Raw genomic sequence first — 57,671 nt, forward strand, 5'->3', positions numbered from 1 at the left:
ACGAACAGCAGCCCATTACCCCGATCCCCGTGTTATTAGGCGAGCGGACAAAATAACTTTTTCCGAATGTACACTCGGATGAGTCAGATTACGCTCCAAGGCCTCCACGGCTCTGGTGCCGAGCAATTCCTTGGCCAGCTCCACTGTAGTTAGTGGAGGTGTGGAGCTGGCACTGGCATCGATATTATCGATACCAATCACCTTGCATCTTGAAGGCACAGGTATCGATTGCTCCTGCAGCAGCTTCAACAGCTTGAGCGCAATTTCATCATTGGCGCAAACAAAGCCATCCGGCAGTTCTTCAGATGAAGATGCGCCCACACGTTTGGCCAACTGCTGCTCCCATATGGGCTGACCATAGGAGATGGTCCATTTTCTCAGTGAATAACCCTCTAATTGGCGTGAGTATTCATCCAAGGCTTGGCGGCAGCCCCACCATCTTTCCTGAAAGCTAACAGAGTAAAGATCCTTTCCCACAAATACAATTCGCTTACAACCCTGTGATATGATCCGGCGGCAAGCCAACCGGGCAGCCTCCAGATTGGCATTCAATATACAATCGGCACGAATGAGCGGCTCCTCATGATCAACAAGAATAATCGGGTCATTAGCTTGATGCAGCTGAGCGAGCTTATGGAGTGAGCGGATCGGAAGTGTACCCAGCACAACAGAGCCAAGGCAGGCTGGACTGGTTATGTCCGTGAGTGGAGAAGACATCGGATTGTCCATCAGCAGCTTGTCGGACGAAAGCACCTGCGTCTGCCACCCATTGTTGCTGCACCCAAGTATCACCCCGCCCAGTACGCGTGACCAGAAGCTGGGCTCTTTTCGTTGTGCATCATGGACCCAAATGGCTACATAAGCAGGAGCAGCTTCAGTGTGGGGCACATCCTTATCGCCGATTAGATCAGCAGCATAGGGCAAGTCCGAGGCAGCATCCGAGACTGTCTTGGGTGGTTTTGGATAGGCACTTCTTTTGTCCGATTTGATTCGATAGCCAAGCGCCCTTGCCATAGCTTCCACTTCAGCTCTTGTGGCTTCACTGACCCCGATCTTGCCTGATAATGCTTGTGACACCGTATATTTGGAAACACCCAATCGGTCAGCAATGAGCTGCATCGTTATTTTGGTATGCTGGCTGGATAAAGGAATCATCCCCTCGTACAAATTCAATTGACTAAACCTCATCATACCATTAAAGTGATTCACGGAAAACCGTCTGTGAACCTAACAAACCTAACAATAATGGAGGTTAATTGAATGAGTAAATCCGTTGTATTTTACGATCAAAGCTTTCCTTATGCAGGAGTGCGCCCTGATGCAGAGGCTTTGAAGCAGCTACGTGAGCATGCGATAATTGCCAATGCCCACGAGCTTGCAGAGCAGCTGCCGTATGCCGATACTTTGATTCATTTGCATGGACCCTATGTACCCAAGGCAGCATGGACGGCAATTATTGAGCATCTGCGTCAGGGAAAGGGTCTTGTGCATTTGGGGGGAGCCCCCTACAAGGTACCGGTATTCGATGACAGGGAAGTGGGCTTAGACACCTCATCCTGGATAGAAGAACCCGAACAAACCGGCTATCATCAGCAGTTGAACATCCATGAAGCGATTGCAATCGATCCTTCACCCATTGCCAGACTTACAGCGAACATGGATATTCCTTTATTCGAAGGCTCGATCGACTTGTTCACAATTGAACCTACATACGGCCTGGTGCTCCATGTGACCAAGGTGGATGATCAGCCTGGACAGCTCGGATCAAGCGGACCTATGGATGCGCATATTGTACCCTTGATGTTTGGTGTAACCGCAGGCAGGGTGAGTCAGGAAGCAGCAGCTCCTGCCGTCCTGATTGAAAATACGAAGGGCGCCTATGCCGGTGGACGCTGGATTATGATTAATCAGCAGTTGAGTACAGCGTTCTGGCATGAGGGCGCAGGGGTAAATGCGCTGCTGGCATGGAGTCGTTATACATCGCTTGGTGTTACCGAGCTGTGGCTGAAAACCAATTATGCCTCTTACGAGCAAGGCGATAAAGTAACGACCAGCTTACAGCTTCAACGACTTGGCAGTGGTAGCGGTACGGATGCAGAATGGACATTTACCTTAAAGCTGAAGAAGGCAAACGATAGTACGGCGATGATTGCGGACCCAAGCTTTTCTTACAAGGACGATCAGTTTACGACTCTATGGCAGGGCGAAACGAAGCAGCTGGCTTCACCTGAGCTTGGATTTGTCCGCAACAGCCTGCCAATCCCGGTGGAGGCCGGCTTTTATATTGTGGAATGTGAGGCGGTATCCACGGATGGAGAAACTCGCCGGCTGCGTCAAGGCTTCTGGGGCATGGATAGCCAGTGGCTGCAGCAGGGTGAAATGATTAGCGTCGACCGTGATTATTTTTGGAAAAATGGCCGTCCTCTGCCTGTGGTCGGTATGACCTATATGACCAGTGATGTGGCCAGAAAGTTCTTGTTTATGCCGAATGTGGCCGTATGGGATCGGGATATGGCACAGATGAAACGGGCTGGTATCAATATGCTGCGTACCGGTATTTGGACGGCCTGGCGCAGTGTGATGTTTGTCGATGGACATCCATATGAGGAAGTGCTGCGGGCTATTGATGCTTTTGTACTGACGGCCAAACGATACGAACTGGAGGTTACCTTCAACTTCTTCGCTTTTACACCGGAAGCATGGGATGGTGTGAACCCTTATCTGGACCCGCGAAGTGTGGAAGCACAGAAACGATTTATTGCAGCAATTGTATCGCGCCATAAGGAATCAACAAATGTACATTGGGACTTGATTAATGAGCCTACCATGTTCGATCCGCGCCGCTTGTTCTCTGGCCCACGTTCATGCCAGGATCCCTTCGAGCGTAAAGCTTTTACTCATTGGTTAAAAGAACGTCATGGCTCCGTCCGCTTACTGCAGGAACGTTGGAATATGACGCCCGATGAGCTGCCAACTTTTGAAGCGGCTCAGCTGCCTGAACCGAATGACATAAATTTTAGAACGACTGAAAATTTGGCAAAAAAAGGTGGACCTTGGCTCGATTACACCTTGTTTACGATGGAGATGCACAATCAATGGGCTGCCAAATTAATCCAGACGATCCGAGCTATTCAACCAAAGCAGCTGGTTACGGTTGGGCAGGATGAGGGTCTCGGAGCGCAGCGTCCATCTCCGTTTTTCTACGCAGAGGCGGTTGATTATACGACGGTTCATTCCTGGTGGAAAATGGATGACCTCGTATGGGATGGTGTCTTTACGAAGGCAGCTGACAAGCCGAACCTGATTCAGGAAACGGGTATTATGTACGTAGAAACGCCGGATGGTCGGGCTAAAAGGAATGAAGCAGAGCTGCGCAATATCCTGGAGCGTAAGTATGCTTATGCGTTCTCGACTGGCGGAGCGGGCGCAGTGCAGTGGATCTGGAATACGAACTTTTATATGAATAATATCAATGAATCGAATATTGGAGCGCTGCGGGCAGACGGAACAGAGAAGCCGGAAGCAGGCGTATCGTATGATTTTGGACAGTTTATGGAATCGATTCGTGACCTGTTTGTCGAGCGTCAGCTTGAGGAAACAGCTGTAGTATTTCCGTATTCGAACGATTTCTCGAATCGCAAGCTGGCTTATGAGGCCACAACGAAGCTGGTGCGTACGCTCTCCTACAGCATGAATGTGCATGCACGTGGTTTAAGCGAATATCATTTGGATTCTTTATCGGATTGGTCACCGAAGCTGATTATCGTACCAAGCGCGCACAACTTCAGTACGGAGGCGTTGGATAGGCTTGTTGCTCATATTAGTGAGCAAGGAGGCGTGCTGCTCATTACCGGTCCTGTAGGTCTGGATGAATATTGGCGTCCTCAATCGAGACTTACGGCCGAGGTCGGCCCGACAGTCGTGACCAACCTGCTGCGTGAAGAGCTGCTCGAAATCAGCGGACGGAAGCTGCCGGTTTCATTCGGCGGTGCGCGGATTGCCGATGCCAATAAGCAAAAGCCTGCACCGACGCAAGCAGGGTCTGCCAGCGAAGGCGCGGGCTCGATGGGATACACAGGCAACACTAAGCTAACAGATGTACAACTGGGGCAAGGTCGGTTAATCTGGTGCCCATTGCCGGTAGAGTTGAACGAACGAATCGAGCCATTAGAGGAGCTGTATAAGCTGGCGTTAGCGGCATCAGGGGTTTCAGAGGAGCTGGAATGGCAGCAGGGAGGCGATTGCCCGGGTTTGTATGGTCGCAAGCTAAGCTTTCGTGATGGTGCATTGTACATCTTTGTCTCGGAGTATGCGATCGATACGGATATCAGAATCAAGGATCCTGTTACCGGGGTAGGTTATGCTTTTGTCGTGGAAAGCGAACGGACGGTTATGTTTGCAGCTGATCTTCAAGGTGAAATCACGGCTGTATACAGGCCGGAAGAAGTTACGATTATGAGCTGGTAACAGCTATATTTGTCCATAAGCAGAGACCCATTCAACAGGAATTCCAGATCTTTTATACAACAAACGGGGCAGGGTTCTAATCCAGGACCTTGTCCCTATTTTTAAAAAAGAAAATGATGTTCGCAGCACTAAAAATCTGCTACAATCATCGTAGTAAACCCATCATCATAGAGAAACCTAATCAAAATGTAAGCGTTTTAATTATTTGGGTATAGCAGCTAGAGGGGAGCTTGAATTACAATGACCATGCTACTTAAATACAGATGGTTGAAATATACCTTATGTGCCGTTGTGATAAGTATGTTGTTCATGGCTTATGAAATTATTACGGTTGAAGGGGAAGCCAGCACCCCGCGTTTTGTGCTTATGAGGCTTGAAGATATTGGCCCAGGCGGACAGTATGAAACGATGGAACAGCTGGGTAAGCTTCGAACGGTGCTTGAATATTTACGTGATCAGCAGGTCGTGTACCATTTGGCCGTCATTCCACGGTGGATCAGCATGCCAGCGGATGGAAGCCCTTATGACGTTTCACTTGATCAAGCGGATAGTCCTTACATAGCGGCCTATCAGAAGGTATTGAAGGATGCGGTCGCCAATGGAGCAACACTGGGTATGCATGGATATACGCACCAGGTGGGCAGTGTTCGCCGTGATGACGGACATCAGGATTCAGGAATCGGGAATGAGTTCAATAATCCAGGCTCCGAGGAAACGATGTCTGCGGCTTTTGCGGAACCGAGACTGCAGGCCGGACTTAACATTTTTAAAAATGCGGGACTCAAGCCGCGTTTCTGGGAATCACCACATTATCGGTCAACGCCTGAGCAGGATAAAATGTTTCGTAATTATTTTGGCTTGAATTACCAGGCCGATGTGCAGACAAACCGGAATACGCCGGTTGCCCAATATGTGATAGAGCGTAACAGCGGGTACGGGCAATCCTCTCTGGGGGCTGCATATGTACCTACTCCGTTCGATTATATTCCTTCAAATAAGGATGAAAAGCTGATTTTGGATCGTGTGGGCAAATCGAATATTGTAGCCTCTTTCTTTTTTCATCCTTTTCTGGAATTCAAGTATCTGGCTCCGGTTGTGGACGAAACGGGAGAGACGATCATTCGTGATGGATTGCCCGAGTATCATTATTTAAGCCAGGACAAAAGCTTGCTTCAAAAACTTGTTCTTGGCTTGAAAGCGAAGCACTACTCGTTCTTTTCTATCCAGGACTACGTTCCGTTTACCCCTGCACATAGTGTGAAATTAAGCCCTTCCGCACAGCAGGATAAAGAAAAAATGATGCTTGGGGATGTAACCGGCAACGGTCAGGCGGATCTGATCCGATGGGATACAAATAACGGATCCATTTCTGTAACTCCAGGCTCCTTTGATGGCATGCGCAATGAACCTCAGGGAGCTTCCTCTCTTTGGGCCAATGTTGCTTATAAGGCTGGAGCCGCAGCGGCGCTTGGCAGAAGTACCAAAGATAAAATGAACAGTCTGTGGATCATGCAGCCAACGGGGACCCTTGAGCGATTTACTTCAGACGGACATCGTTTCTCGATGACTAACAGCTGGAAGACGGAACCTCGCAAGTGTGCAAATTTATTTGTTTTGCCTCAGGCTGATGGTGATGTAGTCGTAGCTGGCCTGACAACGGATCGTTTGCAGCTTTTTGGTTACGTAGTCAGTAAAGGTTTAGTCAAACCGATCAAATCGTATAAATTCAATAATGAGCTCACAGCCGAGCTGCAGCCTCGTAAGCTGGACACAGGCAGTTTTGCTCTATTCTCTTCAAGGCCGGGTGCCGCCAAAGGCGGTCAGTGGAATGCGGACCTCACTTCGATGGAATGGAAGCAATCCAAGCAAGAGCTGGGCATACCCAATGAGGATGGCATCCTGCGTTTTGGTGATTATAATGGGGATGGACGCGAGGATGTATTGCGCTGGAATGCGGAAGCCGGACGTTTTACCGTATATTTGAATAACAAGGAGGGCGGCTATTCGCTGCTGTCTACCTTTGGCCCATGGGGTAAGCCAGGTTCCAAGCTGGTTGTCCACGACCTGGATGGGAATGGTAAAAGTGACCTGGCCCTGTTCAATCGTGAGGAAGGTTATATGGATACAGCACTTTCCTTCGAGAGCAGAGATCTACAGATGCAGCATCCGTAAGTATTATCATAATATTGTGCACGACTTACGTACGGCTCTTGGATGTGATGCCAAGGGCTGTTTTCTTTTATTAATAAGTCTCTTGAATAGCAATCCGATATGGGGCACAATGAGGAGGGCCTGATTAACATAACTTTTTACCAAGGAGAACGGGAAATATGGGTTTTACACAAAACTGGAAAATGATTTTGACGCTTGCGCTTCCTTCCATTATTTCGTTTGCTTCAGGTACCGTCACGGGCACAATTAACCTGATTATGGTCGGTTCCATGGGGGCGCTCGTGATTGCTGCTGTAGGCGTATCGAATATTATTGCCTATAATGCCTGGGCGATTTGCTCCGGCTTTGGACATTCAGTGAATTATCTGGTTGCACAAAACTATGGGGCAGGTCAAATTCAGCAGGCCGTCGAGCGAACATATATTGCGCTTTATGTAGCGCTTCTGGCAGCCATCGGGATTGTAACATTGGGTATTGTCGCACCTCAGGCGATTCTACAGTTGATGGGCAGCTCTCAGGAGCTGGTGGATACGGGTTCAATTTATTTGCGCTACAGGTTATTTGCGGTAGCTTGTTTTATGATCAGTTTTGTCTTTCATGGTTTTTTTCGTGGTGTCGGGGATACGCGTACGCCTATGGTGATGACCATTCTATCCAATGTCACCATGATTTTTTTCACTTATACACTGACTTATGGCCAACTGGGGTTCCCCAAGCTGGGACTAGAAGGAGCGGGGATGGCTGTTTTTTTGGGTGAAGCCTTATGTCTGGCTGGCAGTATGTATGTCTATCTGATACGGATGCATGCGCGCTTCCATACACGCCGTCGCGTGAGGATGAGTGGTACGGAGGCCCGGCTTATTATAGGGGAGAGCGGTAAGCTGGGTACGCAGGAGCTGGCGATGAGTGCGGCGATGTTCGTATTTACAATGTACGTTACGAGACTCGGCACGGACGCGCTGGCAGCCAATGAGATTGCATTAAATGTAATGGGTCTTGGCTTTATGCCTGCTTTTGGCTTTGGAGCGACAGCGACCATATTGGTCGGTCAGGAAATCGGGCGCGGTGCCCCGTTTAAGGCAAGACGCATGGCGACAGATGTGGCTATATTGGGTAGTATTTTCCTGTTTGTGCTCGGTCTTGCCGAGTTTGTGTTTGCCGAACCGATAGCTCTGCTGTACACAGATGAGCTTAATGTCTATAAATTGGCTGCTCAATTGATCACGGTATCTGCTTTTTTACAGCTATTTGATGGTCTGCTCAATTATTATGCGGGAGGACTTCGGGGGATCGGGGATACGACGTTCCTGCTGCGGATATCGCTCATTCTGAATTGGGTGATTTTTATACCGGGCGCCTATGTATTGATTTTTGTACTGAATTGGGGAAGCATGGGGGCGTGGATTTCGCTTTATGTATTCCTGTTCCTGTTCGCGCTTGGTTGTATGCTTCGTTTCTATCGAACGGACTGGCACGGTGTAACCATGAAGCAAGCTGAAGCCGGGAAGACAACGCATTAAAATAAGGAAGTATGTTTGTATGAATTAGAGGGAGTTGAATGTCTATGAGTAAGCTTCAAACGAGTGTAATTGCCGCCTTATTGGCGTTTGGTGCTGTATCCCTGGTCATTGCTTATGCTCAGGTGCCAGAAGGTTCTTCAAGAGAATCGGCGCTTTTACCTGCTGCCCAGACAGAGACAGTGCCTTCGGTCGTACCCTCATCTACGGAGGCTAACCTGACACCCAGTGAATCAGCCATAGCTCCACAGTCGTCACAATCCCAGCCTGCTCAGGCAAATACGCCGGATGTAGCAGCAGCAGTGCCTGCTTCCGTTTCACGTGGGCTCATTTACCTCGATCCCGGCCACCAGCGTAAAGGAAATGCTCAGCAGGAGCCGGTGTCACCTGGTTCCAGGGAAACGAAAGCGAAGGTTACCGGAGGTACAAGAGGTGTAGCCACAGGAAAGCCAGAGTATGTGCTGAACCTGGAAGTCGCTGTGCTGTTAAAGGAGGCGCTGATTGCTCGTGGATTCGAGGTACAAATGACCCGTGAGGATCATGATGTAGATATTAGCAACGCCGAAAGAGCGGAGATGGCGAATGCAGCCGACGCACAACTGGCGGTCCGTATTCATGCCGATGGGAATGATTCGCCCAAAGCCAAAGGCTTTTCGGTCCTTTACCCTGATGCAGGAGTAAGATCTACACAGAGCATTCAGCCGGCAAGCCAAATGGCGGCGGCAGCGATTCTTGAAGCGCTGAAAGCAGGCACAGATGCTGCATCCAGAGGGATGGTGGCCCGCAGCGATTTATCCGGATTTAATTGGTCGAAGGTACCCGTAGTATTGATAGAACTGGGATTTATGACGAATCCGACAGAGGATAAGCAGCTGTCCGAACCTGAATATCAGCAGCAGCTGGCAGATGCAATAGCCGACGGAATTGATAGCTATATGAAGAACAAGGAAGATTAGGTGTTTGTCCAACAGATAGTTATGGTCAATATGCTATCATGCAGGTGTATGTGGGGGAGTAAGCAATTTTATATTTCCAATACATACTGCTTGACCTTGGAACGCCATTTGACTATCTTTGTATGAGAGAATGCCAAGTGTTGGGTATGATTTGTTGGATGGAGCGGTGAGTCGTGGCAGAGCAGACAATTTTGATTATTGAAGATGACCCGGAGATTCGCAATATTATTCAATTGTATTTACAAAAAAATCAATACGTGGTTGCATTGGCAGAGCATGGCGATGAAGGGATTGCCAAGATGCTGGCAGTTCAGCCAGACTTGATCATTTTGGATGTTCTCCTTCCAGGCATGAATGGGTTCGAGGTGTGTAAGGAGATTCGCAAGCTGTCTTCGGTGCCGATTCTTTTTGTGAGCTGCATGATGGAGGAGCATGACAAAATCGTCGGCCTTGGTGTTGGCGGTGATGACTATATTACGAAGCCGTTCAGCCCGAATGAGCTGGTTGCACGGGTAAAAGCGCATCTGCGTCGCCCGTATTTGTCAGGAAACGCCCCAAACCGATTGGAAAAAATTCAATATAAAGGCTTAATTATGGACGTACTGAACCGCCATGTATCTGTGGATGGAATTGCCGTGAATCTCGCCAAAAAAGAGTTCGAGCTGTTGAAGTATTTAGGCAGCCATCCCGGCAAAATATTCACTCATGAGGAGCTGTTCCGTGAAATATGGGGGCAGGAAAGCTACAATGATACCCGTACGATCATCGTGCATATCAGCAATCTCCGCAAAAAGATTGAGCCGGATCCTGCAAATCCGCAGTATATTATTAATGTCCACGGAGTGGGTTATAAATTTAATGCATCCTAAACAAAATCAGCTTGTGATGACATATTCACTTAACGGTTTCAGACTGAAGGTAACGAAATATCCTTGCATCTGAAAAGGAGGGAATCACCTTGAAATTCATACATACAGCGGATTGGCATCTCGGCAAGCTGGTCCAGGGCATTTACATGACCGATGATCAAAAATATGTGCTGCAGCAATTGCTGGATACGGTAGAGGCTGAGCGGCCGGATGCGGTCATTATCGCAGGGGACCTGTATGATCGTGCGGTTCCTCCTACGGAGGCAGTAGAGCTGCTGGATGAGCTGCTGGAACGTATCGTGATCGGATTGAACACGCCGGTTCTGGCAATTTCAGGAAATCACGACAGCCCGGATCGGCTTAATTTTGCAACGACGATGATGGAAGGGCAGGGCCTGCATCTGTCTGGCCAGCTCAAGGGAAAGCCGGCCATATTGTGTGATGAGCATGGAGAGGTACACTTCCATCTTGTTCCTTATGCAGATCCTGCACAGATTCGCTATCAGCTTGCCGATGAAACGATAAAATCGCATGATGACGCGGCAAAAGCGATCGTTGCCAAAATTACTGCCAAGATGGACCCTGCTGCCCGTCATGTGTTCGTAGGTCATGCCTTTGTTACCCCATATGGAGAAAAACAGGAAAATACGAGTGAGTCGGAAAGGCCTTTATCCATTGGGGGGGCTGAATATGTACATGCCGAATATTTTGCACCCTTTCATTACACAGCGCTCGGCCATCTTCATCAAGCTCATTATGTAGGGCACGAGAAGATTCGTTATGCGGGCTCTCCGCTGAAATATTCGATATCCGAGGAGCATCATCAGAAGGGTTATTATATGGTGGAGCTCGACGGACAGGGACAGGTAACCATAGACAAAAGAAGCTTTTTTCCCAAACGTGATCTGCGGCGGGTAGAAGCAAGCATAGAGGAAATCGAGCATCATCCAGTAAATGAGGATTATGTGTTCGTCACACTGTTGAATGAAAATCCGGTACTGTTTCCAATGGAAAAGGTACGTGCAGTCTACCCGAATGCTATGCATGTGGAGCGCAAATGGACTCGGGGGCCGCGTAACCATGAAGTCAACGAAGAGCAAGAGCAGCAAGAACGTAAACAGCGTGATCCAGCTGTCTTGTTCGCGGCTTTCTATGATCAGGTCAGGGGCAACTCACTTTCGGCTGAGAAGCGTCTGCTATTCGAGCGTGTATACGCGGACGTTGCTGCCGGGGAGGAGGAGTCGGAATGAGACCACTGCGATTAACGATGACGGCACTCGGGCCTTATAAAGAAAAAGAAACCATAGATTTCAGTCGGATGGAGCACCATCGCTTGTTTGTGATCTCGGGTAATACCGGAGCCGGGAAAACGACGATTTTCGATGCGATTTGTTATGCGCTGTATGATACGGCGAGCGGTGAGGACCGGTATGAAACCCGCATGCTGCGCAGCCATTTTGCCGACGATCAGACACCGACCACGGTGGAGTTTGACTTCGCCATCGGTTCACGCTCATATCGGGTTGTCCGCCAGCTCGCCTATCGCAAAGGCAGCAACAAGAATGAAACGCCTCCGACTGCAGAGTTGTATGAAATCGGGAGTGGACAAGCAGTTCCCTGTGTAGACCGATTTACCATAAAAGATATCAATACGAAGCTGCAGCAAATTATCGGACTGACCAAGGATCAATTCAGCCAGATTGTGATGCTTCCGCAGGGTGAATTTCGTAAGCTGCTAACCTCGGACACGGAAAATAAAGAGGAAATTCTGCGTCGTATCTTCCGCACGGAGCTGTACCAAAAGGTGGAGGACCGCTTCAGGCAGCTTGTACGGGAGAACAAGGAGGCTGCTGATCGACTGCGGGCCGAGCTGGAGTTCACGGTCCGCCAAATGTCCGTTTCACTGCCTGTTCGCGAGGAAAGCTTACTCTCGCTGACATTGCAGCAGGACAAGCATAATGTTGTGCAGCTGCTGCAGGGGCTGGATGCGGAAATCAGCCACTATACGTTAATTGTTGAACAGGCGGCAGCGAACAAAGCTGCACTCGAACAGCAGGTGCAGTTGGATACGGAAGCTTATCACAAGGCAGCTTCGTTGAATGATCGTTTCACAGAGCTTGCGAACAGGCACAAATCACGCGAGCAGCTGGAAGGACGTCTGTCCGATATTGAACGTGATCAGCAGCGACTCAGGATGGCCGAGAAGGCGGCTGCACTTGAGCCCTACGAGGAGCAGAGCCTGAGAGCCAGTGAGCAGCTGCTCATGCTGACAAGCAAGCTCAAGCACAAATCAGCCGACGTCGAGAGTGCCTCGCTCACCTTACGGGACTCGGAGCAGAAGCTTCATGCCGAGCAAGCACGTGACGGTGAACGTAAAGCTGCGGAGCAGGCGCTGCAGCGGCTCCAGGATATGGAGCCAGTTGTGAAATCGCTGCATGAACGGCAGGCGGCGATTGTCCAGCTGGAGGCTGAGGAGAAAGCTGCTGGGTCCAGGCAGGCAGCCATCGATACTGCTTGGGTTCAGGCCACCGCAGAGAAGCAGCAGCTCACCGGACAGATCAAGGAAATGGATCATGCAATCGATGCTCTTCCTATGAAGCTGACCCGCTTGAACGAGCTTCGCGATCATGCAGGCAAGATGAAAGAAATGCTTCGGCTGCGCATACAATTGGAGGAATGCTTCAAGCTGCAGCAGGAAGGTCAGGTGAAGCTGGCCAGCGAGCTGGCCCAGCATGACCGTCTGGAAGCGTTATGGATTGAAGGTCAGGCAGGGCTGCTGGCCGAGCACCTGCACGATGGTAAGCCGTGTCCGGTATGCGGGAGCACGGAGCACCCCGATAAAGCGCAGCCAGAGACTGCGATTCCTACCCGAGCCCAACTGGATGCGGCCAAAAAGCAGCTTCATGCAGCCAGAGAGGAATACAGCAAAGCAGAAGCTCAGGTCGCTGCCGCGAATGCAGGTCTTTCGGATAAGCAGGCAGATCTGACGCAAATGGGTGTTTATTTTGACAATATTAACGAAGCTTATCAGCAGCTTGTCGCTGAAGGAAAAAACCTGAAGGAAGAAACCGATCGCTTGGGAAAGCAGGCGGAGGAGCTCAAGCAGCTTAAAGCAGCCCTGGAGTCGATCGATACCCGACTGGATCAACTGAGTAAGGACAAGCATCTTATTAATGATCAGCTGAGCAAAATCACCTTGGACCGTTCCTTAAAGCAGGCAGTATTAGTCAGGGATCTGGACAATATTGAGCCTGACCTTCGTTCGTATCCAAGTCTGAGAGCGAAGCTGCAGGAGCAGTCCAGGCTGGTTGAAGCGATGACAGCAGCCTGGAAGCAGGTGCAGGAGCGCCACAGTCAGCTGCAAATGAAATGGGCGCAGGAACAGGCGACGCTCGCACAGATGGAGCTGCAATTGCAAGAGGCGGCTCAGCATAATGAGGCGATGACCAGCCGATTCAGGGAAGAGCTGGCGAAGAGCGGTTTTGAGGATGAGGCCGCCTACAAGTCTGCGAAGCTGTCAGAAAGCAGCCGTCTGCTGATCAAGGAGCAGCTTCAGCAGTTCCAAACCGCGATGTCTTCGCTGCAGCAGGCGATCTTTGATCTGGAGCGGGAGCTGAATGGTAAGGAACGTGCTGATCTGGAACTGTTATTTGAACGGTTGGCGGGGTTAAAGCAGCAGCTTGAGCAAGCAGCGGCACTTTATCAGGAGGCACGGGCCTGCTGGCAAGCTGCGAGTAATCTCAAGCTGACAATCGAGCAGACAAGCGGGAAGCTGATTGAGGCGGAGCGCAGCTATGGCGAGGTCGTCGATATTCATCAGGTATTAAAGGGCGATAATGCACTGCGCATGTCGTTTGAACGATACATACTGATCGAGTTTTTTGAGCAAATTCTTCATGCAGCCAACCAGCGATTGCACAGCTTGTCCAATGGACAATTCGAGCTGATGCGCAGCGAACGGGTGGAGAAACATAACAAAGCGAGCGGTCTGGGGCTGGATGTGTTCGACTCCTACACGGGGCAGAACCGTGATGTCAAGTCTTTATCCGGTGGCGAGAAGTTCAATGCTTCGCTCTGTCTGGCGCTTGGCATGACGGATGTGATTCAAGCGAACCAAGGCGGGATATCGATAGAAATGATGTTTATTGACGAAGGCTTTGGTACGCTGGACGAGGAATCACTGAATAAAGCTATTGAAACGCTTATTGATTTGCAGCGCATGGGGCGGATGATCGGTGTCATTTCCCACGTTGCCGAGATCAAGGCTTCGTTTCCTGCCATATTGGAGGTCACGAAGTCGCGAGAAGGTTACAGCCGCGTTGAGTTGGTTTTGAAATAATGCAGAACAAACATGTACACGATCCGCAATGAAAAATAACCTTCAGGTTTCACCTATGTACTGAGCTCAGAACGAAGTGCAGGTTGACCATAAGTCAGCTTCATTCTGTATACAGCTCCGATTGGTGAACACCTGGAGGTTTATTTTTTTTCGTAAGATTAAGATTACTACTGCTTGCTCACATGCTCGTTGCTGTAACCCGTACGGGTATTCACGACAAGTGTGAGCCGACGAGCGGCCTCATCCGTGACAAGCTCGGGGAGCACTGTATCATAGAGCCACCATTTACGAATGGAACGGCCCTGATCCTCCTCAGTTTCCTCGAAATAGAACAGATTCAGTTCGGCCAGCTCGGTTTGAATGGTCTGCATGAGATCGGCATTGACATCCTCAACGATAAGCTGCCAGCCCTTATCGCAGGCGCTCAGGTTAAACGCGTTGCCTCGCACTCTTGAATCCAACAGCATACGGCTGGTCACATGCTTGATCAACAGTGTTTTGTGTATCAATTCGGACATACTTCTATTCACTCCCTTCTATTTTAAAAGCACTTCTAAGGCAAATCGATTAGTAACAGTGTAGCACCGCTATTCGTGCGCAATGTTAGCTCAGGGGTTTGCTCAATACGGGCAGCGTCACGCTTGACAAGTGTGGCCTCATCATTCAGGCTCAGATCTCCCTCGATCACCATCACATAAATACGTCGGCCCGGCTGCTGCTTAAATTCAAGTGTGTGCCCCGGCTCCAATTCCGACATATACATGGTCAAATCCTGGTGTATATGGGCAATGCCTTCACCGGATTGATGGGAAACGATTGGCAGCAATTCATTGCGTAAGGCGTTAATATCATAACTGCTCGTTTCATAGGAAGGCTCCAGTCCGCTCACGTTAGGTGTGAACCAGATTTGTAAAATATGAACGTCCTCAACACCGGGATTTACCTCGGAATGAATAATACCAGTGCCCGCAGACATTCTCTGAACTTCTCCAAAGGTAGTCACAGCCGATTGTCCGGTACTGTCTTCATGCTTGAGCTGCCCCTTCAAAACGACAGAGACGATCTCCATTTCCCGATGAGGATGTGCTCCAAAGCCACGTCCACCCTGGACGATATCATCATTAAATACACGGAGTGGGCCGAACTGGGTATTAAGCGGGTCGTAGAAATCGCCAAAGGAAAAGCTGAAATTACTTTGCAGCCAACCATGATCGGCCGAATGACGAGAGGCGGCGGGGTATACTTTTATCATAACTATGGGCTCCTTTGAACTATCAAAGTGATGGTGCTTATTAACTATAATTAATATACCACATTACTTTTTACAAGTAAATGACGATGAACTTGAGCAAGCCTTACATTGGAAGGCTAACTTTCAGATAACCAAATCTGGTGTAAAGATCTATCTACGCTTGAGGACGAAATTGTTTGAAACTTGTATTCTCGCATATAGTCAAGACTATATAATTCAACTACCTATATGAATTCAAAAGCCCCCTAAAACCACGGCAATGTGGGATGGAGGCAGCTTTTTATATATGAAGAGTCTATAAAGTGCTTGTAAGCTAAAATAGTTAGAAGTGGACTTTTAAAAGAATAGATTGATATCCAGTACTTCTCTTAACATCCTACATATATTAAATTAAGAACTTATTTTCACGAGCACTAATTAGGAGGTTGTTAGCTTTCACCGGCAGGAACTATAACTCAGGAACACTAACCATTTTGATATGATGAATATTCCAGTATAGTTCTTTTTGATCTGCTGTGATAATTTCGGCCATATGGTTCTGTATCGTTTTCAACAAGCCTATTTTATCGGTACTAGCACCTCCATCCAATACAACCATTTTCCCTTCGAAGCTCCTAAGCTGCTCTTCGAAGGTTCCAGCTAAAGTGAATTGGGATGGAGCAATTGGTAAAGCTTCTTTGATTATAGTATAAGGTGCCTTGTTCTCTGGGTATGGAATCAGCCACTTTAGATGAAATATAGGGATAAACAGTGTTTTGTAAACGGAAGACTGAAAGACAACATAGTCTGTTAATACTTTTGTTATATACCCGTAAACGGATTGATTACTAGATAAATAAACTTGTATAAGCATCCCTATGGACTCATTTAATATTTTTCGGTAAGTTAGTTCATCTTCGGTTATTGTGTCTGCCGGTTCGTAAGTATATTCAGATGTTTGTGGTAATGGTTTTAAGGCAAGTCTAACATTCCGAATATGTCCGAAAGCAATATACAAGTAATTGGTTCCATCATATAGAACGATTATATCTGGACTATAATCTATTAGGATACCTAGACGATGAATCTGACCTGAAATTTCCAACTCAACGGTTTTACCAATTAGAGAGCTTAAATAGGCCATATTGATCATACCTCCCTCTTATTATAATCAAAATATAAAGTAAGTTGTCCAAACGTAAAGTCCAAATAAACTCAGGATTAAACTGGCTGGAACAACAAACAATGTGACTCTCAAGTACTTCCCCCAGTTCATTGAAATATTGTATTGTCTTAAGGTGTGGATCCAAAGGAGTGTAGCGAGAGTTCCCATAGGTAGTAACAAGGATCCAATATCGGAACCTATTACATTTCCTAAATAGGCCACTTGCATGGTCTGGAGATCCAGGCCCATCTCTTTAATGGCTAGTGTACCTATCATAATAGAGGGAAGATTATTGCATATGTTAGATAGGACAGTGAGCAATATTCCCATGATAAAAATGGCATAAAGTGGATCTTTTCCGACACTGTCTCCGAATAGATTTATAATCAGTGTTGTCATTCCAACGTTATGAAGACCATATATGATCACATACATGCTAAATGCGAATAATAATATGTGCCACGGGCTTTTCTTTAATACATCCATGACTCCCATCTTTCTCTTATACCATCGTATTATGATTAATAATATCGCACCGACAATGGCAGGCCATTCAGTCGGGATACCCCACGGGGCAAGCACGAAAAAGCTGATGCGAATGGCTATAACAATCCCAATACAGAGTCGGAACATCTTCCAATCGATAGGTTCTTCCTTATCCCGTTTGGGTAACAAAGGATGTGCTAGCTTGCCTGAAGTATATCCTGAAAATGCTGTCTCCCTGCCTCTAATCGTAGAAACTTTGATTGAAATGTCTCTTTTGAACAAGTAGAAGAGCGAAATTGTGATACACCCAACGCCTAACATAGAGGGAACAAACATCATAGCAGCATAGGAGTTTAAATCAAGACCTACAATCTTCAAAGCAATCAAATTGGCTAAATTACTGACTCCGATGGGAGCACTAGCTGCTGTTGCTACTAAAGCACCTGAGATTAAATACGGAATTTTTTGATGAGGCTTTAACTGGAGTAAAGAGAGCGTCCGAATAATAATGGGTGTTGTAATAAGAATGCTGCCGTCGTTGTTAAAAAAAAGCGTCATTAAAAAACAAAGCAAATTAATATACCAAAATAATTTAATTCCGGACCCGTTAGCTTTTGCCGACAAATTAGTAGCTGCCCACCGAAAAAAACCAATGCTTTCTAGTACTATAGACATCACTATGGTGGAAAGAATCGTGATAGAAGCCCCACTGACAATTTCAAATATATTTAAAATATCACTAAGTGGAACGATCCCTAATAAAAGAATAATACATGCTGCAATGGAAGTAGGGATGGATTCATTAATACCAAATGGTCTCCACATAATAAAAATCACCGTAAGAGCGAATATAACAAGCATCCATAACAAATCTACATTAATCATTTGTCTTCGCCATTCTTTTCAAAGGCTTATTCACAAAATTATCCGTAAGCACCTTATTTTCTTTTGGAAGTGCAGCAGTTTCAGGCTTCAAGAGCATATACAGAGACATTCCACTGAGTATTAAAATGACCATAGAGATCACAATCCCCACCCCCTTTGATTATGTTATTTTCGAGGGAAATACATTTTTATAATTGGATTAATCCAAACCAAACGTAGTCTTACAGTTTTCGAAGGTTTCCGTTTTTTTCTCCAAATCAAAGATTTTTTCATAATTTTTATTTTTTTAATTTTTATCTTTTTAATGTTTACCTTTTTAATTTTCTTAATAGTAACCTTCGAAGTCCTAATGAATTTGAACTTAATTATCTTTCTTTTTCTTTTAGTTGCTGTTGGACGCTTAGTCTTACGATTCCGTTTAAACAACTTGGATTTACGAGAACGACCCTTTCTTGTTTTATTAGCAGTTTGTTCAACAACAGGATTATAAAACATGGTCTCAGGATAGTTGGGGACTGGATTGTTCTTCATGAACGAAATATCCGGCTTAGAACCTCCAACTAATTGAATTGTAGTATCCTTACTTGGATTGTCTGCTATTACAGGCAGGGCATCCGTAAATTCATCCCTTTCAGTAGAACCAGAATCTTGATAATCAGAATCTTGATAATCAGAATCTTGATTCTGAAGTATAATCACAGGGTCGATGGGTTTTGATTCCTGGATGAATGGAATTTCAACTCGGACAGGTTTAGGCTCATGAATCAATGATCTTTCTTTCTTTTCCGAACGGTTCCGGCTCTGAGCTAGTGGTTTTTGCTTGACTTCTGCTTGTTTGGTGTTTTGGATTGTTATCTGTTCTTTCAATTCTACTGACTCAGGTAAGACTTTAGTATTGTTTTCTGCGACCTTTTCAGATTGTGAATCCTTATTTGAATTTGCATCTTGTTTACTGAGATTGTAGCTAATATTCTTAATATGCGGCGTCGCTACTTTAATGATCTCATGTCCTTGAACAAGATCAACATGATTTTCAAATAGACGGCTTAGTACCCCATTTACGCTTTCAGGACCACCTTGGTTAATTTGAACCCGCCTAAAGCTCATTTTTTCCAGGATGTCTTTAAAGCTTGTTGCATCCAAATAAACCGACTTCTTATTGAAGGGAATAACAGTTCCTTCAGGTTCAATACTATCTATAGTTATACTTTTTATGTGTTTCGTTTGGTAATACAGATACTGCTCTTCAGTTAGTAGCACAAGATGATCATCTTTAACGGTAACGAGCCGTCCTTTTTTAGATTCGGGTCCTTCCCTATTAATACACACAACTTTTTCGACAAACAACTTGAGGCCATCGGAATTTACAGCTTGCATTTCATATCCCCCTCCTAACATCATAGAATGGATAGTTTATCCCATGTATATGCACCTGGTCATGAACGTGCATAGTGAATCTGCCCTTGACAAGATAAATTTCAAAGCAAACTGGATAAAACAATTGGATTAAAAAATAGCCGCGAATGGCGACTATTTTATATTTTGAACTATTTTAATTCTATAATTAGTTTCCTGCGGTTTTCGTATTTGGTTTAATTGTTTATTTTTTTGCATCCTTATTCCCATCTTTTGAATCTTTATTCCCATCCTGTTTATCCTTATTCCCATCCTGTTTATCCTTGTTATTATCCTGATCATTTTTCTTCATACCATAGCTGATGTTCCGGATATGAAAAGGTAAAATATGAACGACTTCATTACCTACAACCATTCTTACTTGATCAATGGTAGCTTCGATCAACACGCCTTCGGTTTTCTCGGGACCCCCGCGGTTGACCTGAACCCAACGGTATTTCATGTTCTCCATGACCAAAATGAAATTTGCCGCATCGATATACCTAGGTAATACAGGTGGCTCTTCAATAGGGAGCACTCCTGTAATGTCCGAAACGTCACGAGCATCCAGAGTTAGGCTTTTGATATGATCCATCTTGTAGTAAAGCATTCCTTCATTCTCGACGTCTACAACGATATGGTCATCCTTGGCGGAGATCAGTTTACCCTTTTTGGACTCAGGTCCTCCCCTGTCGATACGCACAATTCTACCTATCAATAACATCAGACTTTCTATATCCATAGTACTCAATCCCTCTTCTCTTTGATTATTGGATTACACCTCAAGTATATTAAGTTCTGTGCTTTTATGAATGGTACATGTACCCATTAGGTTTTTTTTTCCGCCAATGTCCCTTTAATTGAGGGTGAATATGTATTTGTATAATTCTCAGCAAGCATAAAATAGAAGGCTTTCCCTAGTCGCTTAGGAGAAAGCCCTAATAAATACGATATAACTAATCATCCACTTTTTTCGTTAGCCTTTAGAACCCTTAGAGCCTTTGGAGCCTTTGGAGCTTTTAGAGCCTTTGGAGCCTTTAGAGCCTTTGGAGCCTTTAGAGCTTTTGGAGCCTTTGGAGCCTTTAGAGCCTTTAGGACCTCCAAGCGGACCCTTCGGACCTTTCGGGCCTTTGGAGCCTTTGGAGCCTTTGGAGCCTTTAGAGCCTTTAGAGCCTTTGGAGTCTTTAGAGCCTTTGGAGCCTTTAGAGCCTTTGGAGTCTTTAGAGCCTTTAGAGCCTTTAGAGCCTTTGGAGTCTTTAGAGCCCTTAGAGCCTTCGGAGCTTTTGGAATCTTTAGAGTCTTTACGTAATTCAGGTTCCTTAGGATTTTGATCTAAAAACTTCTCTAACTCAGTGCCAATAGTTACATTAACTAATTCTTGTATTTCGTGCTCTGTTAAGGCAACCAACAAACTCACCTCACTTATCATTTTCCCATCTGTGCTGGGAGTAAAATATTTTATGCGAGCGTACTATTGTTGATCTGGGCAAAGTCACGAAATATTGAAACTCCGCATATTGTATATAAGTAAGTTCAACTTATATAATTTAAAAGTAAAGGTAGTTGATATAGTGGATTCACCCAGAGAGATTCCGACTTATCAAATTTTCATAAATAAAAATGAATATCAAACTCTTCGGGATCACATGTGGAGCGAAGAGTCGGTCTCTGCCAAACTAAAAGTGAACCAAAAGCAATATGCCGTTGGAATTGCATACCGTGGATACCACATTCGAAAGCTAAAGAAAAAATCATTCCGACTCACAATTCAATCACCCAAACTATTTATGGGCGCAAGAGAATATCATTTAAATGCCGAATATTCAGATCCATCTATGATACGCAGCAAGCTTTCCTTTGATTTTTTTAAAGATATTGGAAATCTTGCACCTTCCGCGGAACACATTTTATTAAAGCTTAACGGCTCTATTGCAGGAGTCTACTTACAACTAGAGTCAGTAGATGACCTATTCCTTACAAGTAGAGGGTTGCAGGCTGGACATATTTTTTATGCTAGTAATGATGATGCTAACTTTTCGTTAATTACACCGGAAAATACAATCAAACAATCCCTCGAGGCAGGCTACAGTCTGAAAATCGGCTTCAAAGAGGATTATAAATATATACGGGAGCTAATTTATAAAATTAATACGGTCGCCCGGTCTGATTTCAAAAATGAAATTTCCAAGCTAATAGACGTGAATAAATTTTTAATTTGGCTGGTTGGTGTTGTGTGCACGCAAAATTATGATGGCTTCATCCAAAACTATGCCCTTTACCGAAGCGGAGCATCTGGCCTGTTCGAGATTATTCCTTGGGATTACGACGCAACCTGGGGAAGAGATATATATGGTCAAACCATGGAGCACGATTATGTTCCGATCCAGGGTTATAATACCTTAATCTCTCGTCTGATGGATGTTCCTGAGTTTCGTCTCATGTACAAATCTCTTCTTGAGACCATATTGGAAATCAAATTTAATGCTAATTACTTAGAACCACACATATTGTCCCTGCAGAGCAGGATTCGTCCCTATATCCTTTTGGATCCATATAAAAGCAAGGATATTTCAAGCTTTGACATGGAATCCGAATTTATTATTCAATTCATAAACAACCGTCGAGCTTATCTGAAGGATCATTTAGTTGCTTTGAATTGATTTGACTCCAGCATATTTATTAGGAAAAATATAGAAACCTCTTCTCGTATGGAAGTTATAAAATACGTCCAGAAGAGGCGTTGTGTTACAAATGGACAAGATGTTAGTACAAAAAAGTAATATTCACTCCTTGCTAGTTTCCTTTTTTTGCTCTAAAAGTATTTACAGACCGACGGTCGGTATGGTAACATATTTTTAACAGCAAGACACTCTGATATTGAAGGAGCTTATTATGGAACAGAAACTGGACCAACAAACTTTATCCCATATTTTATCGGTGACCGAACAGTTGATTAAAGAAACGGGCTGCCAGCAAACGACGCTTCAGATGATTATGGATCGTACAGGATTGTCCAAGGGCGCGATCTACCACTATGTAAAAAGCAAGGATGAGCTATTTGGGAAAATACTTGAAAGCTATATGACGACTGTGAATCATCAGTTTCATGAAGCGGTTAAGCTATCGCAAGACAACGACATTCGACCTGCGATTCAAGCTATTGTATCGTCGATGGCGGAAAGGGGAACCAGCAATACTATATTCATTTACTTGTTAAGCCAGCAGCACAAGCCGAATATCGCGACGATGTTAAAGGAGCTACGCCGAAGCTTGATGGAGCTCTCAGAAGCATGGATTACCATCGGAAAAGAGCATGGTGCGATTCCGGCTCATGTGGATGTGAAGGCTTTTGCCTCGATGTTTGTGACATTATCTTATGGCTTACGCGTCAATCAAATGATCGCAGATGATCAGCTAGTGCCTCAAATGCAGGATGTATTCCTTTTTATGATCAACGCATTTCAGAAGTAAAAACGCTTAAGAGGTAAGGCATTTATTTTATTAAGGAGGTCTAACGCGATGAATCGCAAAAAAATAATTGGAAATATCTTAGTTTCTCTACTGATCAATGGGGGATTACCTTTACTCGTATACACAATTCTGGAAGGACATATGACCGATGTGATGGCGTTATCGATTGCTGCGATTATTCCATTGCTGGATACGTTTTATCATATTTTGAAGCACAAAAAGCTGGATGTGTTTGCCGTCTTTATGGCAACAGGGTTTATTCTCAGTGCGGGAGCGGTACTGCTGGGTGGAAGCCAACAATTGATTTTGCTAAGAGAGTCTTTTGTTACTGGTATTATGGGTTTGATTTTTCTCGTATCGCTGTTGTTTCCAAAGCCGATTATTTATTACTTTGCATTTCGCTTCATCGCTTCCAATGATGAGAATCAGAAGCAGGCATTTGCGGATAACTGGAAATTTGCCTATGCACGTAAAGTGATGAGAATCATGACTGCTGGCTGGGGCGCCGCACTATTGGGTGAGGTCGTAATTAAAGTGATAATGGTGTACTCCTTGTCGGTTACAGCATTTTTGGCACTGTCGAATCTGGTTATGTACGGCATCCTAGGTATAGCCATTGGGTGGACTTATTTGTATAGAAAGCAGTCAGGACGGCGTTTGGCGGAGATCAAGCGAGAGTCAGCTTTTCCTATTTTGAAGTGAGGAGGTGAATCCGGTGGGAATAGCAGAAATTACAGCCCTTCAAGTCGAGGATCTAAAAGCGGTTAAAAGCCTGTATACGTCAGTTACACGAAATCTTCGCAAATCAGGCAATTATCAATGGGATTGGATCTACGGATTAGGAAGCAAGCTGCTGCGATTCGCCGAAGCTTACATAGCCTCGCATGGATATACAAGCATCCGGCTGGATGTGTATGCAGAGAATGCTGCAGCCCTTGGTATGTATCAGCGCGGAGGGTACAGTGAACGGGGGAATGTCCGATATCCATTTCGCAAGGTGCCCTACTTTTGTTTTGAAAAGGTATTGAATAAGTAAATTAAAACGTTTACATCCTGATTTGAGTTGAGTATACTGAGCGTAATTAACTTAATGAATAAGTTAGTTCGATCGAAATTAAAAGAGCACGCTCAAAAAGAAATGGAGGCATACGAAATGGCATTTTTGAATTTGGTCGCGGCCACAGTGGTTTCGTCCAAGGAAGCCAAGGGAGCAGAAGCCAAAGCGGTTGATGTCCTGATTGAGGAGCTGGAGAAACGCACAGGAGTCCGGTTAAGCCGCGCAAATAGCTTCCCAGATGGAAACACTCCAGTTATAGCGGTCGGTACGATGGACTCATATCCTTCAATCGAAGGATTCGATGGCGAACGTCTGCCTAAGGACCTTCCGATCCTTAAGCCGGAAGGTTACGCGCTTCGCACGGTGTCGACTACCGACAACCCTACGGTGTCTATTATTGGCGCGGATGCCCGGGGCGTATTATACGGAGTTGGCAAGCTGCTGCGTTCATTAAGGTGGGGAGATCACCTTATACAGCTGGAACGCGAGCTCAACCTGAATGAAGCTCCGAGCTTTCCTCTACGCGGGCATCAGCTTGGCTACAGGCCAAAGAACAATGCTTATGATGCCTGGAGTGTAGAGCAATACGACCAGTATATTCGGGATTTGGCTATTTTCGGTGCGAACAGCATTGAAATCTTGCCGCCAAGAACGGATGATGATCCGATAGGTCCGGTGATGAAGGTTGAACCGATGGAAATGATGATTCGATTGTCTGAAATCATTGCTTCCTACGGAATGGATACGTGGATCTGGTATCCGAATCTCGGAAAAGACTTCTCTAATCCGGCTACGATTGAGGCGGAGCTGGCCGAGCGTGAGCATATATTCAGCAGTCTTCCGCATATTCAACATATTTTCATCCCTGGCAGCGACCCGGGAGATATGGAGCCAGAGCCATTATTTAAATGGTGCGAACAAGTAGCTGGATTGCTGAACCGTTACCATCCGGAAGCTAAGCTATGGTTGTCGCCTCAGGTCATGAATGGTGATCCAACTGCCTGGAAGAACGGCTTCTATGAGCAGCTGAGCAAGGAGCCGGATTGGCTGGGCGGCATTGTATTCGGCCCTCATGTGGACGAAGCTCTGCCTGAGCTTAGACGAATTGTTCCGCAGAAATACCCGATTCGACGTTATGAGGACATCACACACAATTTTCATTGCCAATATCCGGTAGCCGACTGGGACCTCTCCTTCGCGCTTACGTTAGGCAGAGAAAGCAGCAATCCTCGTCCGTTGGCGCAAAAGCATATTCATAACGAGCTTGCCTCTTATACGGTGGGCAATTTATCTTATTCCGAAGGCATTAATGACGATGTAAATAAATTTATCTGGAACGATCAGGATTGGAACCCGCAGACACCAGCTGTGGAAACGTTACGGGATTTTGCCGGATGGTTTATCAGCTGTGAGCTGGCGGACGGAGTGGCTCAAGGCTTGCTGGCGTTGGAAGACAACTGGCTCGGGCCTCTGGCGGCCAACGAAGGCGTGGAACTAACCCTGCTGCAGTGGCAGCAGATGGAAAGGGAAGCGTCTGAGCGCGTAATCAACAATTACCGCTTTCAGATGGGGTTGCTACGCGCTTACTTTGACGCCTACACGAAGCGGCGGCTTTTCTACGAAACCGATCTGGAATACAGGGCCAAGGAAGCGCTGCGGGAAGCAAAACACACAGGAGCATTGGCTGCTGTGCAGCAGGTTGAACAGATTTTATCGAGGGCTGTGACAGAGCCGGTGGCTCAGGATTACCGCAGACGGTGCGAGGAACTGGCTGATCAGCTGTTTGCCAATATTGGATACCAGCTGACCGTGACAAGGCATTATGCGATAGCTCAGGATCGTGGAGCGTTCATGGATGCGATCAATGCTCCCTTGAACGATGCCCGTTGGCTGCGCATCAGGTGCGCCTTGATCCAGGAGGAGCAGGATGAGATGAAACGGCTGATGATGATTGATGAAGCTTTGAATCGGATCAATCCGGGTCCCGGTGGCTTTTACGATAATTTGGGCTCGTATCGCAGCAATCGTCGTATTGACCCTGGACAAGGGTGGAAAAAGGATCCGGGTTATCTGTATTCGCCAAGAACGGCCCATGCCGTTTACTTGCTGTCAGGCGCTATTACAGAAGCAAAGGAGAAGGAACGAGGCGGCATACCGCTTGCCTGGATTAATCATATTAATGTTATGCTCGATACCCCGATCATCGTTCGTTATGATCATCTGGATCCATCGACAGATTACATAGTGAAGGTGGCTTACGTAGGTGAGATTGGAGTTGAAGCGCATAAGGCGGTTCAGGTGAAACTAACGGCTAACGATACCTATGTGGTCGAAGAAAGCCTTTTGGTGAATGGGTCAGCTGTAACGATTCGTGAAGCTCGTATTCCCCGTGAAGTGCTAAGCAGTGGTGAGCTGAAGCTGACCTTCCTGCGTACCCAGGGCACCAAGCGCTTGAATATAGGGGAAATATGGCTGATTAGAAGTGAGCCGCAGCAAGTGCAGGTATAAGATTGGATGTCAATTCCTGACAAGCCGAATATGTATAACAACCAAGCTATTCCGTAGTGCTGTAAGGCGCTGCAGGATAGCTTTTTGCATTCAAGCTACGGTTTCAAAATGAAACAAGATAGAAAAATGGAACAAAGCGGACTGCGGAGAAAAAATGGAACCTCACCTGCCATATTGGTTGTTATCACACTTTGGTATGGATGCTATACTGATAATCGTTACAGCAGCAATCGAATAACCACGTATTGCAACCGCTTTCTGAGTTGAATGGAATAGAATCTAAGGGTGACTAACAGGCTGGGAAGGAGTATGACCATGGCAGTGAGGAGCATAGCGGGGACAAGGAAAGTAGTCGCTACGATTAAAACGGAACGAAGAAAAAGAATTGCTGAGAGCAAGTACCTATACGTTATGCTATCGTTGCCGATCCTTTACTTTATTTTGTTTAAGTATGGCCCGATGTTCGGGCTGCTGATCGGCTTTCAGGACTATAATTTTGTAAAAGGTGTTTTTCACAGTGAATGGGTAGGGCTTAGACATTTTCGGGAATTTCTGAGCGATCCGTACTTTTGGAGATTAGTAAAGAACACGGTGCTTCTTAATGTGTATATGCTCCTATTTTATTTCCCCACCCCGATTATTTTGGCACTGATACTGAATGAGGTTAAATTAAAATGGTTCAAGAAGCTGTCGCAAACCGTGAGTTACTTGCCGCATTTTCTTTCAACCGTCGTCATATGCGGCATGGTGGTTAATTTTTTCTCCAACGATGGGCTGGTCAACCGCGTATTGATTGAATTTGGCATCGAACCGAAGCCTTTTCTGATGCTGGCTGATTGGTTTCGAACGATCTATATCACCTCGGATATATGGCAAGGCGTCGGATGGGGCTCGATTATTTATTTGGCAGCCTTATCCTCGATTGATCCGCAGCAATACGAAGCGGCCCGGATGGATGGTGCCAATCGATGGGAGCAGATTCGTCATGTTACACTGCCTGGAATTGCTCCAGTCGTGACCATTATGTTCCTGCTTACACTCGGCAATATGATGTCCATTGGCTACGAGAAAATATTGCTGCTGTATACGGGTCCCACCTATGAAACAGCTGATGTCATATCGACCTTCGCTTATCGGCGTGGTTTGCTGGGGAACGATTTTAGCTATGCTACAGCCGTCGAGCTTTTTCAAGCAGTGATTTCACTTTGCCTGATTACGGCTGCAAATCAAGTGTCGCGGAAAGTAAGCGAAACGAGCTTATGGTAATACTTCTCCATCACTGCACATTATGAAAGGAGAATCACATGAAAAAACAAATGACCGTGGGCTCCATTTGCTTTGATGCCGTCATTTATCTGAGCTTGATTGCGGCTATCTTTGCCTTTGTATATCCGCTTTATTACATGTTTATTGTTTCGGTCAGCGATGGGATGAACGTGATGCGGGGAGAAATCAAATGGTTTCCTATAGGGTTTAATTTCGATGCGTATTACACCATTCTTACAGATCACAAAGTGATCAGGGCGTACGGCAATACTTTGCTGTACACTAGTGTAGGCACCTTCATTAATGTAGCAGCGACCGCACTGTGTGCTTATCCCTTATCTCGAAGCAGGCTTTATGGCCGGTCATTTTTTACCGTTTTCATTGTCATTACGATGCTGTTCCACGGTGGGATGATCCCGACTTATCTTGTTGTTGACAGTTTGGGGCTGATGAACAGCATGTGGGCCATCGTCATTCCACCCGCGATCAACGTATGGTATATGATCATCATGAGGACGTTTTTCCAGAACATTCCGAATGAAATCCAGGAATCGGCTGTCATTGATGGTGCCCATGAGATCACGATATTTTGGAGGATCATTATTCCACTATCAGCTCCTGTGTTTGCTACTATGATCATGTTCTACGCAGTGTGGCATTGGAATAGCTTTTTTCCTGCTACGATCTATTTACGTAATAACGAAATGGTGCCCGTCCAAATCATCATGCGCAGTATGATTGTCGATGGCAATGTAGGCGAGGTCAACTCAACGAGGGATCTGACCACGATTCTCCTAAGCATGAAGTATGCCGTTGTGATCGTAACCATTTTACCGATTCTCGCAGTGTATCCGTTTATTCAAAAATATTTTGTTAAAGGCGCAATGGTCGGTTCGTTGAAAGGTTAAAGTTGACTATTCATTTGAGGAGGGGAAAGTATGAACAAACAAGGAAAAGTACTTCTTTCATCTATGGCACTGATGCTGACCATTACGGCATGCTCGGATTCTTCGTCTAAGCAAACGGTGAAGGAGGTTCCAAGCACAAGCACCCCGAAGCCTGCTGCTGCGGGAAGTAAGGCGTCTGATGTGCCATTAACCGTGAAAATACTGAAAGGCTCTTCAAATATTAACCTGCAGGCACCGCTATTCGATTATATATTTGAGAAAACGAATGTAAAAATTCAATTGGAGCTCGTCACAACAAACTTTGAGCAAAAAGCGCAGACGATTATTGCCACCAACAGCCTGCCAGATATTATGGAGGTCGCCTATGGCAAACAAATGTATGTCGATGGCGCCAAGAACGGACTCTTTCTGCCGATCAGCGACTATATGAGCGATGCGCCCAATCTGGCCAAAATCATGAAGGAAAATAAAGAAATTGCTAAAAATAATATTGACGGCAAAATCTATTCGTTTCCGAAATTGGGAGCTTGGAAGCTTCAACTGGCTCAAGGTGCGATGATACGATACGATTTGCTGGAGGAATTAGGGCTGGAGGCTCCGAAAACCTTTGACGACTTGTATAAGGTGCTCAAAAAGTTTAAAGAGAAGTATCCCAATTCCATTCCGTATACGGGAAGAGAAAATGCATTTAATTTATTGAAGCCGCTTGCCTTCGCAATGGGTTCAGGAAACCGGATTTATTATGATCCGAACATAGAGGGTGGCAAATATGTATACGGTCAGGCTCATCCCGAATTTAAACCCGTTCTTGAATTCATGAGCAAGCTGTTTAAGGAAAAGCTGCTGGACCCGGACTACGCGGTCAATACAGCCGATGCCATGAAAGAGAAGCTGGCTTCAGGCAGGTCGTTGTTCTACTACGATAATAACAGTTTTGGTGTCAATTTTAATGAAGCCTTGAAGCCGATTAATCCCAAAGCTCGTTTCGAGCTGCTTCCGTTGATGAAAAACGATCGAGGTCAAACTCGGGGCTGGATGTATAAAAAAGACTGGATGCACAATATCGTAATTAGCTCCAAAACGAAAAATCCGCATGAGCTGGTTCGATTCCTGGATTGGTTTTATGGTGAGGAAGGGACACGCGCCACGGCTTATGGCGTAGAAGGGGTTAATTACAAAATGGAGAACGGCAAGCCTGTTATTTTGGACAGTGTGCTTCAGGAATATGCCCAAATGAAGGACCCCTTCCGCAACATGCAAACCGATCTGGCGACCGGTTTTGAGCAGCTTGCTCTTAATGTCGACGAACACCCGATGGTTGAGACCTCGGCCCCTGAGCTGGTGAAATGGAAAGATATGATTACTACCGAGAAGGGTTATGTCTACGAGGTGGTCGCTCCGCCATTTACGAATGACGAGCTTTCACGATTAAAAACATTGCAGTCCAAGGTGGACACGCTGGTCGATCAGGAGATGGACAAATTTATTATTGGAGTTCGCCCTGTTAGTGATTTCGATAAGTTTTCCCAGCAGCTTATCGACAGCGGAGCTTTGGAAATTGAAAAGATATATAATGAAGCCAATCAACGTTATCTCAAACAATGAGTGTGCTATCAAAGGATTTCTGATAGGAAGGCCTGCCAGAAGGCGCGTTTTAACGGCCCTGGCGGGTTTTTGCATATTTCTGATGAGGTTATTGGATGCCCCTGATATCGCAAGGTTGGGCATTTCTTTTTACAGGTTTGGCAGTATAATAAGAAGATAAGGAAGCGCCTTCATTCAACGGGACCAAGAGAGAGGGTGGTTGGGCAATGAAAACATTGAATTCCAAAGGTTCCGTTCCATTAAACAGACTTTTTTTACGTATACTGCTGTTCTTCCTCTCTTTTTTGATCCCTATTGTATTGATAGGGGCTATTTATTACGTAACCACGACGAATCGACTTCAGGAAGAGTTTACACAGAAGTTTGAAACGAACCTGCAATCGTCTGTTCATACCATCGATATTTATTTGAATACGGCACAATCCAGCTCCGGGCCCAGCTTTTTTTATGAGGTTAGAGCCATTCTAAAACCTTATGTCGAGTATCGCGATGATGAACGTTTGGAGCTAACCAAAGTTACGCAAACATTAGCGAGAATTTCTAACAATCTAAGTGAATTAATTGATAATATATTTGTTTACACAGATGATGAAAAGGTATTTAAGCAGGATGGATTAGAGGATTATCGGCAGTTTTTTGAGAATTACAAGTTTAGCGGATACGATCAGAACTTGTGGAGAGACAAGCTTGAGAACGGCAGACCCTTAGAAATTCTGGAGCCAACTGAGGTTCGAGTAAACAGGACAGTGAGTAAACCGGTTATCCCATTTTTGTTCACCAGTCTGGTTAATGGCCATAAAGCGGTTATGGTATATACGATTCCCATTGATATTATCGATAAGACGTTACGTAATCATACTTTGGTGGATTCTACCCAATTCATTGTAATCGACAACAATCACAACAAGGTGATATGGAGCAGCGCGAACCAACTGACCGAGTCATCGGTTATTTCACAAATTCAGGCTTTCTTCAAATCGGGGAGCCTTCAGCATGGAGAATTAAAGATCAACCAAGAGGCATTCATAGTGACTCAAGTAACGTCGGAAACGTACGGCTGGAGCTATTATTCGGTGACGCCTGTAGCCGAATTTCGTAATCAAACGAGCTATTACCTCTTTTCTTTACTAACGACCTGCTTCGTGCTGGTTGTGGTCGGGATCCTGTTCTCGTTTATATTTACCTTCAATCTGTATAATCCCATTAAACGCATACGGGATATTCTTGACCATCCTGAAGAGAGCGATGGGCGTGCTGACCGGACTGGCCGGCATACGGCGTTTGATTTTATCGGTACTCGTATTCATCGGTTAATCGAGCATAATCACCAATTCAAGCATGAACTGGAAACGGTATCCGTCGGATATTTGGAGCAATCACTGTTGAATCTGATTCACGGAAGAACTGCAGTTAACAAACAGGAAGTTGGAACCATGCTAAGCAAGTATAGCTCCTTTCACAAGCCTTCGTATGTGTGCTGCATCATCCGCTTCGACTTTAAGGAGGCATTTTATCAGGACATTCAGGATGTCGAGCGGTTACACATCGTTAGCAAAATGAAAAAGATTATATGGGGGCTGCTGCTGCCTTACGCCAATATATACTTGCTGGAGGAACACGATCATCTGTATATCGGGATCGTAAATGTGGAGGATGCCGAGGACACGGAGCAGCTGCGGAAGGGCCTGCAAACGATGGTCGACACGTTCCATTACGATTCAAGGTATTGCTTCATTTATATTGGGCTTGGAGACATGCATGAAGGGATTGAAGGCATTACGAGGTCTTACGCGGATGCGTTGAAGGCGCTGGAATCGGCGGATGGAAAGATGGATTTTCAAATTATTGATGCCACTGCTGTTTCTCATGGCTCTATGCATTATTCCTATTCGTTCATGGATGAGAATGGCATTATTAACTGCTTGAAGGCAGGCGATATGTCTAATCTTCGGCTGAAGGTGGATAGTATTATCGGGAAAAACAAAGAGAAGGGCGTCCCCCGTCACTTGATCTCGGCTCTCGTATCTGAAATCTACAACACAGGCTGCCGTTTCCTGGCTGAACGGGGGATCAATCCGAGTGAACTGATGGAACCAGGTAAGCTGGTTTCATTAACGAACCACGAAGAACAGCTGAATGTGGTGCTTGCTTTTTTTGAGCTGATCATGGATCGGTTTTCCTCACAGGAGCAGGACGGCTTCAGCGAGATCAGCTCGCTCATTATCGAATACATAGAAGGAAACTACCATCATGATTTGGGTCTGGAGAAAATCTCCGGTGAGATGGGCGTCTCCTCCAAATATATTTCGCATGTATTTAAAGAAAAAACAGGTGAGAATCTTATTGGGTACATCAGTAAGTATCGGATTGCGAAGGCCAAGGAGATGCTGGTGGAAACCGATTTGAATGTTAGCGAGATTTCCAATCGTGTCGGTATTTTCAGCCGTACGACGTTTATCCGTCTATTTAAAAAGTATGAGGGCACGACTCCGCTGCTATACCGGAATTTGAGCCGTAATAAATAAAAGACGGCAGAACCGTACACATTGGTACCGCTTAAATTGAGCTCATATATGAATATTATTATCCATATTTTGTGAACTATCACCTAATTTTAGTTTGATTTCATTGAGATCGCGTTCCATTTGGGCTATAAAAGCTGTCATATCGGAGGCATGAACAAACAGATTCAGGCCTTCTTGTCCCCATGCAATTTCTTGTTCCACGCCCCAGAAGTAATGTATGCCCGCCGCCACATGAGCGGCTCTTGCCTTACGAATGATCTTGCTGACAGCTTCCTTAAACACAGGGTGGTCATATTGTTCCGGTACGTTCAGACTGCATGATAAATCGTGGGGGCCGATCAATACGCCGTCCAATTGCGGAACCTGCAGGATGTCATCCAGCGCCTCAAGCGCGGGTTCGCTCTCGATATTGACGATCAGTATGTTACCCGCATTGTATTGCTCCAGATAAGCTGCCAGCGGCTCCTCAGGCTCTTCGTGGCCTTGAACAATACGCGCTAATTTCTCGCCCTTGATCGGCCGAAGTTTGACCGCTCCCCTAAGCGCTTGTACCTGCTCCACGGTTTCGATATAAGGGGCAACAATACCTGCTGCTCCCGCATCCATAGCTTTACTTGCTTCATAAGGATCCGGGGAAGGAATGCGTACGATTGGCGCTAGTCCGAGCGCTGAGTAAGTTCGACACATCCAGGAGAGCATATCTCGGTCGATAGACATATGCTCGGTGTCAATAAAGACGAAATCAATACCCAATTTCCGTACTTCAACCGGCCATCGGGGTGAGGTGGATATAATCAGTGTGCCATAAACTCTTTGTCCGCTGCGAAGATGATTTTGCAATTGTACCTGATCCATGAAGGCTCCCTCATTTCTTATAACTTATCCTAACAATTTTAGGTTATCGTATGTAGCTGCAATAAGAAACGTCCACTTTCGGAACAGCCGTTTCAATTTAGGCGAGAGACAGATTTGTTGTTATTTTCCACCTTGTTTCAATTTTGCCGCGACTATTCAGATGAGAATTTGTGCAGAGACTTTACGGAGTTAGTTGTGGTATTCTAGAAGCAATGAAACTAACCCGAGGGGATTTACTAATGGAAGCTCATTATATTGGCGAATCCAAAAAAAGGTGTCAAGAAGCGGGGTTACAAGCAAACCAGCTCCCGTTTCCGAGAAACCGATTACATGTACATGAACTGCTGGAAAGAAAACATAAGTTCGCCGAAGCGATCTCGGTTATGGATTTTTTCAGTGACAAAACAACGAAGCTATTAGAAGGAACCCCGATACTCATCACACTGACTGATGATCTGGGGTATATTATTAGCTTCTTTGGGAATGAGTCCATAAGGGAATCTGCGGCGCAATTGGGTATACAAGAGGGCATTCGGTTTATCGAAAGAGACATGGGGACGAATGTAGTGGACATGGCGCTGCAGCACAAAATGCCCGTAGAGCTTCTTGGCACGGACCATTTTCATACTCATCTGCATACGACAGCCTGTTATTGTGTTCCTTTTGATTTTGCTGATATTGGTGGATTGACAGGTACGGTCAGCATGATGACATTACTCGATTTTCATAGTAAATTTGCATTGCCTTTATTAATTAATATGGTAGATTCCATGGAACGTGAAATGGTCCTGAGAAGGAAAAACAGGAATCAAAATATATTAAATCATATGACGCTTAACACGGTTAACAATGGGATTATTATAGCAGATAAGACTGGCAGCATTATCGAATTTAACCAATTGATAGAGAAGGTTACCCAACGTAAGAGAGAAGACGTAATTGGAACCTCGGTGCTTACAATTGACCTGTTTGCTCCTTATATGCTGGGAGTGCTAAACCATGGAGATCGAATAGAAAATAGGGAATGCACGCTCCCTAGTTCGTCCAATAAACGCATGACATGCTTGCTAGATGCTATCCCTATTGTAGACGACAATCAAGAAATTATTGGTGCTTACCTGCAAATTCGCGATATAACCGATCGTACTATGCTTGAGCAGCAAATTATTATGTATGAAAAATTTTCAGCGATAGGGAAGCTGGCTGCCGGAATTGCTCATGAAATTCGGAATCCACTTACCTCGGTGATGGGATTTATTCAGTTATTAAGAGAAAAGAAACCGAATGCGGACATCACGGCACGATATTTGGAAATCGTATTTAATGAATTACTTGATTTGAAAAAAATGGTATCCGATTTCGTACTTATGGCAAAACCGAGTTCTCCGGAAAAAAAGGAGCATGTGCTGCAAAAGGTCATTGAGGATACGGTTCAATTCATGACCAGTGAGGCTAATCTTAAAAATGCCATTCTTACAACAAATTTATGCGCTTCGTTGATCCTGATATCGATAGATGCCAATCAAATCAAACAGGTGCTCATTAATCTCATACAAAATGCTTTTGAAGCCATGCCCGAAGGTGGAGGAGAGGTCGAAATCAGGCTCACCCCCAATGTGGATGAACATTGTGTGGAAATAAGTATTAGCGATAATGGAATAGGCATTTCGGAAAAGCAAATCAATGAGATCTTTAATCCTTTTTTCACCACAAAGGAAAATGGTTTAGGATTGGGCTTGTCGATATGCTACAGAATTATCGAAAGTCATAATGGAAACATTCATATTAAATCAAACACAGAGCACGGTACCCAATTTATTGTTTCACTTCCCTTAGCTTACGACATTCAGAATGATCATTAATTTTTATAGGCATGATTACTATAATTAATCTTTCCGTTGACAAATGTTGGGTAATGCCATTATGATATACCTAAATTACTTGAGAGGAGGCCGATGAATATGAATTCAATCCACATCCGATCCGCACAATTACAGAAGAAAGTCCATTTCATCGGCCTTTACCGGGTCTGTGAATTTAACTAGGTTTACTCATTACAATTAATGAAGCTTAGATAATGAAGGCGTAAGTAAAGCCATGGACGATACAGGTCTATGGCTTTTTTGTGTTATCCACGATCCCAATTCACAATTGAAAGGAATCATAAACTTATGAAAGAAAACTATTATCAGAAGGTCCAGCTTCCTGCCGGACAGGTGCATGTATATGCAGGACCCTCGCTGTTTCAAGCTTTAGATTACAAGGTATTTGAAATGGCTAACAACAATCTGCAAATTCCGAATCAAGTCTATATGAGCTATACGCCTGATGTACATGTAGGTGTTGGAACCTGTATCGGTACTACGGCTGTGTGGAATACCCATGATGGCTATGTGTCTCCGTCCATTGTCGGCAGTGACATTGGCTGCGGGATGCGCGTTCACTTAACGAATCTGCATAAGGACGAATTGAAAGAAGTAAAGCTGCGCAGAAAGCTGGTCAAAACGATTGAGAAGTATTTGCCTGTTGAAGATCATGCCCGCGGGCATTTCTCTGATATTCGCCTGGAGCATGTGATCAAGAAGGGACTGCACGGTCTCCCCAAAAAATATATCCCGGATGGCTACACGCCTCGTAAGGCGACCTCGTTAACCCATGTGGAGCGCAGCAAGTTTCATTTTGACGAAAATGCGCTGAACCTGTTTCCTGATCGGGTATGGCATCGTGCACATAGCCAACTCGGAACACTCGGGGGAGGTAATCATTTTGCAGAGATTCAGTACATTGAGATTGCTGAGGATAACCGGGAGGTAGCTGAAGCTTGGGGGTTATTCGATGGTCAAGTGATCCTTATGATTCACTCAGGTTCACGTTCGTGGGGAGGCTCGGTGAGTCAATATTGTGGTAGCCTTATGGCGAAGATGATGCGCGCTCAAGGGATAGGCACCGCAGACCCCCATTTATTATTCGGAGCACTTTCGGAGCCAGTGGCTCAAAACTATGTAGATTTAATGTACTCTGCCCTCAACTATGCTGTTGTCAATCGGCATCTGATCGCGTATGCGATTAGGGAAGCGGGTAAGGATGTATTCGGGTCCAAATTTGAAATGTCGACGCTGTACGATCTTATGCACAATTATGCATGGGAAGAAGAGCATGAAGGAAATTCTTATTTTGTCCATCGAAAAGGGGCTACCCGTTCCCTGCCACCGAACCATCCAGATAATCCTGAGCCATATCGACTCACAGGACACCCTGCACTCATTCCAGGTTCGATGGGAACCTCCTCTTATATCATGGTGGGCTCTCCTGAGGGAAAAACGAATTTTCACTCGATCTGCCATGGGGCAGGCCGTATTCGTTCGCGAAGCGCTACGAAACGTTTAATTACTGTAGACGAATTCGCTTCGTCCATGCGTGTAGGAACCGAGGATGAAGTTGTCGTGAATCAAAAATCACTCGAATCGATAATAGATGAATCTCCACAAGCCTACAAAGATGTAGATCAAATTATCGAAAGCGTCGTCGGTGCAGGCCTTGCCCAGGTCGTTGCCCGTTGTAAGCCGATGGCGACAGTTAAAGGGGCTAAGTAAGCATAAATAAATAGAAATGAGGATGTGATCACCATGTTAAATGAAAAAACAGCTGTAGGTTTGAGCAAGCTGCTTACCAAACTGCTCCGACATACGCCAGAAGAGTTTGGAATTGATCTTGAGCAAAAGGATGGCTCCTGTAAGCTGGATGAGCTGCTTCGCGTGCTTCATAAACAAGCGAAGTGGGCGCATATTACAACCGAAGATATACAGCAGGTAGTAAGTCAATCCGATAAGCAAAGATTTGAAATTGTCGGGGATCGAATTCGGGCTAGATATGGGCATAGCCAAGTAAAGGTTGCATACCTTGCCTCGGTTCCGCCAGCTAGACTGTACCATGGAACGAACAGCAAGGCGCTTTCGAGTATTTTGCAGGATGGCATTCATCCGATGAAGAGGCAGTATGTGCATTTATCTGTGGGACTTCAGTTTGCCACACTTGCCGGAAGCAGGAGAGGAGAGCTGAGAATTGTGTCTGTGGATACGGTACAAGCTGCCAATCTCGGTGTTACTTTCTATTACGCTGGTAATGAAGTTTGGCTTGCGGATCAAGTGCCTGCTGAATGCTGCAGCTTATATTCGAACGATGGAGGTAAGGAATTATGAAGCCAAAGCTTATTGATATTGGTGTTAATTTAATGCATCGTTCATTCCATGAGGATCGGGATCAGGTTGTGGCACGAGCGGAAGCGGAGGGGGTCTCGCCGCTTATTATCACGGGAACGTCGCTGAAAAATAGTGAAGAGGCCGCTCGATACGCGAGTAGATTTGCTGGAAAATTGTTTACTACGGCCGGGATTCATCCACATGATACGAAGAACTGCCAAACTCATACGATAGAGAAGCTTCGTAAGCTGGCATTACTTCCTCAAGTGGTTGCTATTGGTGAATGTGGACTGGATTACAATAGAGATTTTTCACCACGGGATGTTCAGAAGCGATGGTTTGAGGAACAGATTCGTTTGGCCTGTGAGCTGCAGCTGCCACTTTTTTTACATGAACGGGATGCCCATTATGAGTTTATGCAGACGCTTAAGCCGTATCTTCCTCGTCTGAATAAGGCTGTTGTTCATTGTTTTACAGGTTCGCTAAAGGAGCTGCAGGTTTACTTGAATATGGGCTTCTATATTGGCATCACAGGATGGATCTGCGACGAGCGCAGAGGTAAGCACTTGGCAGAGATCGTTAAGCGAATCCCGCTGGATCGACTGATGATTGAGACGGATGCTCCTTTTCTTACCCCACGTGATTTGGCTGTTAAGCCGAGTGAGGGTCGCAACGAGCCGGCCTTTTTACCTCATATTTTGAGAAAGGTTGCTTCATGCCTGGGTCGGAGTATCGAGGAGACTACGGAAGCTACGACGAAGGTAGCTAGGGAGTTTTATGGGTTATCCATACATTAACGTCAGGTGAACATCGCTTAGGATTTAACTGTCGATATCTTGCTATTTTATTCATGCATACTACTGCCGGACTCAAGAATGGCTTATACTTGTATGGATGAGGTGAGGATATGGACCAAAAGTTATTTGACCTTGTATACCAATCCGTTGTTAATCGAGAATCGACCTACGATGGTGTCTATTATACGGCAGTAAGGACCACGAAGATCGTATGTCGACCTACTTGTCGGGCCAAAATCCCCCATGCAAGTAATGTGACGTTTTTCCACTCACTTGAAGGTGCGCTTCAAGCAGGCTATCGGCCCTGCAAACGTTGTAAGCCTGAAGCGAACGGAGCACTTCGACCGGATGCGGTATTGGCTGTACAGGTGGATGCGATCATTGAGACACAATACAAAGACAAACTGACTTTGTCGTTGCTGGCTGCTTCACTTGCTATAAGCCCTTATCATTTGCAGCGTGTATACAAGCAAGTGACAGGATATTCACCTGCGGAAAAAACCGAGCGTGTTCGATTAACGCACGCACAGAAGCTTTTAGTAGAATCCAGAGCCTCCATTGCGGAGATCGGAGCAGCTGTGGGCTACCGCAGTGCATCCCATTTCACTTCCTGGTTTTGTCGGAGAACAGGTATATCTCCCACAGCGTATCAGTATGAACAAATAGGAGGAGAAACAATTGATAGCGAGTAAAAAATATCGTCAAACCGTAATCGGCTTGAATCAGTCATGGACCCTTATAGCCAGTGAGCACGGAATTAGCCAATTGCTATTCCCTCCTCATCTTGCTTCGTTGGCTGGGTTGAAGAAAGATATCACGGACGCTGAACAGATGATAGAGGATCACAGCCTTTTTGCACAATTCGGCATCATTGACCTATTGGAGCAGTACTTTGAAGGAATACCTGTCAGCTTCGATAAGGTCCCTCTGGATGTAGAAGGGACACCGTTTCAACAAAGTGTATGGAGGGCCCTAAGCCAGATCCCTCATGGAGAAACGTGGACGTATAAGCAGCTTGCCGACACGATTGGAAAACCTTCAGCGATGCGAGCGGTAGGTACAGCGATTGGGCGCAATCCATTACCGATTGTTTTACCTTGTCATCGGGTCGTAGGATCCAACGGTACGTTAACAGGATTTAGAGGGGGACTCCAAATGAAGAAAGACATCCTTGCTTTGGAAGGGGTAACCCATATGGAAGCCGCAGGGCATGAGCGATTCAAGTTCTGAGTTACCACTGCCCATCATTGGAGTGCTCATTCATTAAACCATGCCCAACAATGAATTTGTAAAAGAAAAGCAGCCTCTTCCAAACTGGAAGCAGGCTGCATGTGTTTTTGGATGCAGTAGATACATTGCTTATTCTACTGTTCAGCCTCGTCTTTTTTTTCATCTATGAATCCTTTAATGCTTTCTTTGCGTCGGTGATTTTTATCTTCAATGGTTTGCCTCTCATTTACTGAAATCTCATCTGCATGTTCATCCAGGTAATTTTCTGCTTCCTGAATATTAGCTTGAGTCTGGTCGATATGCTCTTGCAAGTGCTCCTCATTATCTGCGCGATTATCCGGTTTAGCCAAAGGTATCCCTCCAATTGAATTATTACTGCCAATGTATATTGACCTAAAACGCAGGATTCTATGCATCAATATCAAATTCAGATCGGAATAGCCACATATCATCAACTCCACGACGAACTTGGATTTCGCAATCTTGCTGTTATATTCGATTATCCGTACCTATCGAGCCTGGTGAGGTATATTATTAGTACAAGTGTTTAATCCTTGAATACATATACTGGGGGAGAGCTGCTTGGGAACCGTTACAACGAAGTATTTTGAATATGGACAAGAAGAAATGGATTACCTGCAGCGTGTGGACCCAACGCTTGGAGCAGCGATGGCGCGTATGGGCAAGGTGGAACGAGTCATCATTCCCGATCTGTTCGCAGCACTCGTCCATGCCATTGTTGGTCAGCTCATATCAGCTAAAGCCGTCCACACGATTTGGGAAAGAATGCAGAATCAATTTGGAGAAATGACTCCGCACCATATGGCGATTCAGACTGCCGATAATATCCAAAAATGCGGGATGACGATGAAAAAAGCCGTATGTATCCACGACATCGCGCAAACGATTGCGCAGGGAGCCTTAAATTTGGAAGAGCTGTATGACTTGCCAGATACGGAGGTCATCAAGAAGCTAACGGTGTTAAAGGGAGTCGGTAAATGGACCGCCGAAATGCTGCTCATCAATAGTATGGAGCGTCGTGACATAGTCAGTTGGGGCGATATTGCGATACGACGTGGTATGATGAAATTGTATGGCTTGGATACTTTGCACAAAGAGCAATTTGAGCAATTCAGCCTTCGATATTCGCCTCTGGGCTCAGTGGCTTCCATCTACTTGTGGGCAATTTCATTTGAATAGACAGAGGAGGGTTAAGATGGAGACCACAATCAAGGAGCAATTAATTGAATTAGCTGAGGAGAAGTACCAAAAGTTTACTGCGGCATTGATTCCGAATATTAATAATGTTTTGGGTGTACGGCTCCCGGAACTGCGCAAGCTGGCCAAAATGATAGCAAAGAGCGATTGGCGAACCTATTTGGATCAGGCTGATAGTGAATACTTTGAAGAAGTTATGCTGCAGGGAATGGTCATTGGCTATATACAAACGGACAGTGCCGAATTCCTGCGTTATGTAGCTGATTTTGTGCCGAAAATTGATAATTGGTCCGTATGCGACAGTTTTTGTATAGGGCTTAAGTTCACTTTGACAAATAAAGAAACCATGTGGGATTTTGTGCAGCCTTATTTATTGTCGAAGCACGATTACGATATACGCTTTGGCGTGGTGATGCTGCTGGACTATTATATTGAAGAAGAATATATCAGTAGAGTCCTAGAACGGTTGGACAGCATCAAGCATGAGGGATACTATGTGAAGATGGCGGTTGCCTGGGCTTTATCGATTTGTTATGTGTTGCTCCCAGAACCGACAATGATCTATCTGAAAAGCAATTCACTAGATAAAATGACGTACAACAAAGCGCTGCAAAAAATTACAGAGTCCTACCGGGTGGATCAGGAAACCAAAAGGTTGATTCGCAGCATGAAGCGCAAATAAAATAACAGCGTAATCATAAGCTCGTTCCTATATATTAAGGCTCAAAGCCCTTCTGGCTTACATAAATCTGATCCTCGGGAAAAACCTGCTTCAATCGATCATAGACAATTTGATAGGCTGATGGGCCATACCATTCCTCCATACCGATTTGATCATACTTGGCCTGAATGCCTAAATTCCGTGTTCGTTTTCCGCCGCTGCCGTCTCCCATAAAATAATCGTCCAGACAGACGCGATCCACCAATGGCTTCAGCAGCTGTGGAAATGCTTCACTGCTCGGCAGCATGGGAGCGATAGTGGCTTGTGTCGGTACTCCCGCGTCAGCCAATAGCTGAAGAGTCTTTAATCGGGCGGCAATAGGCGGGGCATCAGGGGAAAAATATTTACGGATATCCTCCATATCCGTTTCTATGGTCATACTGACACGGACCTTCTCGCCAAGACGCAGCAAAAGATCTATATCTCTTCGAACAAGGGGACTCCGAGTCTGCACAAACACAAAGTCGGGTGGATCACTGACCATGACCTCCAATAAAGATCGGGTTATTTGTTCTTTATGCTCAATGGGCTGATAAGGATCCGTACTCGATGACATGAAGATGGTGACCGGTCCTTTGTTTTTGGCTCTTACCAGCTCTTTTTGAAAAACATTGGCTGCCCCTTGCTTGATATCGACCCACGTTCCCCACTCAGCGCCGCGAAAGGTAGAGACCGGCATTTGCCGAACGTAACAGTAAGAGCAGCCAAAGGTACAGCCCGTATAGGGATTGAGCGAATGGCTATAGCCTGCAAGAAAACCAGTCCCTTTGTTCAACAGCGTTTTTGGATGTTTGTATAAGTATTCGGTTGTCATAAGCATACTCCAAACCTTTTATTTGGCATCATGAAAAATGATCCCCAGACTGTATCTTGTTCCTGATTTAACTGTGCTGACTCCGTGCCGCAGCGTGGTTCTATAATAACCTCGTGTTCCTGATACCGGACGATGCTGGGTGGGGAAAATCAGTGCTTCTCCCTGCTCCAGCGTGATGACGTGACCTCGGCTCTGTGCCCGTGGACGCTGCTCTACCAATAGAAACTCCCCGCCTGTATAATCTTTTTCTCGTTGATTCAGGGCAAATACGGCCTGAAAGGGAAAGAACACTCTCCCATACAAATCCTGATGCAGACAATTGTATCCACCTGCTTCATATTTCAAAATCAATGGGGTTGAACGGGTCTGCCCCTCTGCATGGCATCGATCCAAAAATTGCGTTAGCGTTGCCGGATATGCAGCCGTATCACCCAGCAGACCAAGCCAGCGATTGGCTGTTTGGGCAAGCTGTGGGTACAAGCTCTCACGCAGCTGCTGCAGCAAAGTGGGGAGCGGGGCACCGTAATATTTGTATTCCCCGATCCCAAAACGGTACCTGGCCATATCAATGGTGCTGCGAAAGTGGTCCTGCACCTCGTAGGTGTCGATAATTTTCTGGCACTCCGATTGATTTAACAGTGCAGGAAGCTTGACATATCCGTGCTCATCCAACGATTGCTGGAGTGTCTGCCAATCCAGACCTGCTGCGCGTTCAGCGAGATCATCAGGCATGCTGTAAGCCTTCTTCAGCCCGCATACCATCCTGCTCCAATTGCAGCAGCTTCGTTTTCATGTCCATTCCTCCACGATATCCGGTTAAAGCCCCGCCTTTACCGATTACGCGGTGACACGGAACGGTAATCAGAACGGGATTGGCGCCAATCGCAGCGCCGACTGCGCGAACTGCGGCAGGTCTTTGGATCTGCTGAGCAATATCCGAATACGATTTGGTTTGTCCATAAGGAATGCTGCAGAGTGCATCCCAAACAGCCATTTGAAAAGGCGTCCCACGATAATCGCGGGGCATCGCAAAGTTTTTGCGTGCTCCGTTCAAATATTCGATGAGCTCTTCTACATAAGGCAGCAGCCTCTCATCATCACGAATTAATGTGCTTCCCGGAAAACGAGCGTGGGCCCAAACTGATAATTCTTCAAAGGGATGATTCTGTGAGCCAACAAAACATAGACCTTCAGATGTAGCTGCAATGTGCATGCTCCAATCCTCATGTGTGATTATCGTCCAATAAAGTGGTGAATTCGTGCTGTTTACCATTTTCAAATGCCTCCTTCATGTTATGTTGCTGCAATTGGCGGTAGCTTGCCGGAGTATGACCGGTTTTCTTTTTGAACAGCGTTATAAAATATGGCGTATTGGACAGGCCAACGTCCACGCCGACTTCACCAACGGGCTTATTCGAAGAAATCAGCTTCTCCTTGGCTTGATTGATCCGAACTTGCTGGATGTATTCAACGGGCGTTATCCCCTTGACTCTCTTGAATGTTCGATGCATATGGTAGGGACTGCCGTGACAGATAACAGCCAGAATTTCCAGCGATAAAGCCTCAGCATAGTTTGTATCGATGTATTCGGTCACCAGAGCGACCCATTCGTCATCAGGCAAGCGCTGGCCGGTTGGCTTGCATCGTTTGCAGGGTCGAAATTTGGCGGACACCGCTTGCTGGGAAGTTCGAAAATAACCGACATTTTTTTTATTAGGTGGTCTGGACTTGCAGGAAGGTCGGCAAAAAATGCCTGTCGTTTTTACCGCGTAAAAAAATTGGCCGTCATAAGACGCATCGTTGGTAAGGATGGCTTGCCACATTTCCTCTGTTAATGCTTCCGGGTTTGGCATCGTTACTGGATCGTTGCTTCTGCGAGAAGACAGCTCCGCATTCTGCTGTATAGGCTTCACCAAGTTTGTTCACCTCCATACACACAGTATAACCCCAAAAAGGAACGTTTGTACGTTTTACGGAATGTAACAGCAAGATAACGAAACTCATATCAAAATACATAGTTGGATAGTTATTTGGTTGGTTGGGAAAAATCGATGAGCAGCGTTTCGCTGCTTTTTTCCAGCAGCATGGGAAATCGTCTTACCTTATCTGGGGCCAACTCCCTAACCTTGCTGTATACGGCGGCAGAAGCATAGGTGCGCTCTGAGTTCTCCAGGCATGCAAGCAGCTGTGCATGATCATGAATGCCAACAGCGTAGGGCTTAATGGAATGAAGTCCCGCTTCATGAACGCGCTTCGCCATCCATTGGCCTCCGGCTTTTCCAAGGCAAACAAAAGTAACAGGACTACCCTCTACTAATCGTGCAATTTCGAGAAATGTAGAGGTTTCGACCTGGGCCCCAATGACACACAGCTTGACTTCCTTTCCAGTGAGCAGTCGTTTGACCTGATCGTGATGGTTAAGAGTCGTTACGACCATAGCCGAAAACTCCAGTGCATCCGTAAGGATGGTGTCAGATGATTCGATATCCTCCAGAAAGATGGTTTTCACCTCGGCTCCTGTTACCCGTCTGATCTCATTGCTGTAAAAAGGATGGTCATGCTCCTTACACTCTACAAACAGGAGCTTCCTGGCTGTAGTCTGTTCCGATATCTGCATTAATCCGTAAGCAAGGGAGGCCGTGAAAAACGCTTCGGCGTTGATCGATTTGAGCCGTACCTCTTCGATTGTACGCTCAAGTAATTCATGCATGAGCATTCTGCTGCGCCGCAGCTCGTCTGTCTGTGGATTATCCAACACAAGCGTGCCGCGGCCTTTGTGCATCGAAACAATTCCTTCTTCCTGGAGATGATGATAGACCCAATTAATCGTATTCCGATTGAGTCCAAGCTGAGCAGCGAGCACATTAGTCGAGGGCAGCAGCTCTCCAGGGGAAATATGACCGATGCCAATTAACCATTTGAGCTGTTCTTTTACCTGTATATTCGCTTCCAATGCCACAGTCGGATCGATTGTTAATTTTATAGGATAATCCACGTATGCAACCCCGTTTCACCAAAATCCATTAATTTGACACTACACAACCCATCACTTTTTTCAACCTCTTATTGACAATCTTATCATAAATCAAGTATTTTAGATACTAAAGTTACACAGTTAAGTGGTTATTATATAATTCGATGAAAGCTGAGGTTATGGAGATGGGAAGCTTACTGATTTTTTTGCGAAAAATGAAGGGGGAGGGTCATTCGCCACTTGTTATTCACATACGTAACGTCATAATGGGATTTGTCGGGGGGAGCTTGACGATAGCAGCTCTGGCATGGTTAACAGATATGAATGTCGGTCTTTGGATCATGGCACCATTTGGTGCGAGCTGTGTTCTCGCATTCGGTCTGTGGGATTCACCATTGTCGCAGCCGAGAAATATTATCGGAGGCCATCTTATCTCCACGGTGACAGGATTAACGGTCAACCAATTTTTGGGACACGGCATTACGGCTATGGCACTAGGCGTTGGCTTGGCTATCAGCTTGATGATGCTTACACGAACCACACATCCTCCAGCGGGTGCTGATCCTCTTGTGGTCATGATGAGTGGTAGCGCTTGGTCATTTATTGTCTCACCCGTGCTTGTCGGTTCGATTGTGATCGTCTTGATCGCGCTCATCGTGAATAACCTGAGCCGACAACGGGCCTATCCTAGATTCTGGTGGTAGAAAGGAAAGTGAAGTTGAAACCTTCGATAAGAAACGGATATACGCTGGAAGTACTTTTTATTGCGGGTATAGTGGCTATCTCGTTTTCCGCCATTTTTATCAAGTGGTCGCAAGCTGAGGTGTCCGTCATCGCCATGTATCGGCTGTATTTGGCCAATTTGATGCTGCTCCCGTTTATATGGAAATACAAGCAGGAAATTGCCCGCCTTACTCTACGACAATGGGGTTTGCTAGTGGTAGCGGGCGCTGCATTAGGTTTGCACTTTTTATTGTGGATGGGCTCGCTCCGTTTTACAACTGTAGCGAGCTCTACCGTTATTTTGACTCTTCAGCCGATTGTGGTCATGCTCGGTTCCTTTTATTTCTTTCGTTTGCATGCCAATCGGGCGATGATCATCGGAATGGGGATTGCTCTTGTTGGATCATTTGCCATTGGGATCGGGGATTTGCGTTTATCTGGAGCTGCTTTGTATGGGGATATGCTGTCCTTTTTAAGTGTGATCGCGATATCCATGCATATGCTGTTGGGCAAGCAGTTACGAGAGCATATCAGTGCTTATGTGTATAACTTTTGGGTGTTTGCTTTTGCCGCGAGCTTGATTGCGTTGTATAACGTCTTCAATGATTTTTCATTCGGGGGATATGCTCAGAGTGAATGGGGCTTATTTATATTGCTGGCTTTGATTCCAACGCTATTTGGCCATTATTTATTCAACTGGTTGTTAAAATATATGAATGCTTCAGCCGTATCCATGGCGATTCTGGGTGAGCCGGTTGTCGCTTCGGTATTGGCCTGGCTGCTGCTTAATGAGAAGCTGACACTTTTTCAGTTGGGCGCAGGTCTGTTCATTTTGCTGGGAGTGTGGATATTTGTACGTTATGGCAAGGAAACGAATCGAGAATAAAGCTTGGGACCGAACAATCTAGTTCCTTACGCTGATGAAGAAATAACAGAGATAACTTCCGGTCATGTAATTGCTGCTGGAGGTTATTTTTGTGCTGTGAAATAAGAACTATTTTTTAGGGACTTACTGGGAGGGAGTACTGCCCACGTATATCGAAACCATGAATAACAGGGTGGAAACAAAAAGCACAATCGGTTACAGGCAGATGCTTACATAAGGGTGTCAATCATAAGGACTGGAGACGATCCCAGAGCAAGGATTATAAGGAATTTAATCAGGTTCGACTGCCGAAATTATTTAACTCCCGGAAAAGTAAGTTTGGACTTCGATCTTCCCGAATAGGAACGCTTATTAGATAAAATGGTTGAAATAAAATGGGAAAAAGGTCCTTGGTTTGGTTAAATGATAGCAAAAGTTGAATAGTTGACAAAATTAAACAAAAAAAATTATGATAAGGCCTACGTGTTTAGGCGGGTCAGCAATGGCAGCTATCATGGAAAAATAATATTCAGGTCGAAATATGAGGGTTGGAGGCAGTTGGTTTTGAGAAAAATGTTAATGGTATTATCGATGTGTGTACTACTAGCCATTGTATTAAGCTCTTGCGGTGGCAAGCTCATGAAAGGTGTCAAAGAGGCAGCGGGTTCCATGAGCACAGCAAATGAGGTCAAGGATACGGAAAAATACAATGCGTACATAGCTTTAAGCAACTATATAACCCAATGGCTGGATAATATGTTCACCAGTTATTTCAAAGAGTTTGGCGTGGACGAGGAAATCGTCATCAAGAAAAATTTTAATGGATTTAACACCTTTCCCGTTCTCAAAGGGCACCAGGATGACTTGGATAAAGCATTAAATTATGCCTCCCAAAAGCCTGCGTATCCAGCCACCGATGATTCCGTTAAAGCACTGGCTCCCAAAATGAAGCAATTGCTGGTTACGATGGATGAAGCGCAAAGCTACTATAAGGCCAAATCTTACTCCGACGATCAATTTGCCAAGGGTAAAGAATTACATCGCCAAATCGTGGCGCAGTATGGGGAATTCACTGATCTGGCCGATACGTTTTTTGCTGAATTTGTTGTCATAACTGCTCAAAAGAAGCAGGAGGATCTAGAGGCATTAAAGAAAGAGGATCAATTAATTCGATACCATGCGATGAGTATTGTGTTAAAATCCCAAGAAATTCAAAAGGTATTTTATGCAGCCGATATTGACGACGACAATATTTTGGATCTGGATGTAAATGTATACATAGAGAAATACAATCAGTTGACCGAACATATTAACAAATTCATGGAATATTCCAAAGATCAGGACAGGATTAAAAAGGAAAAAATATCCATCACACCTGTATTTACTCTTAACTTGGAGCAAGTCAAGGTCGCGGCTACGGATTTGAAGGAAATCCTCGAAAAAAAGGATACTACGATCAACAGCACGACCAAAGGTAAAGTGACCACCGGGGGCAAGAAAGTTCCATTGAAGGAATACAGCAAAAAGGTTTCCAATTTAACCAGTTCTTACAATACGATGATCGGTCTTCAAACGACAAAGTGAGGAAGCTATGCTTAGAAAAAGTGTCTTTATAATGACGATGGGTATCCTGTTATGTGCTCTTTTGACTTCCTGCGGCAAGCTCAAAACAGTATTTAATGCTGCATCGAGCCTGCAATCAGAGGAGAGGCCGGAGATTGCTGAGAAATCGACCAAGCAGTCGGCAGTAACACTTGATCAGAAATATGCGGCGTATACGAATTTGGATATGTTTTTGACAGGTAAGCTGCAGGAATCATTGGATGCCTACACGGCAAAGTTTGGCGAGGCCGACGCATTCAAGGTTAAGAAAAATGATAATCTCTATATGGGTATCCTTGTGGATACGATGAATAAAAAGGAGCTGGACGAAAGCTTCGACTACGCCTCCAGGCAGCCTGCTATGGATGAAGTGGACCAGACTGTCAAGGAATTGAATCCGAGGTTCAAGGCGCTTATCGCGACCTTGGAAGAAGCCAACACCTATTACAAGTTAAAATCATACGTCGATGATGATTTTGTCAAGGGCAGGATGTTGCATCAAACGATCCATGAACAAACCGCTCGAATGAAGCCTCAGCTCGATCAGTTCATAACAGTATTTGAAGCCAAGCGAGCTCAGAAAATGCAAGAAGATCTGGAAAGCTTCAAGCAAAAGGATTACATGATCCGATTATATGCGTTAAGCTTTATGTTAAAAGCCGGGGAGATTCAAGACGAGCTCAACCGTCAAGGCATCACTTCAAACAATATGAAGGAATTAAATGAAGGTCCCATTAAAGATAAGTACAGCTTGCTGATCGTAGATATGAATCAATTTCTGGAATATGTAAAGGATACGGAACGGATCAAGAAGGAGGGGCTGAATACCAACTTCACCCCCGTCGAGGTATATAAATCCAGGATCATACAGCTTAAGGCGTCAGCTACCGACTTATTGGCTAGAGCCGAGGAAGCCAGGAATGACTTGAGCTCATCCAAAAGCAAATTTACGAAGCAAAATAAAGACGGAACACCGGAAAATTACAGTAAGAAGCTAAAAGAGGCATGGTCCGATTATATGAAGATTAAGTAAATAATCCGAGACTTATTGCCCAGAAGACTACCATAAAAGGCTTTGCTACAGCGACTGCTTCTCCATAAGGGGGAGGCGGTCGTTGTCTTTTTCCGGTAATCTTGTAGAATAGAAGCATTGTAGAATAGAAGCAAGAATAAGGTCAATCCACAGCAAAGATAGGATGAAACAGTTATGGCCAAACAGGCAAAGGTCAGTCACTATATCATAATTAAGGAAAGTCTCGATAAGCTGATGAAGAGCGGGGAGCTTAAGGTAGGAGATCGTCTGCCCGCAGAGATAGAGCTAGCCCAGCAGTTCCAGGTGAGCCGGGAAACGGTTCGCTCTGCGATGAAGCAGCTGGAGCAGGAAGGCAAGCTTGATGTGCGAAAAGGGGTTGGGCGCTTTGTGAGGCAACCGTTAAGCTCCATTGCAAGCAGTATCGACCGATTCAGCTCGACTGAGGAAATTATACGCTCAGCGGGATTAGTGGAAGGTCAGCTGGAGCAGTTTATTCGAACGGAGCCTTGCAAGGAGGAATGGGCTTCTTTGTTGAAAATTCCAGCAGGTAGTCCTGTGATCATTAATGAGCGGACCCGTACGGCCAATGACGAGCCGGTTGCCCATAATATTAATATTATGCCGCTTGCCTTGGTAGAGCAGGCTTTTCAAAAGACTCCTCTTACAGGCTCCTTGCTGCGATTTCTGGAAGCAGAATGCGGTATTCGATTAACAGGAACCCATACGGAGCTGGTCGTTCCTCATCATACCGATCCGGTATGCCGCAAGCTGCAAGTGAAACCGGACACAACGGTGCTGATGATGAAGCAGCTCCATTATGACCAGCAGCATATACCTGTACTATTTTCGTATGATTATTTTCGCAATGATGTGTTTCAGTTCTGGGTGAACCGCCGAAGATAACGATAGCCATAGCCATGATCTTCATAATTTCTTCGTATAAAGATGACATACCGTTAACAAGTCCTCCCTATAATAAGAATTGAAGATGTCTAGACAGCAGCTTCAAAAATCCGAAAAGGGTGGGGAATATGAAGAAAATAATGAACGTGCTGTGCGCACTGACGTTCACGGCGATCGTGACGGCAGGCTGCGGATCGAATACTACTGCAACTGGCACTCCTGCTAATGGAACGAATACGGCTCCGAGTGGTGCTCCTGCTGTCACGAATGGAACGAATACAGCAGCTCCTGCTGCGGCTGCACCGAAGAAATATGAAATCAATCTGGCAACAGCCGGCGATACGAACATGACCGATCTGCAGGAAAAGAATGTAGTCGGCGAGTTTCAAAAGAAATATGCCGGTTCTCAGGTTCGCGTTGTCAATTCAGGAGCAGGAGATGGCGGTACCCAAAAAATATTTGAGAAATTAAAGGCGCAAAAAGATGCCGGGAAGACGGAGTGGGATATCGATCTCGCGATTGTACATCAAAGCGGCATGCAGCAATTAATCGATAATAATCTTTTGGAGAAATGGGTGCCGCAATCAGCTAACAAGGAATTCGTAGTTTCCCCCGATAGCAAGAACAGCCTGGGCACCAATGTGGAGGGTTATGTCATTCCGCTGTTCCACAGTCAGGTTGCCTTTGCCTATAACCCCGATAAAGTCAAACAATTCCCCGATAATTTTGAAGAGCTTACCGCGTGGATCAAAGCGAATCCCAAACGCTTCGGATATAACGGCATCCAAAACGGGGCTAGCGGAGTTGCTTTTGCCACCGCTTATACATATTGGAAATCAGGCGATTACAAAGCATTGACTCAAGGCCCATTCGATGCAGCATTGGAGCAAAAGTGGCCAGCTATTATGAAAGAGCTTAAAGCACTTCCTGTTACCTATACGAATGGTAATAATGGGACACTGGATATGCTGAACCGCGGCGAAATCGATATGGGACCCGTGTGGGTGGATATGTTCAACCTCTGGGTGGATGAAGGCCGTATGAATCCCAATTATGGTTTGAAAATCGTCGATCCCGGCATGCCTGGTCAACCGATGTACGTGGTTATTCCCAAAAATGCTAAAAATAAAGAGGCGGCTATCCTGTATGCCGATCTGCTGACTTCCCCTGAGATTCAAACCAAAGTGATCGTGGAGAAAAATAGCTGGTACCCGGGTATTGACGCATCCGCCATACTTCCAAAGGTGAGTGAAGCGGGCAAGAAAAAACTGTTCAAGGATATTACAGCAGATGACCTGAACAAGCGAGGCCAGTCGTTCCCGATAAACACTTATTTTGATCATCTGAAAACCGCATATGAGAAAAACTAATTCTCCTTCCCTTGTCTTCTGGCATAAAACAGCAGGAGTGGGACTCGCCACTCCTGCTATTGCCGTTGTCGCGCTGCTTTTTGTATATCCGTTTGTGCTTTCCTTTATTTCCAGCTTGCGCTCACAGGAAGATGTCTGGACATTTGCCAATTATGTCGAGGCTTTCACCTTATATGGCGGCGATTTGGTATTTACCTTATGGGTTTGTCTGGCGAGTCTTGCTTTATTAATCGGAATTTCTGCGATGATCGGCGGCTTTTTGCGATTGGGTGCTTATCCTGTACTGGAATTTATATTCAAAATTCCATTATTTGTCCCGTTCGTTGTTGTCGGGCATGCGATGCGTGTATTTCTGGCGCCGCACGGTACGCTCAATTCAGCGATTGCGGTAACAGGCTTGTTTAATCCGGATATGCTGCCATCCTTTGCTTTTACTACGCTGGGTCTCATCGCCGCTTTGGTTTGGAAAAACCTCGGTTTGGCATTGCTTTTAGTGCTTGGCGGCTTTCGCTCCGTAAATGAAGGCATGCTGGAAGCAGCTAAAGGAATGGGAGCGGGCAAGCTTAGGCTGATCTGGCATTTTCTCGTACCGATGAATAAGAGCAGTATCGGAGTTATGGCGGTGCTGACCTTTACCTCCATGCTCGGCTGCTTTTCGATACCTGCGATGCTGGGCAACGCGGGGGGCCAGCAAATGCTGATGATGGATTTGTACCATCAAAGCGTCTATCAGCATAATTACGGCTTGGCGAATGCAATTGGTGTCCTTACCTACGTGGCTTCTATGGGAGCTGCCATTTATTATTTAAAGGGGTTGTCGAAGAAATGAACAAGTCCATTTCGGTAGCGGCTTCTAACGGTTCGCTGGGTCTGACAGACCGAAAAGCACCTTTTGCCCGTATGACACGCCGTCTGTTGATTTATGCGGTGTCGATATTTTTCATTTTTGGTCCTCTATCCAGCCTTATTCTATGGTCAGTCGCAGAAAAGTGGTTCTGGCCTCACCCGTTCCCGAGCGCTTGGGGTTTCAAATATTGGCACCAAGTATTCGAGGGTAAAATGCTCTCCTCGCTGGGCTTAAGCTTTGTTATTGCGATTAGCGTTACCCTGATCTGTCTGGTGCTAACCGTACCGTTATCGTATCTGATTGCTCGTAATCGGCTTCCGTTAAAGCATTTCATCCTATTGCTGTTTTTACTGCCGCAGGCGTTTCCTCAGCTTCCGGTGTTCACGAATGCGATGGTTATTATGTATCGTTATGATCTTGTTGGTACGCTGTCCGGTCTGATTCTGATTCATCTGGTCGGTGCGATCGTATTTTCCGTATGGACATTGGTATCCGTATTCCAATCTGTTGCAGAATCGATGGAAGAGGCCTCCTATATGCTGGGTGGCGGAAAAGTGTACACGTTTTTTCATGTGGTGCTGCCGATGGCGGCTCCAGGAATCATCGCGGGCTCCTTATTGGTTTTTTTGTATTCGTTGGACGAATTTACGGGCAGCTTGTTAATTGGCGCGCCTTTTCATATTACGATGCCTGTCTTCATGTATAATGCTGCGAATGGCTACGAGATGCAGGTGGCATCAGTAACTTCGGTGCTGCTGATGGTGCCGGGAATCGTGTTGTTGTTTGTTCTACAGCGGTTTATGCGTTCAGAATATTTGGCTGCATTCGGGAGGGTTTAAGATGGGCATTACCATTCAAGGCTTGAATAAGCGGTACGGTAAAAAGAGGGGGATTACTGACATCAACCTGCAGCTGCCTGTTGGAGGACTAACGGCCATCGTTGGGCCAAGCGGCTGTGGGAAAACGACGTTATTAAGGACGCTTGCCGGATTCTTATCGGCAGATGAGGGCCGTATTTTATTTGGCTCCCGAGATGTGACCCATACTACACCTCAGCAGAGGAAGGCGGCCATGGTTTTCCAGCATTATGCCCTTTGGCCGCATATGAGCGTGTTCGATAATGTCGCCTACGGTCTTAAGCTGCAAAAGGTAACCAAGCAGGATCGCGAAACCCGGGTGCGTGAGGTGCTGGAGAGGGTAGAGATCGATACGTCGGACGTGGCTGCCAGGTATCCGCAGCAATATTCCGGTGGACAGCAGCAGCGAATTGCTTTGGCCCGGGCTCTGGTCGTTCAGCCTGAGGTACTGTTGCTGGATGAACCGTTATCCAACCTAGATGCGAAGGTTCGTCAGAGGCTTCGGGTCGGCATACGGAGCATTCAGCAATCTTTTGGCATTACAGCGGTCTATGTCACTCATGACCAGGAAGAAGCCTTATCGATGGCGGACTACGTTATTGTGATGAACGAGGGTCGGGTAGAGCAAGCGGGTACACCGGAGGAGATTTACCGGCAGCCCTCAACTTATTTTACGGCTCAATTTCTAGGTGAAAGTCACACGCTTTCGCTGTATCATCAAGGCAGGGTGCAAAAAGTTGTCATTCGCTCTGGCGAAGCGAGGATTGAACCAATCGTTGATGCGGAGCAGCACGAACCCAAGGCACGGCAAGCCCAACAGGCAGGAGAAAGCAAGCAGCAGGTATGGGAACAGGATGAGTATTATGTAATGGAAGGCGTAATTTGCCATCATCTGTTTATGGGCTCCTATTACCGTTATATGGTAGAGATTGAAGGCCAACCGATATTTGTTGATGATGATGCTTTTCTTCAAGCAGGTCCTTGTTTCGTGAAGATCCCTCAAGTGAAGTCTTATTGGTTTGACTTATAGGGGTACTTCTAGCTGATGCATACCTTGTATTAGAGGAGGTTTGATATGTATGCGATTGAATGTGATGGGTGACTTGCATTATTGTTTCATGGAAAATGGTACTGTGGAAATGCTGGAGGCCAGAGATAAGGTATATGCGGACATACTCGAACATTTCGTACGAGAGGATGCACAGTTCCATATTTCCATAGGTGACCTAACGCATGAAGGAATGTCTGAAGAGTTTGACTATGTATTCAATCGGATTAACAACGCTGGACGCAGCCTTATCCATGTACTTGGCAACCATGACACTTATTTGCTGCCCAAAGCTGAGGTTGTGGCGATTACCAAGCAGCAGCGATACCATGCCATTGATAGTGAAGAGGCTCTGCTGCTGTTTCTGGACACGACGAAAGAAATGAACCGGGATGATTGGGGCGGAGAAATAGATACGGAACAGCTGGAGTGGCTGCAAGCCAAGCTCGAAGAGTCAGGAAATAAACCTGTGCTTGTGTTTGCTCACCATCCCGTATATGGCACAACTGCGCGATCAACCGAGGAGAAGATGTCGATTGATCCGCAAGTGAATATGATAGAGGTCCTGAATAAGAAACAAGGTCCCGGCTTCTATTTTTGTGGACATAACCATGTGAATTCGATCGTGCGGCAGGAGGGGTGGTATTTTATTCAGACCGCGGCCTGCCTGGATGTCCCTGCTTATCGGAGAGTTGAGCTTAATGAAAAAGAGATCCATATTGAGCTGATTACGATTGACCAGACCGATTTAGCCGATCATATTGGGCTTTTTATTACGAAGATACCTGGCTTGACTCCTGTGCTGGAGGCATATGGTGAAGAAGCGGACGGGTATCTACGCGTTGTATTCAGCGATAACTGATTTCCATGCAGGGTGTGCATTCAGAACCATAATAAAATGAGAAGACATGCAGCAATGCATGTTTTTTGCCAATTATACTATCAGAATTTCTAAGTTTTCAGCAGAGCTGAATATTCTGATATTGCAAGAAAAGCAACCTATTAGACACGAATGTATCTTCACCGAATAGACTTCGATCAGAAGCTTTTCTTAAGAGATAAGAATGTATAAGTTTTCAGCGAAGCTGAACGATTCTTATCTCGCAAGAAAAGCTACATATAAAACACGGATGTATCTTCACCGAATAGACTTCGATCAGAAGCTTTTCATATGTTTCAAGAAAACCTACCTCTGAACCGCGGTTGCTCATCTTTGAAAGGCCTCGATAGAGGTTTTCTTATAACATAAGAATTTCTAAGTTTTCAGCGGAGCTGAAGGATTCTTATGTTTCAAGAAAACCTACCTCTGAACCGCGGTCGCTCATCTTTGAAAGGCCTCGATAGAGGTTTTCTTATAAAATATATGCGATTATGTGGTTTCTACCATCTTGCTGCCACATTAGCCCTTTATATTGAAGTTGTAAGAAACAATTTCAAAAAAAGAGGAGCGAATTCAATGAAAAAATCAATGATTAGTATAGGACTCATCAGCTCACTGGCTCTGACGATTTTTTGTGGGGCCGTGGTAGTAGCCAAGGATAATGCCGATAATGCGTCTACACCACCACCGCCACCGCCTTCCGCTCATCACCAAGAAGGTGCTTCCCCTGCTAACAATGAGGCTCTGGAAGCCTATCAGCAGCAGTTGGCTGGCCAATCCGAAGCGATCCTGAAAACCGCAGCAGATTTGGCTATAAATACGGAAGGTTTGGAATTAAAGGACATCGTAAAAGCTATCGGCGACAAGGATCGTGATAAAGTCCATGAGCTTGGACTGACACCGCCTCCACGTCCCAAAGGTAAAGGTCACGCATCCAACAAACCAAATAATACACCGGCTGAGCCTGGTAAGGAGAAACCAGCCCCGCGACCAGAGCGTGGTGAAGCACCAGGAACACAGGGTCCAGCAGACCCGGCTGGCGGAAATAAGCCAGCTCCTGTAGTCGATGGCAGTAATCCTGAACAAACCGCGAATTCAGTCGTTATATCAGGGGGATTTAGTACAGATCCACAGGACAAAGGTAGACCGGTTGTGCTTATAGCTGCGGCTCTTGGGGTTCCAACAGAGGTGTTCAGAGAAGCATTCAGCGGCGTGACGCCTGCTGGATTGGATAGGGGTCCAACTGACGATGAAGCTCAACGAAATAAGGCAGCTCTGCTTAAAGTACTGGCTCCCTATGGGATTACCAATGAGCGATTGGATGAGGTATCCAACTATTATCGCTATAACGGTAGAAATGGCGGAACATGGCCAAAGACTCAAGCGACAGCAACGGTTAATGTAACAGACGGTGTTGTGACCGGTGTGACGATTACGAATCCGGGATCAGGCTATTCTTCAAATCCAACGATCACCGTAATGGGACCGAATGGTAAAATAACGGCAACCGCTACTTTATCGTACACCAAGGATTTCACAACAAATGGAAGTATTTCAGCTATCACCATTCAATAGTTGTGCAATAAGAAAGCTTGGATATGGAATAAGGTTCTTGCCATCATGGATGACATGAACCTTATTCCATAATGTCAATAAGCTGCGATTTATAGCTCTTGCAATCGGCCTTTTGTGTTAAAATATTCAAAGACAGAGTTGCTTCATGACTCTCACGGTAGAAGGAGTTTTGCTATGAAAACCATCATGATTGTGGAAGATGAGCCCGCCATTTCTCGGGTGCTGTCTGCTTATATAAAAAAGGCAGGTTATGATTGTGTCGTCTGCAGTCGGGGCGATGAGGCAGTCGAACAGCTTGGAACCGTTCAGCCTGTACTGATCTTACTGGATGTGATGCT

General features: G+C 45.6%; 51 protein-coding genes (1 of these 51 cut by a window edge). 36 read left to right on the top strand and 15 right to left on the bottom strand.

What is annotated here, in order from left to right:
• Window positions 1-15: 15 nt before the first annotated feature.
• Entirely contained in the window at window positions 16-1,173 is a 1,158-nt protein-coding gene (locus OB236_RS29890) for a LacI family DNA-binding transcriptional regulator (protein ID WP_262687205.1), read from the bottom strand.
• An 87-nt stretch (window positions 1,174-1,260) separates the two neighbouring features.
• Between OB236_RS29890 and OB236_RS29895 the strand changes: the two genes are divergently transcribed.
• From OB236_RS29895 to OB236_RS29925, 7 genes are all read left to right on the top strand, one after another.
• Window positions 1,261-4,467 (top strand): beta-galactosidase, encoded by a 3,207-nt coding sequence (locus OB236_RS29895; protein ID WP_262687206.1) that lies wholly within the window; start codon window positions 1,261-1,263, stop codon window positions 4,465-4,467.
• A gap of 240 nt (window positions 4,468-4,707) precedes the next feature.
• A complete protein-coding gene (locus OB236_RS29900; protein WP_262687207.1) occupies window positions 4,708-6,639 on the top strand; it encodes a DUF2334 domain-containing protein in 1,932 nt (643 codons plus the stop codon).
• Between the two features lie 158 nt (window positions 6,640-6,797).
• Window positions 6,798-8,159 carry an MATE family efflux transporter gene (locus tag OB236_RS29905; RefSeq protein WP_076234524.1) on the top strand — a complete coding sequence of 454 codons (1,362 nt, stop codon included), beginning with the start codon at window positions 6,798-6,800 and terminating at the stop codon, window positions 8,157-8,159.
• A 44-nt stretch (window positions 8,160-8,203) separates the two neighbouring features.
• Window positions 8,204-9,112 carry an N-acetylmuramoyl-L-alanine amidase family protein gene (locus tag OB236_RS29910; RefSeq protein WP_262687208.1) on the top strand — a complete coding sequence of 303 codons (909 nt, stop codon included), beginning with the start codon at window positions 8,204-8,206 and terminating at the stop codon, window positions 9,110-9,112.
• Between the two features lie 173 nt (window positions 9,113-9,285).
• A complete protein-coding gene (locus OB236_RS29915) occupies window positions 9,286-9,981 on the top strand; it encodes a response regulator transcription factor (RefSeq protein WP_262687209.1) in 696 nt (231 codons plus the stop codon).
• 89 nt (window positions 9,982-10,070) lie between these two features.
• Window positions 10,071-11,231 (top strand): exonuclease SbcCD subunit D, encoded by a 1,161-nt coding sequence (locus OB236_RS29920; RefSeq protein ID WP_262687210.1) that lies wholly within the window; start codon window positions 10,071-10,073, stop codon window positions 11,229-11,231.
• Entirely contained in the window at window positions 11,228-14,320 is a 3,093-nt protein-coding gene (locus OB236_RS29925; RefSeq protein WP_262687211.1) for an AAA family ATPase, read from the top strand. The genes OB236_RS29920 and OB236_RS29925 overlap by 4 nt, the downstream gene beginning before the upstream one ends.
• Before the next feature lie 167 nt (window positions 14,321-14,487).
• On the opposite strand, the gene OB236_RS29930 is transcribed toward OB236_RS29925, so the two are convergent.
• The 7 genes from OB236_RS29930 to OB236_RS29960 form a co-directional block, all read right to left on the bottom strand.
• Window positions 14,488-14,838, bottom strand: coding sequence for a hypothetical protein (locus OB236_RS29930; protein WP_262687212.1), 351 nt, complete (start codon window positions 14,836-14,838; stop codon window positions 14,488-14,490).
• 35 nt (window positions 14,839-14,873) lie between these two features.
• On the bottom strand, window positions 14,874-15,572 hold the full coding sequence (locus OB236_RS29935; protein WP_262687213.1) for a pirin family protein: 699 nt from the start codon (window positions 15,570-15,572) through the stop codon (window positions 14,874-14,876).
• A gap of 448 nt (window positions 15,573-16,020) precedes the next feature.
• Window positions 16,021-16,695 carry a DUF2642 domain-containing protein gene (locus OB236_RS29940; RefSeq protein WP_262687214.1) on the bottom strand — a complete coding sequence of 225 codons (675 nt, stop codon included), beginning with the start codon at window positions 16,693-16,695 and terminating at the stop codon, window positions 16,021-16,023.
• 27 nt (window positions 16,696-16,722) lie between these two features.
• On the bottom strand, window positions 16,723-18,084 hold the full coding sequence (locus OB236_RS29945; RefSeq protein ID WP_262687333.1) for an arsenic transporter: 1,362 nt from the start codon (window positions 18,082-18,084) through the stop codon (window positions 16,723-16,725).
• 168 nt (window positions 18,085-18,252) lie between these two features.
• Window positions 18,253-19,464, bottom strand: coding sequence for a hypothetical protein (locus OB236_RS29950; RefSeq protein WP_262687215.1), 1,212 nt, complete (start codon window positions 19,462-19,464; stop codon window positions 18,253-18,255).
• 223 nt (window positions 19,465-19,687) lie between these two features.
• Window positions 19,688-20,224, bottom strand: a complete 537-nt coding sequence (locus tag OB236_RS29955) for a spore coat protein (protein WP_262687216.1) — start codon at window positions 20,222-20,224, stop codon at window positions 19,688-19,690.
• Window positions 20,225-20,458: 234 nt separating this feature from the next.
• Window positions 20,459-20,899, bottom strand: a complete 441-nt coding sequence (locus OB236_RS29960) for a hypothetical protein (protein WP_262687218.1) — start codon at window positions 20,897-20,899, stop codon at window positions 20,459-20,461.
• A gap of 154 nt (window positions 20,900-21,053) precedes the next feature.
• Between OB236_RS29960 and OB236_RS29965 the strand changes: the two genes are divergently transcribed.
• The 9 genes from OB236_RS29965 (at window position 21,054) to OB236_RS30005 (ending at window position 32,822) form a co-directional block, all read left to right on the top strand.
• A complete protein-coding gene (locus OB236_RS29965; RefSeq protein ID WP_262687219.1) occupies window positions 21,054-22,142 on the top strand; it encodes a CotH kinase family protein in 1,089 nt (362 codons plus the stop codon).
• Between the two features lie 232 nt (window positions 22,143-22,374).
• A complete protein-coding gene (locus OB236_RS29970; protein ID WP_262687220.1) occupies window positions 22,375-22,953 on the top strand; it encodes a TetR/AcrR family transcriptional regulator in 579 nt (192 codons plus the stop codon).
• Between the two features lie 48 nt (window positions 22,954-23,001).
• The gene (locus OB236_RS29975; protein ID WP_262687221.1) at window positions 23,002-23,655 is read left to right on the top strand and encodes a VC0807 family protein; all 654 of its coding nucleotides are present in this window, start codon (window positions 23,002-23,004) and stop codon (window positions 23,653-23,655) included.
• Window positions 23,656-23,668: 13 nt separating this feature from the next.
• Window positions 23,669-23,989: a GNAT family N-acetyltransferase gene (locus tag OB236_RS29980; RefSeq protein ID WP_262687222.1), complete on the top strand. Its 321-nt coding sequence runs from the start codon at window positions 23,669-23,671 to the stop codon at window positions 23,987-23,989.
• A gap of 117 nt (window positions 23,990-24,106) precedes the next feature.
• Window positions 24,107-26,518 carry an alpha-glucuronidase family glycosyl hydrolase gene (locus OB236_RS29985; protein ID WP_262687223.1) on the top strand — a complete coding sequence of 804 codons (2,412 nt, stop codon included), beginning with the start codon at window positions 24,107-24,109 and terminating at the stop codon, window positions 26,516-26,518.
• A 411-nt stretch (window positions 26,519-26,929) separates the two neighbouring features.
• Window positions 26,930-27,784, top strand: a complete 855-nt coding sequence (locus OB236_RS29990; RefSeq protein WP_408638533.1) for an ABC transporter permease — start codon at window positions 26,930-26,932, stop codon at window positions 27,782-27,784.
• A gap of 38 nt (window positions 27,785-27,822) precedes the next feature.
• Window positions 27,823-28,692 carry a carbohydrate ABC transporter permease gene (locus tag OB236_RS29995; protein WP_262687225.1) on the top strand — a complete coding sequence of 290 codons (870 nt, stop codon included), beginning with the start codon at window positions 27,823-27,825 and terminating at the stop codon, window positions 28,690-28,692.
• A 30-nt stretch (window positions 28,693-28,722) separates the two neighbouring features.
• The gene (locus OB236_RS30000) at window positions 28,723-30,297 is read left to right on the top strand and encodes an extracellular solute-binding protein (protein ID WP_262687226.1); all 1,575 of its coding nucleotides are present in this window, start codon (window positions 28,723-28,725) and stop codon (window positions 30,295-30,297) included.
• 206 nt (window positions 30,298-30,503) lie between these two features.
• Entirely contained in the window at window positions 30,504-32,822 is a 2,319-nt protein-coding gene (locus OB236_RS30005; RefSeq protein ID WP_262687227.1) for a helix-turn-helix domain-containing protein, read from the top strand.
• A 42-nt stretch (window positions 32,823-32,864) separates the two neighbouring features.
• Here OB236_RS30005 and OB236_RS30010 read toward each other — a convergent pair whose 3' ends face one another.
• Complete coding sequence (locus tag OB236_RS30010) at window positions 32,865-33,677, bottom strand: HpcH/HpaI aldolase family protein (RefSeq protein WP_262687228.1); 813 nt, start codon at window positions 33,675-33,677, stop codon at window positions 32,865-32,867.
• A gap of 239 nt (window positions 33,678-33,916) precedes the next feature.
• Here OB236_RS30010 and OB236_RS30015 point away from each other — a divergent pair, with 239 nt between their 5' ends.
• The 6 genes from OB236_RS30015 (at window position 33,917) to OB236_RS30040 (ending at window position 39,903) form a co-directional block, all read left to right on the top strand.
• Window positions 33,917-35,539, top strand: coding sequence for an ATP-binding protein (locus OB236_RS30015; RefSeq protein WP_262687229.1), 1,623 nt, complete (start codon window positions 33,917-33,919; stop codon window positions 35,537-35,539).
• A 309-nt stretch (window positions 35,540-35,848) separates the two neighbouring features.
• On the top strand, window positions 35,849-37,270 hold the full coding sequence (locus tag OB236_RS30020; protein WP_262687231.1) for an RtcB family protein: 1,422 nt from the start codon (window positions 35,849-35,851) through the stop codon (window positions 37,268-37,270).
• A 33-nt stretch (window positions 37,271-37,303) separates the two neighbouring features.
• Window positions 37,304-37,876, top strand: a complete 573-nt coding sequence (locus tag OB236_RS30025) for an RNA 2'-phosphotransferase (RefSeq protein WP_262687232.1) — start codon at window positions 37,304-37,306, stop codon at window positions 37,874-37,876.
• A complete protein-coding gene (locus OB236_RS30030; RefSeq protein ID WP_262687233.1) occupies window positions 37,873-38,673 on the top strand; it encodes a TatD family hydrolase in 801 nt (266 codons plus the stop codon). Before OB236_RS30025 ends, OB236_RS30030 begins: the two co-directional genes overlap by 4 nt.
• Window positions 38,674-38,783: 110 nt before the next feature.
• Window positions 38,784-39,365 carry an Ada metal-binding domain-containing protein gene (locus OB236_RS30035; protein ID WP_262687234.1) on the top strand — a complete coding sequence of 194 codons (582 nt, stop codon included), beginning with the start codon at window positions 38,784-38,786 and terminating at the stop codon, window positions 39,363-39,365.
• On the top strand, window positions 39,352-39,903 hold the full coding sequence (locus OB236_RS30040; RefSeq protein WP_262687235.1) for a methylated-DNA--[protein]-cysteine S-methyltransferase: 552 nt from the start codon (window positions 39,352-39,354) through the stop codon (window positions 39,901-39,903). Before OB236_RS30035 ends, OB236_RS30040 begins: the two co-directional genes overlap by 14 nt.
• A gap of 134 nt (window positions 39,904-40,037) precedes the next feature.
• Here OB236_RS30040 and OB236_RS30045 read toward each other — a convergent pair whose 3' ends face one another.
• On the bottom strand, window positions 40,038-40,253 hold the full coding sequence (locus OB236_RS30045; RefSeq protein WP_262687236.1) for a small acid-soluble spore protein Tlp: 216 nt from the start codon (window positions 40,251-40,253) through the stop codon (window positions 40,038-40,040).
• 232 nt (window positions 40,254-40,485) lie between these two features.
• Here OB236_RS30045 and OB236_RS30050 point away from each other — a divergent pair, with 232 nt between their 5' ends.
• Both OB236_RS30050 and OB236_RS30055 read left to right on the top strand, forming a co-directional pair.
• Window positions 40,486-41,103: a DNA-3-methyladenine glycosylase family protein gene (locus tag OB236_RS30050; RefSeq protein WP_262687237.1), complete on the top strand. Its 618-nt coding sequence runs from the start codon at window positions 40,486-40,488 to the stop codon at window positions 41,101-41,103.
• Window positions 41,104-41,119: 16 nt separating this feature from the next.
• Complete coding sequence (locus OB236_RS30055; RefSeq protein WP_262687238.1) at window positions 41,120-41,803, top strand: DNA alkylation repair protein; 684 nt, start codon at window positions 41,120-41,122, stop codon at window positions 41,801-41,803.
• A 34-nt stretch (window positions 41,804-41,837) separates the two neighbouring features.
• Here the strand turns inward: OB236_RS30055 and OB236_RS30060 are convergent, their stop codons facing one another.
• The 5 genes from OB236_RS30060 to OB236_RS30080 all read right to left on the bottom strand — a co-directional run bounded on the left by OB236_RS30060 (window position 41,838) and on the right by OB236_RS30080 (window position 45,651).
• Window positions 41,838-42,656, bottom strand: a complete 819-nt coding sequence (locus tag OB236_RS30060; protein WP_262687239.1) for an SPL family radical SAM protein — start codon at window positions 42,654-42,656, stop codon at window positions 41,838-41,840.
• Between the two features lie 18 nt (window positions 42,657-42,674).
• Window positions 42,675-43,388 (bottom strand): 2OG-Fe(II) oxygenase, encoded by a 714-nt coding sequence (locus tag OB236_RS30065; RefSeq protein ID WP_262687240.1) that lies wholly within the window; start codon window positions 43,386-43,388, stop codon window positions 42,675-42,677.
• The gene (locus tag OB236_RS30070) at window positions 43,381-43,929 is read right to left on the bottom strand and encodes a methylated-DNA--[protein]-cysteine S-methyltransferase (RefSeq protein WP_076234489.1); all 549 of its coding nucleotides are present in this window, start codon (window positions 43,927-43,929) and stop codon (window positions 43,381-43,383) included. Before OB236_RS30070 ends, OB236_RS30065 begins: the two co-directional genes overlap by 8 nt.
• On the bottom strand, window positions 43,880-44,509 hold the full coding sequence (locus tag OB236_RS30075) for a bifunctional transcriptional activator/DNA repair enzyme AdaA (protein ID WP_262687334.1): 630 nt from the start codon (window positions 44,507-44,509) through the stop codon (window positions 43,880-43,882). Before OB236_RS30075 ends, OB236_RS30070 begins: the two co-directional genes overlap by 50 nt.
• A 173-nt stretch (window positions 44,510-44,682) precedes the next feature.
• A complete protein-coding gene (locus OB236_RS30080) occupies window positions 44,683-45,651 on the bottom strand; it encodes a GntR family transcriptional regulator (RefSeq protein WP_262687242.1) in 969 nt (322 codons plus the stop codon).
• Between the two features lie 164 nt (window positions 45,652-45,815).
• Here OB236_RS30080 and OB236_RS30085 point away from each other — a divergent pair, with 164 nt between their 5' ends.
• From OB236_RS30085 to OB236_RS30140, 12 genes are all read left to right on the top strand, one after another.
• Window positions 45,816-46,334, top strand: coding sequence for an HPP family protein (locus tag OB236_RS30085; protein ID WP_262687243.1), 519 nt, complete (start codon window positions 45,816-45,818; stop codon window positions 46,332-46,334).
• Window positions 46,335-46,348: 14 nt separating this feature from the next.
• Window positions 46,349-47,239 (top strand): DMT family transporter, encoded by an 891-nt coding sequence (locus OB236_RS30090; RefSeq protein WP_262687335.1) that lies wholly within the window; start codon window positions 46,349-46,351, stop codon window positions 47,237-47,239.
• Window positions 47,240-47,791: 552 nt separating this feature from the next.
• Complete coding sequence (locus OB236_RS30095; protein WP_262687336.1) at window positions 47,792-48,802, top strand: YiiG family protein; 1,011 nt, start codon at window positions 47,792-47,794, stop codon at window positions 48,800-48,802.
• A 31-nt stretch (window positions 48,803-48,833) separates the two neighbouring features.
• The gene (locus OB236_RS30100; protein WP_262687245.1) at window positions 48,834-49,853 is read left to right on the top strand and encodes a YiiG family protein; all 1,020 of its coding nucleotides are present in this window, start codon (window positions 48,834-48,836) and stop codon (window positions 49,851-49,853) included.
• A gap of 174 nt (window positions 49,854-50,027) precedes the next feature.
• Window positions 50,028-50,756 carry a GntR family transcriptional regulator gene (locus OB236_RS30105; RefSeq protein ID WP_262687247.1) on the top strand — a complete coding sequence of 243 codons (729 nt, stop codon included), beginning with the start codon at window positions 50,028-50,030 and terminating at the stop codon, window positions 50,754-50,756.
• A 128-nt stretch (window positions 50,757-50,884) separates the two neighbouring features.
• A complete protein-coding gene (locus OB236_RS30110) occupies window positions 50,885-52,126 on the top strand; it encodes an extracellular solute-binding protein (protein WP_262687248.1) in 1,242 nt (413 codons plus the stop codon).
• Window positions 52,113-52,955 carry an ABC transporter permease gene (locus tag OB236_RS30115; protein ID WP_076234482.1) on the top strand — a complete coding sequence of 281 codons (843 nt, stop codon included), beginning with the start codon at window positions 52,113-52,115 and terminating at the stop codon, window positions 52,953-52,955. The genes OB236_RS30110 and OB236_RS30115 overlap by 14 nt, the downstream gene beginning before the upstream one ends.
• Window positions 52,952-53,812 (top strand): ABC transporter permease, encoded by an 861-nt coding sequence (locus OB236_RS30120; RefSeq protein WP_083689593.1) that lies wholly within the window; start codon window positions 52,952-52,954, stop codon window positions 53,810-53,812. Before OB236_RS30115 ends, OB236_RS30120 begins: the two co-directional genes overlap by 4 nt.
• 1 nt (window position 53,813) lies before the next feature.
• Window positions 53,814-54,860 carry an ABC transporter ATP-binding protein gene (locus tag OB236_RS30125; RefSeq protein ID WP_262687251.1) on the top strand — a complete coding sequence of 349 codons (1,047 nt, stop codon included), beginning with the start codon at window positions 53,814-53,816 and terminating at the stop codon, window positions 54,858-54,860.
• Between the two features lie 49 nt (window positions 54,861-54,909).
• Window positions 54,910-55,740, top strand: a complete 831-nt coding sequence (locus OB236_RS30130; protein WP_262687252.1) for a metallophosphoesterase family protein — start codon at window positions 54,910-54,912, stop codon at window positions 55,738-55,740.
• A 594-nt stretch (window positions 55,741-56,334) separates the two neighbouring features.
• The gene (locus OB236_RS30135) at window positions 56,335-57,333 is read left to right on the top strand and encodes a hypothetical protein (protein ID WP_262687254.1); all 999 of its coding nucleotides are present in this window, start codon (window positions 56,335-56,337) and stop codon (window positions 57,331-57,333) included.
• Between the two features lie 174 nt (window positions 57,334-57,507).
• On the top strand, window positions 57,508-57,671 hold the beginning of the coding sequence (locus OB236_RS30140) for a response regulator transcription factor (protein ID WP_262687255.1). The gene runs 526 nt beyond the window's last position; only the first 164 of its 690 coding nucleotides appear in the window; the start codon lies at window positions 57,508-57,510; its stop codon lies beyond the right edge, outside the window.

This window comes from Paenibacillus baimaensis, assembly GCF_025567575.1.

Coding starts and splice junctions, on each gene's coding strand:
- OB236_RS29895 (WP_262687206.1), top strand. CDS start 1,261: ATGAGTAAATCCGTTGTATTTTACGATCAAAGCTTTCCTTATGCAGGA.
- OB236_RS29900 (WP_262687207.1), top strand. CDS start 4,708: ATGACCATGCTACTTAAATACAGATGGTTGAAATATACCTTATGTGCC.
- OB236_RS29905 (WP_076234524.1), top strand. CDS start 6,798: ATGGGTTTTACACAAAACTGGAAAATGATTTTGACGCTTGCGCTTCCT.
- OB236_RS29910 (WP_262687208.1), top strand. CDS start 8,204: ATGAGTAAGCTTCAAACGAGTGTAATTGCCGCCTTATTGGCGTTTGGT.
- OB236_RS29925 (WP_262687211.1), top strand. CDS start 11,228: ATGAGACCACTGCGATTAACGATGACGGCACTCGGGCCTTATAAAGAA.
- OB236_RS29930 (WP_262687212.1), bottom strand. CDS start 14,838: ATGTCCGAATTGATACACAAAACACTGTTGATCAAGCATGTGACCAGC.
- OB236_RS29935 (WP_262687213.1), bottom strand. CDS start 15,572: ATGATAAAAGTATACCCCGCCGCCTCTCGTCATTCGGCCGATCATGGT.
- OB236_RS29940 (WP_262687214.1), bottom strand. CDS start 16,695: ATGGCCTATTTAAGCTCTCTAATTGGTAAAACCGTTGAGTTGGAAATT.
- OB236_RS29950 (WP_262687215.1), bottom strand. CDS start 19,464: ATGCAAGCTGTAAATTCCGATGGCCTCAAGTTGTTTGTCGAAAAAGTT.
- OB236_RS29955 (WP_262687216.1), bottom strand. CDS start 20,224: ATGGATATAGAAAGTCTGATGTTATTGATAGGTAGAATTGTGCGTATC.
- OB236_RS29970 (WP_262687220.1), top strand. CDS start 22,375: ATGGAACAGAAACTGGACCAACAAACTTTATCCCATATTTTATCGGTG.
- OB236_RS29975 (WP_262687221.1), top strand. CDS start 23,002: ATGAATCGCAAAAAAATAATTGGAAATATCTTAGTTTCTCTACTGATC.
- OB236_RS29985 (WP_262687223.1), top strand. CDS start 24,107: ATGGCATTTTTGAATTTGGTCGCGGCCACAGTGGTTTCGTCCAAGGAA.
- OB236_RS29990 (WP_408638533.1), top strand. CDS start 26,930: ATGCTATCGTTGCCGATCCTTTACTTTATTTTGTTTAAGTATGGCCCG.
- OB236_RS29995 (WP_262687225.1), top strand. CDS start 27,823: ATGAAAAAACAAATGACCGTGGGCTCCATTTGCTTTGATGCCGTCATT.
- OB236_RS30000 (WP_262687226.1), top strand. CDS start 28,723: ATGAACAAACAAGGAAAAGTACTTCTTTCATCTATGGCACTGATGCTG.
- OB236_RS30005 (WP_262687227.1), top strand. CDS start 30,504: ATGAAAACATTGAATTCCAAAGGTTCCGTTCCATTAAACAGACTTTTT.
- OB236_RS30010 (WP_262687228.1), bottom strand. CDS start 33,677: ATGGATCAGGTACAATTGCAAAATCATCTTCGCAGCGGACAAAGAGTT.
- OB236_RS30015 (WP_262687229.1), top strand. CDS start 33,917: ATGGAAGCTCATTATATTGGCGAATCCAAAAAAAGGTGTCAAGAAGCG.
- OB236_RS30020 (WP_262687231.1), top strand. CDS start 35,849: ATGAAAGAAAACTATTATCAGAAGGTCCAGCTTCCTGCCGGACAGGTG.
- OB236_RS30025 (WP_262687232.1), top strand. CDS start 37,304: ATGTTAAATGAAAAAACAGCTGTAGGTTTGAGCAAGCTGCTTACCAAA.
- OB236_RS30030 (WP_262687233.1), top strand. CDS start 37,873: ATGAAGCCAAAGCTTATTGATATTGGTGTTAATTTAATGCATCGTTCA.
- OB236_RS30035 (WP_262687234.1), top strand. CDS start 38,784: ATGGACCAAAAGTTATTTGACCTTGTATACCAATCCGTTGTTAATCGA.
- OB236_RS30055 (WP_262687238.1), top strand. CDS start 41,120: ATGGAGACCACAATCAAGGAGCAATTAATTGAATTAGCTGAGGAGAAG.
- OB236_RS30060 (WP_262687239.1), bottom strand. CDS start 42,656: ATGACAACCGAATACTTATACAAACATCCAAAAACGCTGTTGAACAAA.
- OB236_RS30065 (WP_262687240.1), bottom strand. CDS start 43,388: ATGCCTGATGATCTCGCTGAACGCGCAGCAGGTCTGGATTGGCAGACA.
- OB236_RS30070 (WP_076234489.1), bottom strand. CDS start 43,929: ATGGTAAACAGCACGAATTCACCACTTTATTGGACGATAATCACACAT.
- OB236_RS30075 (WP_262687334.1), bottom strand. CDS start 44,509: ATGCCAAACCCGGAAGCATTAACAGAGGAAATGTGGCAAGCCATCCTT.
- OB236_RS30085 (WP_262687243.1), top strand. CDS start 45,816: ATGGGAAGCTTACTGATTTTTTTGCGAAAAATGAAGGGGGAGGGTCAT.
- OB236_RS30095 (WP_262687336.1), top strand. CDS start 47,792: ATGTTAATGGTATTATCGATGTGTGTACTACTAGCCATTGTATTAAGC.
- OB236_RS30100 (WP_262687245.1), top strand. CDS start 48,834: ATGACGATGGGTATCCTGTTATGTGCTCTTTTGACTTCCTGCGGCAAG.
- OB236_RS30105 (WP_262687247.1), top strand. CDS start 50,028: ATGGCCAAACAGGCAAAGGTCAGTCACTATATCATAATTAAGGAAAGT.
- OB236_RS30110 (WP_262687248.1), top strand. CDS start 50,885: ATGAAGAAAATAATGAACGTGCTGTGCGCACTGACGTTCACGGCGATC.
- OB236_RS30115 (WP_076234482.1), top strand. CDS start 52,113: ATGAGAAAAACTAATTCTCCTTCCCTTGTCTTCTGGCATAAAACAGCA.
- OB236_RS30120 (WP_083689593.1), top strand. CDS start 52,952: ATGAACAAGTCCATTTCGGTAGCGGCTTCTAACGGTTCGCTGGGTCTG.
- OB236_RS30125 (WP_262687251.1), top strand. CDS start 53,814: ATGGGCATTACCATTCAAGGCTTGAATAAGCGGTACGGTAAAAAGAGG.
- OB236_RS30130 (WP_262687252.1), top strand. CDS start 54,910: ATGCGATTGAATGTGATGGGTGACTTGCATTATTGTTTCATGGAAAAT.
- OB236_RS30135 (WP_262687254.1), top strand. CDS start 56,335: ATGAAAAAATCAATGATTAGTATAGGACTCATCAGCTCACTGGCTCTG.